Here is a 57,671-nt window from a genome sequence, read left to right on the forward strand (position 1 = left end):
TTAATGATAGGAATCTTTATTTCTTCGTTTCTTGCAGTTATAATCATTTGTGAGAGCAGTCTTGCATCTTCGATATCATTCTTATTTCTATTCCCAATTACTTTTGCAAAGTTTGCACTTTTTTTAGGATTTACAATAAAACAATGAAGATTTTTGCTGGCACAAAATTTTGTTAAAATAAAAGAGTAGGTACCTGTTGGTTCATAAACGAAAACCAATTTAGGAAACTCTTTTTTATACAGTTTCTTTAACTTTGAGTATAAACTTTTTATTGAATTTATATTATTATCAATAACTATATCAAGATTATTGATTGGTATAAAAACATTAATTGTTGACTTACTTATGTCTAATCCGATAGAATACATACTTGAACCTTTGTATTAATATAAAGAGTTCGTTAGGGTAGGAGTTACTCCTACCTGATAATGTGTTACACCAAATTTAGACTTATAAAATTCGAACTAGATATTATCTGTTCTTGTTGCCACTCAAATTTAAAGTATAACTATCTAACTCGCTATCAAGCTAGTTATTTCTATAACCGCTTTAGTTTCATACCAATATATTATCTTTCAAACTCTATGCAAATATACTAACATATTCACATAATCTCATTATATAAGTTTCATATCCTAGCTAACAAATAAAAAATTTAGGTACCCGAAGGGCTTTATCATTTCGTCAGTTGCTTTCTTGTTTCTTCTTTTCAAGAAAAGAAGAAAAAAAAGCGCAAAGGTACTTTGTATGAGCTCTTAGATATAAAAGTGGAGATTCATTCTCAGAGGTGTTTGTCTTAAATTTAAAAATTTGCTAATTCTGTGACGCAAACTGTGACGCAGTTTTTGTATACTTATTTTAGAACTATGTATTACAAGAAAGGCGTCTGTCCTCATTTTTTTAGAAAAGTAGAGATTCAACCCCAGAGGTGTAATTTTTAAGTTGTTTTTAACGTGGCAACTAAGGTGTAATTTAGAGCTAAACGTATAGTGAAAAAAATGGGAAAACTTTATTATAGTTTTATCAAGTAATTTTAAATTATAAAAATAAAGGAATATTAATGAATAATAAAGACATACGTAGTAATTGTATTATTTTTAAAGAACTTGAAGATCTTAGTTCAACACCTGGTTATATTCATATTCTTACTTATTTTGATTTTTTCTCAAATAGTATTTTTTATGAAGAGAGTAAAGGTTTAAATGGCTCAGATATTAGTGCTTTTGAGAATAAAGAGCTTCCTATTCGTTTTGAACTTTCTTTATTAATTGGGTTGCTTTGTAAACATGGTATTTTTGATAGAACACATCTTACACTAGATGAATTTAGATTCTTGTCTGAAAAAACACTTGATCTTTTAAAAGAATTACATTCTTCTCAAGTTAGTTTTGATCCAAAAAAACTAAAAAAAGGAGATGCTAGTTTTCTAGAGGTTTTCGATGGAGGACTTAAAGAAAATATTTTATATGGTGGTGAATCTTTTTATGATTTTCAATATACTGATTTTGCTCCTCTTAAATATAAAAATGATAATGACTGGTTTGTTCAGAATAAAGGTTTCTCTCTAGAAGAATTAATGAATGTAATAAATGCTCTTGGTAAAAACTATGAAGACAATGTTAACTTAATATATGAAAAAATTTCTAAATATAAAAATGTTGATGAGGGTGTGTTAGCTATTTTTAATGATTTGTCTTCACATATTCTTAATCTTGAAGTGATATCAACAAATAGTGATGTTAATTATAATATTGTAAAAAATGTACTTAATGCATTTTCATATGATTTTTCTACTTTTAATAGTACATTTACAAGTGATGCAGATTTTAATATGGTTAATGCTTATCCTATCTTTAGGGTTGATGATAATTATATTTTGTTAATTCGAACTAGTTTATATGAAGCATTATATGAAACACCATTTTTTTGGTTTTTAAAAGATAAAAAATATAGAAATAAAGCATCTGAAAATAGAGGTGAATTCACAGAACAATTTTCTAAGGAGTGTTTAGAAAAAGTATTTGGAAATGATAACGTTTATTTAAATGTAAATATCATGGATTATAAAAAAGTAAAAGGAAAAGAACTTGTTGGAGAGATAGATGTATTAGTAACTTTTGGGAATAAAGCCATCATATTGCAAGCAAAATCAAAGAAATTAACCATTGAATCACGAAAAGGAAATTTATTATCTGTTAATAAGGATTTCAAAAATGCAATTCAAGATTCTTATAATCAAGGGTACAGTTGTTCTGAGCTTATTTTGAATAAAAAACTTAAATTGATTATGGAAGACGAAAAGGAATTAAAGATTAACAGAAATTTTGATGAAATCTTTATTTTTTGTGTTCTATCGGATCATTATCCTTCTTTATCATTACAGGTAAAAGAATTGCTTAAGTATGAAACAACAGATATTATTCAAGAACCTTTTGTAATGGATGTCTTTTTATTAGATGTTATGACGGAGATGCTTTCTACTCCACTTTATTTTTTAGATTATATTAAAAAAAGAGCATTAAGTTTTAATACAATGATTGCTCAAAATGAATTGATTATATTAGGATATCATCTAAGTATGAATTTAAACCCTCAGCAAGAATTTACTGCGATAACACTTACGGATGATATTGCCTCTTGTTTAGATGCGTCAATGATTGTTAGAAGAAAAGGGCATGAGGGAGTAAGTACTCCAAGTGGAATCTTAACAAAGTTTAAAGATACATTTATTGGAGATTATATTGATTCTATTTCAAGAAAAGAAGATATAGAAACTATAAAAATGGGTTTATTATTTTTATCTCTTAGCGAAGATACTATGAAACAAATTAATGAAAAAGTTGATTATATTATTATGCGAAATGCACAAGATTTAAAAAGTCACAGTATTACTTTATGTTTTACGTCAGGAATATCTGCTGGAATAATTTTTTATACAAATCATATTGATTTTATTTACGCGAAAAGAAATTTTAGAAAATCTTTTGAAGTTATGATAATGAAACAGGATTTAGATGATAATTATGCACTTTATATTGATTCTAATAATAGAAGAGTTATTGATATTAAAACACATAAAAAAGGATTATTTAGTTGATATTAAAATAATTCATTTTAATAAAGAAGGAATAAATTAGAATACAAAAGCTTTAGGAGAAAGGGGACATACCCTATTAATTTCAGATACCCTTTATTGTGTATACATGGGCTTTTTTTATTCATTATCCCCGCTTTATCCTTTATCTCTACTTCTTAAATTCCATTTTTTTAAGTATTGTATGACTATAATTAACTATTAAAAAATTAGTACCATCTCAATATTATGGAACTTGCAAATTAAATATTTATTTACATAATAAGGCTAAAATTGCAAAAAATCACATATACAGTTCACTCAGTAATTGCCATAAAAAACCTTGTGTCAGTTAAATTTACTAGTTATTTAGCAAGAGTTTTATCTAGAATACTTATTGTTAGAATAGATGATTTTATTAATCTTACTAGAAGATACAATAATGCAAATACAACAAATTCTATATTAAAAAAGAAAATTAAAAATCAACTTTTTGCCCTAAGTGAACTATATGAGGAATATTTAAGGGAGCAACGCCATAAATTTAGTGCTCATTTTCAAGATAAAAACCTTCATGAAAGAATTGAATTATGGGGAGAAATTAACGAAAATAAAATTTCATTTTTTTGCCAACAAATAATAGATATTTATAAACTTTTTGAATCTAATTCAGAATATGTTCCAATTAACGATTCAACACTTTTGTTGTCAAATGAAAAAAAAGAGAAAATCGAAAGACTATCTAAGGAAGAAGATAATTTAGAAAAGGTTAAATCTAGTGCTGACGTTTTATCCATGACTAGACCAAATATGACAAGTTCTATTGTCTTTCATCCTGTTCCAGAAAAAATGAAAGTGCTTAATACTATTTCTATGTTTTATGATTTTTTGCGAAAATTGTATGATATATTAAAAGATAATCCACTTTACGAAAAAATATTAAAAGCACAGATGATTACTGACTTAGTTAGTTTTAAAGATAATTTGATTCATAAGAGTGGGTCGCAGGATATAGGACTAAGTTATTTAATAGAGCAAGATATAGCCCCATATAAAAAGATTTTATCATACGAAAAAAACAAGCCTTCTTGTTATTCACCTTTTTCTAAATGGTTACCGCGCAAATATATTCCAAGTACAGTCTACAAGGATGGATTAAAGGTTATATATTCATTTACAAGTAAAATCAATGACGATATATTTAATACTAGTATTAATATACGAAATAAGATTGGAGCGCATATTGATCACACGTTATCATTTAATAATTTAGTAAATCTTTTGAACTCATTAACAATTTGTGAGATTGATGAATTGCGTAAATTACTTATTAATCTTTGGTTAGAAGTTGGGAATTGTCACATATCATTATCTATTCAGACTCATAAGCCACTTGAACTCAAAGGGGTACTTGGATTGGTCAATAACCATAGAGAAAGTTTCTACGAAAATAAAATAGAAAAAATAATAATCCCAACTCCTAAAACTTTTTCTTCAACTAAAGAAGCTTTTGATTTAATTCTTAAAACGTGGGGAAAAGATGAAGATGCTATAAATTTTTTTAATCAAGGTTTTATAAAATCAAAAATGAATGTATCTATAGAACTTGAAAATCATTATAAATATACATTTACTGATTCTGGTATCTTGCTTATGAAAAAACTTACCTCTTCTTGCGATTTAAAAGTTAAACGTTTTCTTTTAAACTATATTTCTGTGCATGGTCAAACCATTGGTGCTCAATGTAATGGAATACTTTTATTTAGTATTGGGGTGAACAAAGAATCTTTATTAAGCGAGCATATATATCTTTTGGGAGAAACTGGGGATATAGAATGCGATGAAATTTTTGAACAATTAAAATTTTTTGCTGTTCAAGAAAATATAACCGCTATTGATTCTTTCATTGCACTTTTAAAAATTGACTTAAGATATCGTGGCTTGCATTATGCCAATAATAGACAAATCGAACCAATTGAAACAAAATTTGCAATTGAATTGAAGAAGCTTTTGCAAGATTTGACTAAATCTATGGGTATTATAGTATCTACACTTATGCAATCAGAAATTTATTTCGGCAAATATACTTATGCCAATAGATATTCGGATGCTATTTATGTAAATTTTTTGAATGAGCTTGTTTATGAAAATTTCACTAAAATAAATAATCCTCCTCCTGAAGAAGTTTTGACCAATATTAAATATAGTCATGAAAATAAAGTTTTCACATTTACTTTAAATACACTTGAACAATATTTAAAAAATGAAGACTTGACAGAATTTATTCATTCTTTGATAATCAATGGAAATCTTGTACTTAATTACAAAGAGACGGTTTTTATGGAGCATCTAGCATACTCTTATTTTGCGCTTGACAAAACAGAAAAGTCCATTGAAGTTTATGAAGAACTTATCAGACGAGAATCTTCAAATGTCAATTTTTATATAAAGAAACTAGAATATATTTGTGAAATGAAAAATTTAGAACTTTTTGATATAGAATTGCGAAAAATGTATAAGTATTTTAATCTAAAAGAGAGTGAGAAAGAAAAGATTAACAGCATTAGAGAGGAATTAATTGAAAATTACACCCCAGGCGTAGGAAATCCACTTTTAATTTGAGATTATATCCCTCGTATAATAAAATATAGCAATAAGCTATAATAATTAGAAGAGTCAATTTTACTATATTAAAAAAGGTGTCAGTCCTTACCTAAAAATATTTAAGTACATTAAAGCTACTTTTCCAATATAAACAACATTCCCAACGGCTCTTCCCCTGACTTTGATAAAACTAAATATTTTTATTTTTTAACGGAAAAAGGTGAAAACTCGTATAATAGAATTATGTAAATATGTTAGTATATTTGCATGGAGTTCAAAACGATAATAAATTACACCCCAAGGGGAGGAAATCCACTTTTAAAGATAAAGAGGACAGTTGCCACCTTAAAAAATTTTGATTTTTTGACTAATTTAATTTTAAAGTTACCTGTCTACATTAATATAAAAGTAAATATATTTAATTCCACAAGGATAATTATTATGTGCATACCTCCATTGATTAGATATTATATGATGAATTTTATGGCGTTTAGTTCATTTTTTCTTATTATGTTTAACTTTATAAAAATTACAAATTATGATCCAATAATTATTTTGATTAGTTATGGTCTACTTTACTATTTTTTTAATAGATGCCAAAGGTGTAATCATATAGTAGGGACTACAAAAGATGGAATAGTTTTTCCACAAACGAAAAATAATTGTAATAAATGTGGAGCAAACCTTATAAAATGCAATATTACAAAAAAAAATAGTAGACGCAAATAGTAACGACATAAAAATAATGATTTATGTGTTACTGGTACTTGTTCCATTTCTTAATTTACAAATATATTAAAGCTACTTTATCTTCTTTTCTAAAATAAATCCACATTCCCAACGGCTCTTCTCCTGACTTTGAGAAAGCTAAATGTTTTTATTTTTTAGCGGAAAAAGGTGAAAACTGTTAGAGCGTCAGAAATGTGCTCTTTAGCACGTTTTAGCGAGTTTTTGAACCTAGCTAACAAATAAAAATATTTAGGCACCCGAAGGGCTTTATCAACTCGTCAGTTGCTTCTTTTTGTTTCTTTTTCTGACAATTAAGAAAAAGAAAAAAGCGCAAAGGCTACTTTGTATGAGCTCTTAAAAAAATGATTTACTATTGAAAGGTGTTATTAACCGATTAGAAATATTTATATTTTTTAAATTGGATTGAAAAATGAGGAGATATTGATTAGGCACGGCGTAAGCCGCGTTTTGTCGTGGATAATAATTTGTCTAGTTGTTAAATTACTTAAACAATCTTGCGAAGAGCATAAAACGTGAAGTTAAATACCATCTCTTCTTGCTGCTGGTTGGGTTTACATAACTGTTAAAATTACTTAAAACATTGGTGGGCTCTTACCCCACCGTTTCACCCTTACCAAGATAAATCTTGGCGGTCTACTTTCTGTTGCACTGTCCCTTGGGTTACCCCAGCCATTCTTTAAATGGAACCATACTTCACTGCAGCCCGGACTTTCCTCTTGAAGCTAATCAAGCTATTATCTGCCGTACCTAAAAACGAAGTATAACAAAATTAACTTATTTTCTAATAATATCGTAATAAGAAGGGGCAACAAATTTGAAAATACTTTCATTTATCTCTTCATTGTAGACAGAATTAAACAATTCAATGCTTACCTTATTGTCTAGTTCGTCTTTATAGATAATTTTATCAATTTTATTATTCTTAATTAAAAAAGTATATTTAACCTCATTAATATTTGCTTCATATTTTTCATTTGATATTTTTTTAGCACTTTTTAGAAGTGCCAGTAAATTTACTTCTGCATTAAGGGTGGTGAAAATAGCTTGTTCTAACTCAGGTTCATCAATAATAACCATAGTATTAATTAAAAAAACATTCTTAATGATGGGTTCTTCGTACTTCCAAAGAATTCTTGAGGGTTCTTTTATAAAAAGTTTTCCACTGTAAATGATGCGTTGATCGGCATTATTTATAATTGTTTGTTTAAAATCCGCTTGAATTGATTTCAAATTTTTAAATTCTAGGGCCTGTAATGAGCTAATAATTACAAAAACATTGATAATAAGTACTTTATAAAACATATTTTAACCTTTTTTGCTATATAATCTCTGCGATTATAACAAAAAGGAATTAATTTTATGTTAAATATTTTCTCAAAAATTTTTGGTACTAAAAATGACAAAGAAGTAAAAAAATATCTTAAAAAAGTAGAAGAGATAAATGCTTTAGAAGAAAAATATAAAAAACTAAGTGATGATGAATTACAAAAAGAGTTTGAAAATATTAAAAAAGATGTTTTAGAAAACAATAAAACATTAGATGACGTAATATACGATACCTTTGCAATTACAAGAGAAGCAAGTGTTAGAACGCTTCATATGAGACATCATGATGTACAAATAGTAGGTGGTTTGGTTCTTAATGATGGACGAATTGCTGAAATGAAAACAGGTGAAGGTAAAACTCTTGTTGCTACTCTTGCTGTTGTTTTAAATGCTATTTCTAAAAAAGGGGTACATGTAGTTACGGTAAATGATTATCTTGCTTCTAGAGATGCAAAAGAATTAGCACCTTTATATAACTTCTTAGGTTTTACTATTGGAATTATTACTGCTGATATCAGAGATGAATTAGCTAGAAAAGAAGAATACAACTGCGATATTACGTATGGAACAAACAATGAGTTTGGTTTTGATTATTTACGTTCAAACATGACGTTAGATATTGAAGAAAAAGTTCAACGAGAGCACAGTTTTGTAATTATTGATGAAGTAGATTCAATTTTAATTGATGAAGCAAGAACACCTTTAATTATATCAGGACCTACAAATCAAAAAGGTATTGATTACGGACAAGCTAATAAAATAGCCCTTACTCTAGAAAAAGGTGAGATTATTGAGCCTAAGAGTAGCGATGAAAAAGTAATACATACAAAAGATTTTATTGTTGATGAAAAAAACAAAGCTATTTTAATTACCGATGATGGAATTTCAAAAGCAGAAAAACTTTTTGAAGTAGATAACTTGTACTCACTTGAGAATGCTAAATATTCTCATCACTTAGATCAAGCCTTAAAAGCAAACTATATTTTTGAAATTGATGTTGATTATGTAGTAAAAGACAATGAAGTAATTATTGTTGATGAATTTACAGGAAGATTAAGTGAAGGACGAAGATTTTCAGACGGTCTTCACCAAGCCTTAGAAGCAAAAGAAAATGTTTCTATTCAAGATGAATCTCAAACCTTAGCAGATATTACTTTCCAAAATTATTTTAGAATGTATGAAAAACTAGCAGGTATGACAGGAACAGCACAAACAGAAGCATCTGAGTTTGCTGAAATTTACAATTTAGATGTTGTATCTATTCCTACAAATGTTCCTGTTACAAGAGAAGACAGAAATGACTTAATCTTTAAAAGTGAAAGAGAAAAGTTTGAAGCGGTTTGTAAAAAAATCCAAGAATACAATACAAAAGGTCAACCAGTATTAGTTGGTACAGGTTCTATTGAAAAATCTGAGCACTTACATGAGCTTTTAAAAGCAGCAAAAGTTCCTCATACTGTTTTAAATGCAAAACAGCATGAAAAAGAAGGAAAGATTGTAGAAGATGCAGGGCTTAAAGGCGCTGTTACAATAGCAACAAATATGGCTGGACGTGGAGTTGATATTAAATTATCAAAAGAGATTCTGGGCCTTGGGGGTTTAGCAATTATTGGAACAGAGCGTCATGAATCAAGACGAATTGATAACCAATTAAGAGGACGTTCAGGACGTCAAGGAGATATTGGTGAAACTCAATTCTTTTTATCTCTTGATGATAATTTACTTCGTATTTTTGGATCTGAAAAAATCAAAGGGATTATGGAGCGACTTGGAATTGAAGAAGGAGAGCATATTGAATCTGGTATGGTTACTCGTGCCGTTGAAAATGCACAGAAAAAAGTGGAAACCATGCACTTTGAGAGTAGAAAACACTTACTTGAATACGATGATGTTGCCAATCAACAAAGAAAAGTAATATATGCTTTTAGAAATGATTTATTAAATCCTGATTTTGCTATTGAAGCAAAACTGGATGAAAACAGATTAGAATACATTACTACTTTATTGACAAATGCTGAAATCATAGAAGGTATGCCTTCTGAAGATTTTAATTTTGATTATGTAATTACAAAATTACAAGAAGAACTGCATATAATAATAACGCTAGAAGATATTAAAGAAGAGTCTTATCAAGAACTAGAAGATAAACTCGCGAAAATCATTAAAGAAGTATATGAACAAAAAATGGGAATGGCTTCTGTTGAACAAAAAAGCGAAATTGAGCGAATCTTATACTTACAAATTCTTGATAATGCATGGAGAGAACATTTATACTCTATGGATACATTAAAAACAGGAATAGGACTTAGAGGATATAATCAAAAAGATCCTTTAGTAGAATATAAAAAAGAGTCTTATAATATGTTCTTAGAATTAATTGCTTCTATTAAAAATGAGATTATTAAAGTTTTATTTACCGTACAACTTCAAGCTAAAGAAGATGAAGCTTTGAATAAATTAAAAGAAGAAATGAATGAATCACAAGAAAATATTTCAACTAATTTTGATCAAGATGTACAAATTTCGAAAAAAACTGCAAGAAATGAACCTTGTCCTTGTGGTTCAGGAAAAAAATACAAACAATGTTGTGGTAAAAGCGGACCTAAAAAAGGTTTAGTTGCAAGAGATTAAATGAATACAAAACTCATAAACTTCATTGTCAAAAAATATCTCAGGTTCGATAAAAAAAACCCTTTCATCTCAATAAGTGCTATTTTGGCATTTATTGGGGTAAGTATTGGAATTATGGTTTTAATTATTACCATGGCAATTATGAATGGTACTATTAAAGATTTTGAATCAAAACTTTTTACAATGAACTATCCTTTATCTATTTATCCAAAATACGATACAGCTGTTAATGAAAAACTTTTAAATACTCTAGAGCAAAAATTTCCAGACTTAATTTTTTCACCTTATTTATCGGCACAAACAATGATCCAAAATGGTCAAGAAATGTCAGGCTCTCTCTTATTTGGAGTAATAAAAGAAAAAGAAGAAAGAATTAACTCTATTTTTAAAAAAGCGGTAGAAGGTATTACACTTAATAAGTATGAAATCATTACAGGAGCTGGAATTTCTGATTCTTTGCTTTTATTTGAAGGCAGTAAAGCAACGGTGTATTTCACTTCGTTAAATCCAAGTGGATTTTCTATGCTTCCTAAAATGAAACGCTTTAAATACAAAGCCAGTTTTAAATCAGGTTTAAATGCTTATGACAAGTCTTATATGTATACAACAATAGAAAGCCTACAAACTATTCTAAGAAAAGATAAAAACGTTTATGACGGTATTCATATCTATTCTAAGGATGCATTTGTTGATATCAAACGCTTACAAAAAGAGCTGGATGGTACTTCTGTTGGTGTTATTGGATGGTGGCAGCAAAATGGAAACTTTTTTGCTGCTATGCAAATGGAGAAAAAAGCTTTATTTATTGTTTTATTGCTTATTATATTAGTAGCTGCTCTTAATATCATATCTTCTTTATTAATGACCGTAATGAGCAGAAGAAAAGAAATTGCCCTGCTTTTATCTATGGGAACCTCTTATAAAGAAATCAAAGCAATCTTTTTACGACTTGGGATTATTATAGGTTTTGCGGGTATTGTATGCGGTATAGGCCTTGGATTCTCTGGTATTTGGATTCTGGATAACTTTGATATTATTTCTTTGCCTGCTGACGTATATGGAACATCTAAATTGCCTTTAGATTTAAGTATGATTGATTTTGTTTCTATTATCTCAGGCGCAATTGTTATTATTCTATTATCTTCGTATTACCCTGCTTCTAAAGCCACAAAAATAGATGTAATAGATGTATTAAGAAACGAATAAGTGTAGATATATATCTTACTTCTTTTTTTCTTTATCTTCTGGAATAAACATCTCTACTGCTTTAAGTGGCAAAGTTATAATGCGTTTTATCACATTAAAAGGAGCGGCGAGAGAGTTTTGTGCCAAATTACTATCAATAATAGGATCGCTTATTTTTCCTTTTAAACTAACTCTTGTATCCACTCTTTTTTCATCTCCTAAGAAAATATAATTAATCAATGGAATATGTTTGATTAACAAAGAATAACTTTTCATAAAAATAACATCCATTTCTCCTTTGATTTCATCTTTTTTAAAGTCCATTCTAACTTCTCCATCAAAATCAACAGAGTTTCCTTTGGTGAAAACTTTTGTCATATTTAACACTTCTTTGTTAATATCATAAGTAAAATCAATATCGCCTTCTACTATTTTATAGCCTTGAACATCAAAACCTTTTTGTGTTACTAACTCTAACACGGAAGGAATAGCTAAAAGAGGATTAATAAGTCCAGGACTTGCATTAACTAAGATAATAAGGTTATTAATAGCTGCCATATTCTTAATACTTGTATTTTGTATTGTAGCGTGTCCTTTTAATTGTGAAGGCGTACCAGAAGCAGAAATATCAAAGATTCCTCCTTTTACAATATCTTTATCTAAAAAAGCATTTATAAAGGTATCGTTTAGATTTATAGCTTTTACAATGACTTTGTTATTCTTAGATTTTTTATAATATATACTTGATTTTTCATAATAAGAATTAAAAGTGAACTCTTCTTCTTTTTGAAGTATTTTAAAGCGTTTACTTAAGACTTTTTTGTTGTTACCTAAAAGAATATTTGAGTTTTCTGCTTTTAAAGTAATGCTAGTAAAAATACTTTTATTGTTTTTTTTGTCATCATAATATACATCCAGATTTTTAATATCTAAAAACATATTATCATTATCAAGAATCTTTAATTTTATTGTTTTATCTTTAGTAATAAAAGAAAAATCATTGTTTGCATATTCGCCTTGTATTTCTAAGTTAACAATTTTTTTTCCTTTGTTAAACAAAGGAATATCTAAGTTTGAAACCAAACCAGTAAAGAGAATTTTATCTTTTTTTAAAAAAACATTCATTGTATTTAAATTGTAAAAACTATCTTTATTGATATATAGATTGATATTATCCAAGAAAAAATCAATATTACTTGGATTATTTCCATTTTGACCGTAAATTAGAAAATCCATGTCTTTTAAAGAAATTTCCATAGTTTGTTTGTTTTTTTGAAATATTTTTATTTTATTTTTCAAAGCAGAAAGAGAAAGATCATCATTTTTATATCTTCCTTTAACAGTCAAATCTTTTATTTTTTCACCCTCATTTATTAAGGGTAAATCAATTCCTTTTAGAAAAGCTTCAAAGTTAATATCTTTTTCATTCTTCATATATAAAGATAAATTTCCTGCTTTTATATTTAAATCTTTTAATAAAGCAGAATCATTTTTAAACAAAGACAAGTCATGAAGTAAGATATGTGTCCTTTTATTTAGAATAATATCTGTCTTTAATTCTCTAAAGCTTATTTTTGTTTTATTTTTAAAATCCACTGTTATAGAAGATTTTTTATTTTTTAAAGACAATAAATCTTTTTCTTCTCCTTGTATTTTCAAATACTTTAATACCGTATTTCCAGAAGCACTTAATTTTCTAAGATTAATATCAAGATTTAATTGCGCTTCTAATAAAGAATCCACTTTAACCTGTGCATCTTGTATCTTAAGAATATGATTGTCTAAAAGTACCAAGGCTTTTTTTGCAAAAAATTTAAAACCTTGAAGATTCATTTTTGCATCGTGTATTTCAAAAACACCTTGTATATCTATTGGTATTTTTGCATCATAAGAAACATTAATAGTAACATCTGCTTTAGTAAGGCCACTTGTTTGAATAATAGGAATATTTACATTAAAAGCTTTTGTAATGTTAAGAATATCTTTATCTAATAAAGTATTTGCTTTTATATTTACTTTAACCAGACCCTTTTTATTAGTAAGATTCTCAATAATCACAGAAGAACCGTAAATCTTTTTATCTAAGTATGTGGCTTTATTTAAATAAATATGCAAATCTCCTTTTGAAAATACAATATCAATTTTTTTAGATTTTGCTTTTGGCAAGTTTTTATGAAACATTACTTTCGCATTTTTAATACTTAAATCCCCTTTTATACTCTTTTCATCAGGCATAAAAGTTTTTGCGTCGAGTTTAACAAAAAGATTATTTAAGGTGATTTTTCCTTTAATATTATCGTACATCCACGCCTCAGCAACATCATCTATTCTAAATAAACGCTTAAGAAACTTAATATCATCCATTTCTTTTGTGCTTAATAAAATTTTGATATCGTTTTGGTTTGCTTCAACACTGACATTTCCTTCTATTTTGTCGTATTTAAAAGCACTTACTAAATCTAAGGTTTGGTCTTGGGTATTGATTTTTAACGTACCTTGTAAAAATAACTTATAATCTTTTAGATAGAGTTCATCTAAAGACAGTAAAATGCTGTTTCCCAAAAACCTAGGTTTCGCACTTAAGCGGATAAATTTATTGTCTAAAAGAATTTTATTTTTTGAAAAATGTATTAAAAATTCATTGTTATTTATTTTCAAAGATTTTAAGTCTATTTCTTGGAAATAAGAGAGTACTTTAGGTATGTAAGAGATGGTTTTAGCTATTGAATCCAAAGAGGTTTTACTCTGTGATGTTTTATTAATTTTCAATTCATCTATTTTAACAATGAGTTTTTTATCCAATTTTAAATACAATGATGAAATATAAATATTTCCAAAAGAGAATGAATTAACACTGATGCCTTTAAATAAAAAAAACAAAAAGACTAAAATTATAGATATGACTGTAGCAAAAAAAATAATTGTATTTTTTAACATTATTGAAATAACCCTTGTATCACTTATTGTAATATTGATTTATGTACTGCTTCCATTAAGTACCACTAAAGTGATTTTTATACCAAAAGGAAGTTCCAATAATACCATAAAGTATCTAAACAACCGTGGGTATGACCTAAATATTATTGATAAAACAATCATCCAAGTAATGGGTCATCCACAGAGTGGTTGGATAGATTTAGAAAAAAATTATATGAGAAAATATGACTTTTTATACAAATTAACGACTTCCAAAGCTGCTCTTAAAACCATTACTTTAATTCCAGGCGAAACGTCTTATATCTTTTTACGTCTAATAGCATCAAAAATGAATCTTTCTTTGACTAAATTACAAAATGCTTATGATAAAGTTGCTTTTAAAAAAGACGGGAATATCTTAGCTGAGACTTATAAACTGCCCTTAGGTATGAAAGAAGATCATTTGATTTTTTATCTTTTTTCTCAAAGCAATAAAAAATACAAAAAAATGGCCTTAAAAATATTTGGAGAGTATGATAAAAACAAGTGGTATAAATATCTTAGTATTGCATCTGTTATTCAAAAAGAATCAGCATCAATAAAAGAGATGCCTATTATCTCTTCTGTGATTTATAACCGTTTAAAAAAATCAATGTATTTGCAAATGGATGGAACGCTTAATTACGGGAAATACTCTCATATAAAAGTCACTGCAAAAAGAATAAAAGAAGACAAAAGTTCTTATAATACCTACAGAAATAAAGGCATTCCTTCTCATCCTGTATCTGCTGTTAGTATTGATGCTATTAAAGCAGCTATTTTCCCTGCTAAAACAAAATATTTGTATTTTGTTAAAAATGAAAAAACAGGAGCACACCGTTTCTCTACTACGTATAAAACCCATGTTCAAAATATAAATTTATACAGAATTGAGAAAAGAGCTAAAAGAATCAAAGCTAAAAAACGTAAAACACAAATTAAAATACAAAAAGAACCCAGTGTGTTTGAAAAAAAAGGTGAAAAACAAAATCAAATAAAAACGCTTTGGTCTAAAGTAAAATAATTTTTTCGATTTTTTTTGAAAAAATAGTGGGAAATAAAGAAACAAGATTTTATTTTATACCTCTAATTGTTACTTTTCAATACAAATAAACCCTAAAAATGATAATATATCCCAATATTAATCCATAGGGGAAAACATGTCAAAAATTATTTATACTAAAGTTGATGAAGCACCTGCTTTAGCAACGTATTCACTTTTACCAATTATTAAAGCTTTTACAAAAAGCTCTGGAATTGAAATGCAAGTTAAAGATATTTCATTAGCTGGAAGAATTATTTCTAACTTCCCAGAAAATCTAAAAACTGAGCAAAAAATTGAAGATCAATTATCTCAATTAGGTGAACTTACTCAAGATCCAAGTGTTAACATTATTAAATTACCAAATATTTCAGCTTCAATTCCACAATTAAAAGCGGCTATTAAAGAATTGCAAGAAAAAGGTTTTGATATTCCTTCTTATCCAGATAATGCAAGTTCTAAAGAAGAAGAAGAGATTCAAGCAAGATATTCAAAAATTACAGGTTCTGCTGTTAACCCAGTATTACGAGAAGGAAATTCTGACAGACGAGCTCCTTCTGCTGTTAAAAACTTTGCAAAAAAGAATCCTCATTCAATGGGTGAGTGGAAAAATGACAGTAAAACAAATGTTTTACACATGCATGAAAATGACTTTTATGGGGCTGAGTTATCAAAAACATTTGAAAAAGCAGATGATTTAAAAATTTCTTTCTTAGATTCTTCTTCAAATGAAACAGTATTAAAAGCTTCTACTCCTGTATTAGCAGGTGAAATTATTGATGCAACCTCTATGAGTGCCAATTCTTTACAAGCATTTTATGAAACTTCAATCACAAAAGCAAAAGAAGAAGGTGTTTTATTATCTCTTCATTTAAAAGCTACAATGATGAAAGTATCCGATCCAATTATGTTTGGTTTTGCGGTAAAAGTATATTTCAAAGAATTAATTTCTAAAAACAAAGATTTATTTGTTTCATTAAAAGTTAACTTTAACAATGGTTTAGGTGACTTATATACTAAATTAGAAACACTTGATGCAAGTACTAAAGAAAAAGTTCTTGCTGATATTGCTGCTGTTTATGCAGTACAACCCCCACTAGCTATGGTTAATTCTGATAAAGGAATTACTAACTTACATGTACCTTCTGATGTAATTATTGATGCATCTATGCCTGCAATGATTAGAGACGGTGGTAAAATGTGGAACAAAGAGAACCAAAGAGAAGATACACTAGCAATGATTCCTGATAGATGTTATGCACAAACATTTAAAACAGTTATTGAAGATTGTAAAAAACACGGAGCATTAGATGTTACAACTATAGGAACAGTTCCTAATGTTGGACTTATGGCTCAAAAAGCAGAAGAATATGGTTCACATGATAAAACATTCCAAGCAGCAGCAAAAGGTAAAATTCTTGTTACGAATAAAGCTTCTGAAGTAGTATTTTCTTTTGATGTAGAAGAAGGAGATATTTTTAGAATGTGTCAAGTTAAAGACGCTCCTATTAGAGACTGGGTTAAACTAGCGGTTAATAGAGCAAAATTATCTTCTACTCCTGCAATTTTTTGGTTAGATCCACAAAGAGCACATGATGAGCAAATGATTTTAAAAGTAAATGCTTATTTAAAAGATCATGATACTAAAGGCCTAGATATTTCTATTGAAACACCTGTAAAAGCTACTCAAATTTCATTAGACAGAATGAGAGCAGGAAAAGATACTATTTCAGTTACTGGAAATGTTTTAAGAGATTATAATACTGATTTATTCCCAATTCTAGAATTAGGAACATCGGCTAAGATGTTATCAATTGTTCCATTAATGAAAGGTGGAGGTTTGTTTGAAACAGGTGCTGGAGGTTCTGCTCCTAAACATGTTGAACAATTAGCAAATGAAAATCACTTAAGATGGGATTCTTTAGGTGAATTCATGGCTTTAGCTGCTTCTTTAGAGCACTTAGGAAATACTCAAGACAATAAAAAAGCGGCAATTCTTGCTACTACTCTTGATTTAGCTACTTCTACTTTCTTAGATGAGAACAGATCTCCTTCAAGAAAAACAGGACAAATTGATAACAGAGGTTCTCACTTCTATTTAGCTATGTACTGGGCAGATGAATTAGCAAAACAAAATGATGATGCAGACTTACAAAAAGAGTTTAAAGTACTTTCTACTTCTTTAAATGACAATGAAACAAAAATAAGTGAAGAATTATTAGCGGTTCAAGGTAAAGTTATAGATATGGGTGGATATTATTTACCTAATGAAACTTCATTAGAACAAGTAATGAGACCCTCTTCGACATTAAATTCAATTATAAACGCATAGGTATTCTTAATAAAAAAACCAGATATATTTATCTGGTTTTTTCTTTCAAAACTAAAATTATAAGAAATATTTATTTAATAATAAAGTACTATATTACTCAATAGTGACTGTATTATTTTAATAATATTTTATAAAATAGCTTATAAATAACCAAAAAATTAATATTAATACCCAAATCCTTGCATTTATTAAATTATTTAGCTAGAATATTTGTATGAAAGATGATTGTGATTTTCATCTTGGAATACTTATTATTGATGACCATCCGTTAGCAGTTCTACGTTACCAAAAAGAATATCTCACTTTATATTTTCGACTACTTCTTAACAGAGGTATATTACAAAAAAAGGAATTGCAATGGCAACTCAAGTTAACGGAACAGTAAAATGGTTCAATAGTGAAAAAGGTTATGGTTTTATTCAACAAGAAGAGGGTGGAGACGATGTATTCGTACACTTTAGACAAATTAATTCAAATGGTTACGAAAGAGTAACTTTAGAAGAAGGTCAAAAAGTAACTTTCGAAATCGGTGAAGGTCAAAAAGGACCACAAGCAGAGAACGTTACAATCGTATAATGTTTTTTTGGGGATAGTGTAAACTATCCCTACTTTCTATCTTTAATCTCCCTAAACATCACATTTCATTCACATTTTTATAATCAAAAAATAATCTTATTTAATATAGGAAACTATGGGCAATAAAGCCTCTTTAATCTCTTTTTTACTCATAGAACCATCAATAGCATCTTTTTTAACAAAACCTCTGTATACACGCTTAATTAAACCTGTCTTATCTACTCTATACACAATAAACTCTTGTTTATGTGCAGATCTAAGATTGAGTGCTTTTACAAATTCTCCATCTTTATCATAAACCATTTTTGACGAAGAGAGTTCAGATAAAGCTAAGAGTTTTTCTGTAAGAACCCATTCTTTAATAAACCAAGGGGCAGCAGAAACATTAGCAACTATCACAACAGGAATAGAAACATCATACAAAGAATCAAACAAAGAAACAACAGACAAAGAATCATGATTCCCAATTATTATAAGACTTTTTTCATTTTCTTTAAACAAATCTTTTTTACTAATTTCACTTTCATTGGCCAATAAAATTTTCTCTTTAAAGTTCTTAGTGGATAAAACTTCATGTAAATCTTCTTTTTTAACAGGAGGTTCTGGGGCAGTAAGATAGACTAATCCTGCAAAAAAAACCAGTCCAAAAATTACTATTTTAATTGTATCTTTCATTTATAACCTTTTTATTTTTAATTATTTTTTTCTAAGTATTTAAAATATAAAACTATTTTTCTTTTCTAACCCAACGCATAAATAAACGATCTAAAGTAATATCATTTGGTAATTCTATATTGTTTTTAATATGATTAACTAATATTTTAGATAAATAAGGAGCCAAAACAAAACCTCTTCCACCCAAACCATTTAAAATAAATAACTTCTTATATCTCTTGAATTTAGAAGCAGGAACTTTGCTTCCTTTTTTTAAATAGGGATAAAATTCAAGTGTTTCTTTTGAATCAATAAGGGGACCTATTAAAGGCAAATAATCAAAACTACAAGCTCTGGCACCTCTTTTTACATCAAGAATTTTAACATCCTTCAAAAGAAGTATATCATTAGCTTTTTCTAAGAGTTTTAATGAATCAGAAGAAACCAGACATTTTGTATCATCATTTGTATAAGTCTTATTTAAAGAATCAAGTTCATTAAGATACTTTATCTCTTCTTCATAACTAGCAAATCTATGATGAGTTGCACCTATTGAGATTTTAAATCTGCCCTTATCAAGTGTTTCAAAAGAAGAAGATAATGAACAGTCTTTATGAGAGTTATATGATATACATGTTGTACTAGATATATCTATTTTTTCACCCCAAACTGGCCGTATATTAATATATTTTTCTCCCAATAAATTGATGTCTTTTCCTGTAGTAATGATAAGATTCTTACAAAATATTTCCTCATTAATATGCCATAATTCATTTTTGTAATTTATATGTTTTACATCATAATCATATTTTATTTCAATATTTTTTATAAGTGTATTACATACCTCACTTGCAAGAACATGAGAAGCTACATCAAAAAAATAACCATCTTTTTTGGGGATATAATCAAAATCATTGTCTTCTTTAAAAGCCTCAAACTTTTTTCTCTCTTCTTCATTTTTTGGAATTCTTAAGACTCCAACGTTGAAAAAAGATTCAGGAACAAGTTTTTCATAAAAATCATTGGCATACAATAATGATGCATTGACTAAGGTTTTAAAATTATTATTTTTTCCTAAAAGAGGATTTAAAAAAGCACCGGCAGCACCTGATGCACCTTGGGCATTTTTAGAATTTTTTTCTAAAATTAAAAGATTTTCATCTTTTAATTCATTTGCAATACAAGAACCAGCAATACCACTTCCAATAATTACATAGTCATATATTTTCATATGTTTTTATCTAATTCCTCTAAAATTTGAAAATTGGGTCGCCAATAAGCTCTTCCACCTTTTAAACTAATGCAGGTGTAATTAGGAAGTTTTTTTCTGTAAAATTCCAAACGACTCATAGTTGTTTTTCCGGTATCACAATAAAATACAAAAACAGTGCCTTCTTTATAGGTATTCATTTCATAAGGATTATAAGTAATACAAGGCATTGAAGCCATTGGTTTTAAAATTGTATCTACAAGAACTACTTCTATTCCTTTTTGATTGAGTTCTTTTGTATTTTTAAGCAACTCAACTTGTGTCCATTCATTTTTAAGTAACATTTTTTCTTCTTTTTATGTGTTTTTTTAATATTTTTTTTTATTTTGTAATTATAGTATAAATTACAAGTTAATTTAACCTAAAATCTTGTAAAATATTATATTAATGTAAAATAAATAAGGTTTAAATAATGAAAATACTAGTAGTTGATGATTCACGAATGGCAATTAAGATGCTTTTAAAAACCCTAAAAGAGCATACGGGTGAAGAAGATGAAGTTTTTACTGGGAAAAATGGACTTGAAGCAGTTTCATTATATAAAGAACAATCACCCTCTTTGGTATTTCTAGATTTAACAATGCCTGAAATGGATGGTTTTACAGCCTTAGAAGAAATCAAAAAAATCAATAAAGACGCACGTGTAGTTATTGTTTCTGCTGATATTCAAAAAGGTTCTATGGACAGAGTTAGACAAGAAGGTGCTTTTGATTTTGTTAAAAAACCTATAACTGCTGAAAAAATGCAAGATATTTTTAATAAATTACAAAAGAGCTAAAATGAGTGAACTTATTTTAAATGAAGATGAACAAGACTGTCTACAAGAGTTAATGAATATCGCTTATGGCAGCGCAACAGCTTCTATTACTGAAATATTAAATGCCCATGCCGAACTTGGAATCCCAAGAATTAAAATAATTAATGCAGATGAATTGTGTGATTATTTAAAAGAAGAAAGCGAAGACAATACACCCTATTTTGCCTCTGTACAGCAGTTTAATGGAGAAATAACAGGAGAAAACCTTTTTATTATTGATAAAGTTTCTGCAAAAAACATTGCTTTACAATTTGGTTTAGAAGAAGATGAGATCGATGACAATGAACTCTACGATATTATTTTAGAAATTACGAATATCTTATCTTCTGCTACTATTTCAAAATTTTCACAAGAACTTGATGCGCCTGTTAGTTTTTCGCCTCCTAGTGTTGATTTATTAGAATCCATTATTAGTTTGGATAATCGTTTTTCAAAAGATTATGAAAAAATAATCATTGTTTCTACTGATATCAATTTTAAAGAACAAAATATTAAAGGACAGTTTTTAATTTTAACAACCGATGAATCCATCTTAACAATTAAAAAACTGCTTAATAAAATTTTAGATGAGCTCTAATGAAAATAGAAGATTTTGGATATATTTGTAATACTATTGATAATGGGATAATAATCTTAGATAAAGATTTAGAAGTATTTTTTTGGAATAAATGGTTGGAAAGCCGTACAAAAATTACTTTCAATAAAATAAAAAATAAAAAAATAGAAGATTTTTTCCCAAATATTAATACAATTAAACTAAAAAGAAAAATAAAAACATCTTTAAGCCTTAATTCTCCGACGTTCTATAATACTGAAGTAAATCGTTATTTATTAGAAATTCCTCTAAATAATATCTCTTCTAAGTTTTTTGACTCTATGCAGCAAGCTATTACTATCATGCCTTATGATAAAGACAGTGATATTGCTGTTTTGTATATTTATGATAATACACTCTTATGTGAATCTAATTTTAAACTAAAACAAGTGCAAAAAGATTTGGTAAATAAAAATACGGAATTAGAAGAATCTCAAGTAGAACTCTTACGTTCTTACACCACCATTGAATTATTATTAAATACAACCATGGAAGCCATATTTTTATTTGAAGATGATAGCTGTACCCACGTAAACAAAAAAGCCATTGAATTATTCTCTTATGAAAATGAAGAAGAAACAAAAGCACATGCCATAAATGATTTAATTTCTTATACCAAAAGAGATATTATGGAAGCTATTATTGATGAACCCTTTGAATTAGAAATGAGCAAAAGAGACAAAAGTATTTTTGATGCTTTAGTACAGATTAAGATTATTCAAAAAGATGGCAAAAAAATAAAAATCATTACTATTTTAGATATTAGTGAATTAAAAACAAAAGAAAGGTTATTAGCGCAACAATCTAAAATGGCTGCAATGGGAGAAATGATTGAAAATATTGCCCATCAGTGGAGACAACCTTTAAGTACAATTTCAACAGCTGCTTCTGGAATAAAAATACAAAAAGAGCTTAATATCTTAGAAGACAAAATGTTTTATGATGCGACAGATGTTATTGTAAAAAGTACCAATCATTTATCTCAAACCATTAATGATTTTAAAAACTTCATAAAAGGGGATACAAACAAAGTTCTCTTTAATCTAAGCAAGAATATAAAAACAAATTTATCCATCCTTGAAGGCCACTTAAGGACCAACTACATCACTGTTATAGCAAACTTAGATGATAGTATTGAATTAACGAATTATCCCAACGAATTATCCCAAGCCATATTAAATATACTCAATAATTCAAATGATGCTTTAATTGACAATAAAATAGATGAAAAACTTATTTTCATTGATACTTATATTAAAAATAATGAAATTATCATTGAAATTAAAGACAATGCTTTGGGAATAGAAAAAAATATCATTAAAAAAATATTTGAGCCTTATTTTACGACAAAACACAAGCACCAAGGAAAAGGTTTGGGTTTATATATGACACATCAACTTATTGACTTAAGTATGAAAGGTATATTAGCTGTACAAAATAAAAAATTTACCTACAATAATACCTCCTATCTAGGAGCTTGTTTTACAATTTCTTTTCCTTTAATTAAAACATAAAACAAAAGTAATTTTTGCAACCTTGATTGACTAAGACTCAAGCTTATGATATAATCGCGCTTATTATAAAAACAAGTAACGAATATGTTATTACTAGGATAATTATGTCAAAAAGTTTATATCAAACCTTAGAAATACAAGAAAGTGCCACGCCTGATGAAATTAAAAAAGCCTATAGAAAACTTGCTAGAAAATTCCATCCTGATGTAAATAAAGATAAAGATGCAGAAGAAACATTTAAAGAAATCAATGCTGCTTATGAAGTATTAAGTGACAAAGAAAAAAAAGTTCAATATGATCAATACGGTGACTCTATGTTTGGAGGACAAAACTTTCATGACTTTGCACAAAATCAAGGTTCGGGAGACTTAGATGATATTCTAAAACAAATGTTTGGAAATCAAGGTGGTTTTGGTGGTGGTTTTGGCGGAGGATTTGGTGGTGGTTTCGAGCCTGACTTGGATATGAATACACAAATCACTATTGCTTTTGATATCTCAATTTTAGGGGGAAATCATCATATCTCTTTAAATCATGACTCTTTTGATATTAAAATTCCAAAAGGAATTAAAGATGGGCAAAAAATACGAGCAAAAGGAAAAGGAAAATCCCATGGATCACAAAAAGGCGATCTTCTTATTCTTATACATGTAGCACCCTCTCCTCTTTATGAAAGAAGAGATTTTACTTTATTAAGAGATTTTGACATACCGTTAAAAACGGCTTTGTTTGGAGGAAAAGTTCTTATTAAAACATTATATAAAGACATTACCTTAAAAGTACCAAGCGATACCAAACAAAATCAAAAATTCAGGGTTAAAGAATTGGGAGTGCCTAATAGAAAAACATCTGTAAATGGGGATTTATTTTTAAAAGCAAATATTGTTTTACCAAAAATCGAAGATATGGATGAAGATTTTGTAAAACAATTAGAAGAATTTTTACCAGAAGTTTAAGATGAATAATAAAGCATATACTGAGCCCGTTTATTTAATCTCTGCAGTTGCAGAGATATTAAGCATTCATCCTCAAACCTTAAGACAATATGAAAGAGAGGGATTTGTCAATCCCACAAGAAGCAATGGGAAAATACGCTTGTATTCTCAAAAAGACATTGACCACATAAAATATATATTAACCCTAACAAGAGAATTTGGTATTAATTTAGCAGGAGTTGATTTGATTCTTCAGTTAAACAAAAAAATCAAAAATATAGAAAAAGAGCTGGACGAATACAAAGAAAAATTTAAAAATATTGATAAATATGCAGTGGTACCATCAGCAAAAGCTTTAGTTGTTAAAAAAAGCTCTTATGATATGATTGTTTTTGAAGAATAAAGAATAGTTTATAAGTTATAAACTATACTGAACGACATAATCCCTCATTAAAGGAGGAGTATCAAGATAATTTTCATCATCACTTGATATTTTTGTTTTATTGGGTGTATTTTCTTCTTCTTTTTTTGAACTTGAGCTATTAATACTTTCAAAACCTGTTGCTACAATAGTAATTTTTACTTCATCTTTTTCCAAGGTTTTATCAGAAGTTGTTCCAAAAATAATTTCTGCATTTGAATCTATGGTTTCATGGATTTTTTCCATTACATTATTAATAGCAAACAAAGAAATTTGAGGATGAATATTAAAGTGAATTAATATCCCCTTAGCTCCACTTAAAGAGACTTTATCTAATAAGGGTGACTCAATAGCATCTTCTAAGGCTTTAATAGCAGCATTATCGCCTTTAGCTCGCCCAATACCCATAAGTGCCATTCCACGATGTTGCATAATAGTTCTTACATCAGCAAAATCCATATTAATATCTGCATTTCCAGGATTAAGAATAACTTCACTCATTCCATTTACCGCTTGATATAAAATATTATCAATAATTCTAAAAGCATCTTTCATTCCAACGCTTTCATCAATAATATCCAAGAGCCTATCATTAGGAACTACAATAATAGAATCACTTACTTTTTTAAGTTCTTCAAGACCTAAGTTTGCAAGCCCTGCTCTTTTTTTACCTTCCCAAGTAAAGGGTTTAGTAACAACAGAAACAGTAAGCGCTCCAATTTCTTTAGCAGCTTTTGCTACAACAGCAGCAGCTCCTGTTCCAGTTCCGCCACCTAAACCAGCAGCAATAAATACAATATCAGCGCCTTTTAGTGTATTTTTTATATCTTCATACGATTCAACAGCCGAATCTCTTCCAATTTCTGGTTTCATACCAGCGCCTAAACCTTTAGTAAGTTTTAAACCCAATTGTATTTTTTTAGGAGCTTTTGAAATATGCAATACTTGTAAATCCGTATTTGCAACAATCAAATCAATTTTATGGCTTCCTTCAGTTATCATATGATTAATCATATTACAACCTCCGCCCCCAACACCTATTACAGAAATTTTTGCAACATTATCAGATAAGGTTTGGGTAGGCATTTTAACCGTAATATCTTCTACATTAAATAAATTATCACTCATTAAAACCACTCCGATACTTTGGTCCAGAAACTTGAAAGTCCTTTTCCTTTTTTGTCTTTTGAAAGCTTAGGTAATAAAGTCTCTTGCTCATTTATAGTATTTTTTTCAACTATTCGCTCTTTTATATCAACTTTTTCATTAAGTTCTTTGCTCATCATGTTTTGATTGTGAACTTTGTTTTTTAATACAAGCTGTTTTCTAAGCACTTTATTTGAATCAAGTTCAAAACCAGCACGATTATTTAAAGAGTAAAACAATAAACCAACAATAGTTGATAAAGTAGGATCTTCAAAATTTATATAACCATTTTTGATACTCATAGGGTTAGATACTTTAATAGGGATGTTTTCAAATACCAAAGAAGATAAATGTTTAATTCCTTTTAACTGATTAAGACCACCCGTTAAAACAATACCAGCACCAATACGTTCTTGAATACCACTTTGTTTAAGTCTGTCTTTAATAAGAATCAGAACTTCTTCTACTCTTGCATGTATTATTGTTTGTACATAATCTAAAGAGACTTCAGAAGTATTTTGTTCATCCCCAATGCGAGGAATCTTAACTTTTTTAATAGCCAAGTCATCATTAAGAACAGTAGGTAATAAGTTTCCATACTTAAGTTTTAACATCTCAGCAGCATTAGGAGGAGTATGTAACATAACAGATAAGTCATTTGTAATATGATTTGAACCAACAGGTACAAAATCATTAAAAATTACAGAAGAGTTTTTATAACAAGCAACTTCTGTTGTTGTTGCACCCATATTAATAACAATGGCTCCGAAGTCTTTTTGTTCTTGGTCTAATACAGATAAAGCCGTTGCATAAGAGTCCAATACAAAATTTGTAATTTCTAAGCCTGATTGGCTTAGGGCTGATTTAATATTTGTTAAAGCCGTTTTTTTAACCGTTGCTACATATACAGAAGCTTCTAATCTAGCTCCATTCATATTCAAAGGATTTTCAACATCCCCTGAATCATCTACTTTAAAAGCAATTGGAACTACATGTAAAACTTCATATTCAGGAACTATTGTTGCATTGTATAAAGCCATTTGTAAAACTTGGTTAATTTCATTTTCAGTAATTACGCCATTGGGAACATTAACCGATCCCATAGAGCGAATACCTTTAGTATGCGCTCCTGAAACAGAAACAACTGTAGATTCTATTGGATTTGACGTACTTCTTTTTGCTTTAGAAATTGCATTTTTTATTGAATTAGATGCTTCTTCAATATTAATTATGGCACCTTTATTAATACCATAACTGTCTTCAATTCCTGTACCTAAGATATTTATCTTAAGATCCAAATCATTTTTTGCAATAACTGCTGTTATAACAGAAGAACCAATATCTAATGCTAAAAGAGTTTTATTCAAATCATTTCCTTCTTAATTATTGTGCAGAAGTATTATCTAATGCTGATCTAACTTCATAAATCTTTTCTAATTCACGAACAAAGTTATTCATTAATTCATTGTCTAACAAAGAAACAATTGAATTTTTAACGTTTTCTTGTTCTTGTGCATTTGTTTTAACTAATCGAGAATCATTGATTCGGTATAAAACAATTTTAGACCCTAAATCAATTATATCCTCTTTATTTTTTTGCATAAACAAAGCAGATAAGAATGTTCGTGCTTCTTGTGCATTAAGTGCTTTAATTTTGTTTACATCGTTTCTTGATACATAACCAATATTTTCACCCTTAAAATCTTTTAATCTGTCTTTTGCCAATTTTTTCAAAAGATTCTTTTTTTCATTTTGAATATAAACAGGAGTTACTCTTCCTTTTGCATCTTCATACGATAAAGGCTCTGGCGCAATTTTTTTGTTCATTTTAATAGAAATATACTCATTCTTATTTAAAAAGGGTTTAATATATGCTCCAATAGCAGCATCACTTAGTTTTTTAATATTACTCGCAGAATAATCTAAGCTGTCTTCATGTACCCGAACATTTGCTTCAAAATCAATTTTTGCTTTTTTTGCTTTTAAATAATTCTTTAATGCAATTTTTTTCGTAGCTTTTACATTTAAAGCACGAATTACATCTGTTTTTGCTTCATCAAAAGATTTTAATTTACCATCAGATTTTTTAAAATCATATTTTGTTACTTCAAACTCTGCTTCTAATTTTTCATCGCTGTAAATATTATTAAGTAAAGCTGTTTTTGTTATTGAAATATCATAGGCTTGCGCACTTAAATAATCAAACTTATTTTTATTCCAGAATTCTTCAACTTTTTTAAGATCCAAATCAAGAGCGATATTATTAATATTTAATACTTCAATATTAATTTCATCTTCTAAAAACATTAATGAACTTAAACGCTCAATTTGTTCATCTGAGCTTTTTACTTTAAACAATTGTTCTACTTTTTGAAGTAAAATGTTTCTTTTGATTGATTCTTCAAAAACAGTAGGTGTTGTTCTGTTTTGAGACAATACTCTTACATAAGTATCTTTATCAAATACGCCATTAATAAAAAAAGCATTCATTGATAAAAGCTCTTTAATGACTTCCTTTTGTGTTACACCCAAGCCTAAAGAATCAGCATAAGACAAAATAAGGTTTTTTTGTATTGCTAAACGCAAAGCAGCATCTGACAATTTTAATGTTCTTGCCATTTCATCATTGAATTGTTCACCAAAAATACTTGAGTATTGTCTGTATAAAGCAGAGTATTCTCGTTGGTGTTCATCAACTGAAATTTCTCTCTCCCCTACTACTGCTACAGAAGCACTTTGTTTCCCGAAATCATACGAACCCCAACCAACAAATCCAGCGCCTACAAAAGCGATTGTACTTATCCAGATAGTTACTACTAACCATTTTTTATGTTTTTGCATCCAAGTTATCATAAAACATTATCCTCTAAAAATTTTTAGTCATGTTACATGAATATTTCTTGCTTTTTCGTTAAATTATGCTTTAAAGTAAGAAAGTTTTGTTCTTATGCTGCAAATGCAAAATATCATTAATAACAGACTCTCTTTTTGTACTCTCTATTCGTGTGCATGCTGTTTTAAATGCATCCTCTTCTCCTACAATATAACACATCTTTTTTGCTCTTGTAATTGCTGTATAAAGCAGTTTGGTATTGTGCATTATGTAATGAGAAAAAGTCATAGGAATGAGTGAGTTTTCATATTCCATACCTTGGGTTTTATGAATGGTTAAACAATAAGCAAGAGACAATAAAGAATCCATTTCATCAAAACGATAAAAAACAACCATATCATCACTGGGATATAAAATAATACATAAACTTTCTTCAAAATCAAGTTTAATAATCAAACCCAATTGCCCATTAAAAACGCGTTTTTGTAAAAAATCAGAAGAACCACTTTTATACATACTCATACTTTGAGCTTTCATATTCTCATTTTTTACATGTATTACTTTATCTCTTAGTTTATATTCATACATTTTTCCTTGAAAAGACTTATCTTTTGAAAAATTAAAGATGGCTTGAAGTTGACGGTTTAGATTCTCAACCCCTAAAACACCCGCTTTCATAGGGGTAATAATTTGGTATAAACTTAAGGCTTTTCCTATGTTTTTATTTTTAATTAGTCTATAAAACTCTTCAATATACGTAGCTGAAATATTCACAATATTTTGTAAAATCAAAGAAGTATTATCTTGTCTAAGTTCTGAGAAATCACTAGCTGAATACGAATTTTTAGCAGCATAATAATTGTCAATTGAAACAGGCACAAAAGAGAAATCTTCATATTTTTCTTTATACTTAGGTACTTTACCCTGACGTATGTCATTTGCAATAAGTGCAATAGCTTGATCTTCATTTTGTCTGTAAATTTTTGTTAATTTACAAATAGGTGCTAATTCATACTTAATAGAGTCTGCTAAAATATTTCCAGCCCCAATAGCAGGTAACTGTCCATCATCTCCCACAATTATAAAAATAGTATCATCTGCAATTTTTGAAATAATTTTATAAAACATAATAGAATTTACCATAGATGCTTCATCCAAAAGAATCACTTTTTGCTCAAAAAAATCTTTCTCTTTATTTTTCATTAACAAAGACTGAATGGTTGAAGATGTATACCCCGTAGTATCCGATATACGCTGTGAGGCAATACCACTTAAAGCAATAGTAATAATATCATCATAAGAAAACATTTCTTCTAATAACTCTAAAAGAGCCCTAGCAGAAGTAGATTTTCCCGTACCTGCATATCCTATTAAAAAAAGTGTGGTATGCCCTTCATTGACTAATTCAACAGCATCTTTTTGTTCTTGGCTCAAAATAAAACCCAGCGTTTTCTCTTTTTTAGTTATGTACTCATTAAAATTTGAGACAATTTTTTTTAATTGTTTGTTTTCTTCTCTTTGTTTAAAAAATTCTAAAATTCTTTTTTCTGCATTGTATAAAATAGAAGGAGAGAAACGATTAAGTGTTGTTTGATGAATTTCTTCATCCCCTAACATCTTATTTAAGGCTTTTTCATATAAAAGCTCTTCGTTCCTAAACCGTAAAGAATCATCTAAGAGTGTAAATAAATGTGTTTTATCAATCGATGAGTTTCCATTGTTATCGCAGTATTCTCTTAAGGTATAATTCATACATGCCATAATTCTAAAAGAAGAACGTTCATCAATACCAATGGAGCGCGCAATTTCATCCGCTCTTTTAAAACCTATACCTTTAATATCAATCAGGATATAAGGGTTTTGTTTTATTTTTTCAATTAAATTATCTACTTCAGGGTATGCCTGATATATTTTTGTTATTAAATTAGAAGTAACCCCATATTTGGCTAAAAATGTTCCCAGTTCTCTTAAATGCTGAAACTTTTGCCAAGAAGTAATAATAATCTTTAACTTTTTTTCGGATATTCCTTTAATTTTTAAAAGTTCATTGGGATTTTTATTAAAGATTTTAACCAGTTCTTCTTCGTTGTATTTGTCCAAAAGCATATGGGCTGTTTTTGAGCCAATGCCTTTAACAATTTTTGTCAAAAAGAAATACAGTTCTGCTTCTTTTATTTCAAGCGTATCAAAAGCGAATTGAATTCCATACTTTTTATGAGTAATCCAATTACCTGTAAGTATGATTTCTTCCCCAAGGATTTTTTCAATATCTGTATCTACGTAAATACCACAGATTTTTTGATCGTTCTCTAAAACAGCAATACAATAAGAATTTTCTGCATTAAAATACAGTACTCTTTTTAAAACTCCTGATAATTTAAACGTTTTTTCATCACTCATTAATATTCATCATCAAATTTTGCATTTTTATGCTTGTCTTTTCTATAAGAACTGTTGTTTTTTTCTTTTTGCAGATTATTGGCTTCTTTTAATAAAAGATTTTGCATTTTATCTTCATCGGCTATCTCAAATCCGTCATTATCATCTTCTTCTAAATAAACGTAATACATTACTTTTTCAATAAAACGTTTTAAATGCGTATAATACGTAGAATTTAAGTCCATTGTTTCTGCTCTGGATAAATCTTTGAAGTTTTTTATGCATCTTTTTTTAAATAAGTCTTCATCAAAATTTTCTAAGCGTAACAAACTCATTGTTCTTGTTAAAAATTTTTCTAAAACACGAATATATTTTATTCTTTTTTGTTTTTCATGAACTTCAATTTGCATTAAATTAAATCACTTAATTTTTCAAAAGGACGTGCTAATACTGCTGCGTTTTCTGTAATAATTACAGGACGCTGAATAAGCGTGGCATTAGCGTTTAAAATACTAATCAATTCTTTTTCATCCAAAATAGAAACAATTTTTAGTTCCTCATATAAAGCTTCAGTACTTCTAAATAAATCTTTTGCTTTCATCCCAGAGAGCTTAAGAAAGTTTTCTATTTCTAGGATACTTGGTGTATTTTCTAAGTACTTAATAATTCTTATGTTTAGATTTTTATTTTCTAAATAAGTCAAGGCTGCATTTGATTTAGAACATGCCTCATTGTGCCAAATTGTTACGTTCATTCATTCTCCAAAGTAATAGATCTTATATTTTCTTTATTATAGCAAATAAAATTTAATCCAAGATTCTTTCTTGTAATAATTTACACCCAGATACTTTTCTATTATGTTATACTATTTTATGTTCATTTCAAGTAATTCATTATTAAATATAATCATTCCTAATGAAAATAAAGTACTTAAAGAAGCCTTGCAAGAAGCAGATAAAAAAGGTTTAAGTAACAAAGCAGCTTCTAATGTGCAAGATGTTTTAAAAAACCTATTTGGAAAACTAAGCAAAAACAATCAAAGCTCAAACGACCTTAGTAAATTACTTAAAAACTCTTCGGTATTTAAAGATTTAGGACAAATATCTAGCAATTTAAAACAACTCTCACAACACTTAGAAAATACACCAAGTTTGAACAAGTACAGTAAAAATATTGAAATTTTTTTAAAAGACATTACTCAAGTAAATGATAAAACGCTTAAAACAACACTAAATAATTCTGGGATTTTTCTAGAATCAAAACTATCAAAACTAAACAAAACGAATAATTTACTTCCAAAGGTACAAGAAGTACTGCTAGAAATTAAAAACGCATTAAAAAACAATGATTCAAAAGAAGCAAAAAATATAACTAAAAATATTGAAGACTTATTAAATACAAAAAATATTCCTAAAGAAGTGTTAAAACAAACACTTTCTAAGATAAGTAGCCAATTAACACATATAAATCAAAACTCTCCACTTAAAAATGTTTTAGAACTAAACAATAAATTAGAAAAACTAAGCCAAAACATCTCTTTATTAACATCAAAACAAAACAATCACCTAGAAATAACAGAAGAAAAAACACAGCTTCAAAAACAAACAAAAGAAGTATTAACCAACTTAAAAACAGAATTATCAAAAGAGAGCGTGATTGATAAAACGCATTTAATCAAAGAAATAAACAAACTTTTACAAAAAGACACCTTTACTTTTACGCAAAACACTACAAAAGTAGTTTTACTTAATATCCTTTCTACTTTAGAGAAAAATACGCAACTTGAAAATAAAAATCTTTTTTCAAATATCAAATCTTTAATTAAAAATATAGAAACAAACATAGAAAGTAAAAATGAAAATATTCAAAAACAAAGTAAAACCTTATTAAATACTAGCTTTGATAAAATAAGCAGTATTACAAAAGAAAACTTCCAAAACAGTATTACGCAAATCAAAACACTAATAAAAGATGAAATGCAAAAACCTCTTCTTTTAAAACAAGTCCAAGAAAATAGTGATGAACTACAAAAACCACTTCTGCTAAAACAAGTCCAAGAAAACAGTAAAAATGTTTCTTTAAATAATGATAAAAATATTCCTTTAAAAAATCAAAATAATTCTTTCATCTCTAATAAAGCCATAGAAAAAAACAATGACATACAAATGCCAATAAAGAATACAAGTAAAGAACTTTTATTTCATGCAATTAAAATAATTGAAACAAAAATTGATTTCCCTTCAAAACAAATACTTGATCAAATAAAAACAATACTAGGAAATGAAAACAGTGTTTTAAAAGAAGATTCTACAATAAAAACTAAGATAAATACTACAATAAACGAATCATTTTCTAAGCTAAAAACCCATATCAATACTTTAAAGAATATATTAAGTACAAGTAATATTCCAAATAAAGTTGATTTGGTCAATATTATGGAAAAATTAAGTCTTACTTCTTCTTTACAAGATTTTGTAGAAACAAGCAAACTTAATAATACGATTTTTAGCAATAATTCTACTTCTCTTGATTCTTTAATTAAAAATCTTAAAGACTTTATATCTGCTGCATCTTTTGGAAAAGAGCAAGATATTTATAAAGTTGTAAAAGAGCTTGAAGAACTAAATAACAATAATAAAAACTTAACAAATAAAGATATACCTGCGATTAAAGATGATTTAAAAGCAAGCTTATTAATGATGAAAGAAGATATGCTTTCACATAATATATCAAAAGAAGCAGTAAAACAAATAGATAAACTTCTGGTTCAAATTGAATATCAGCAACTTCTGTCTTTAAGTACTCAAAGCTCTAGTATTTATCTGCCCTTTGTATGGGATATGTTAGAAGAAGGTACTATCTCTTATAAAGAAATAAAAAAAGATCGTTTTTTTGTAGAAATCAATTTAAGCCTAAAAGATTTGGGAAACTTACGAATCCTCTTAGCTTTATACGATGAAAACAAACTAGACATTACTTTATATGCGCAAAAAAATTCTTTTAGAAACTTATTTAATCAAGAAATTAAAAGCCTAAAACAAGCCATTAATAAAGCAGGTTTGATACCTAATAATATTAAAATCCTTGATTTAGAAGAAACGCAGAATAAAAATAAAAGAGAAAATTTGTATTTACGTTCTTTTAATGAACTTTCTCTTGGTTTAGATATAAAGGCTTAACATGCAAGAAGACAATTCAAAAAAGATTCTAAAAGCAGCCGCTTTACAATACGATTCATCTTCAAACATGGCACCAAGAATAATTGCAAAAGGAAAAGGAGAAACAGCAAATAATATAATAAAAATTGCAAAAGCCAATAATTTACCCATTAAAAAAGACGAAGATTTGATAGAACTCTTAAGTAAAATAGATATAGATACTGAGATTCCAAATAATATGTATAAAGCAGTTGCGGAGATATTCTCTTACATCTATGAATTAAATCAAAAACACAAAGAAAAATAGAAAAACTTTAGATTTTTAATGTATTGCTTTAAATTTTCTTCGCTATAATTATCAAAAACAAAAAGACCACTAATGCACAAAAGTATTTTAAACATACCTATTATTATTTTTTTTATTTGTATTGCTGCTGTACTTGTTAATATTGTATCCTCCATTTATTTTATATCTATTATGTTCCTTGGCATAATCTTTTTAGCTTTTGAACAAAGTTTAAAAAACAAACAATATTACACCTTAGGTTTAATAGTACTAAGCTTTCTTTTTTTAGAAATCAATATGGGTTTTACGCCTTTTTCATTGTCTTTATTGGCTTTTTTTTCGCATTCTTTTATCCTTCCAAACTTAATACGTGTTGTTTCTTTCTCAAATGTAAGTAATTATGTTCATGTATTGTGGTTTTATTCTTCTGCGCTTGTTTTGTTTTCTTTAAGTAATGATATTTCCTTTAGTCTTATTTTTAGTATTTTGCTCAATATTATTATTGATCTTATTATTGTAGGTTTATTTATATGAAACGATTAAATTATATAATTATCTTTATTGTGGCTGTATCGTTTATGTTATTGGCAAGAGTCTATTTTTTAAGTATTAAATCCAATACGTATTATGAAGAGTTATCCAAACAAAACTATATAAAAAGAATTTATAAAGTACCTTCAAGAGGTATTATTCAAGATAGAAATGGTGTTGCTCTTGCTATTAATAACCTTGGTTTCTCTATTAATATAGAACCACATTTACGTTCAAAAAAAAGCAAAAAGCGCTTATTGAAACTTTTAGCCCTTATAAACAAACACTTTCCAAAGTTTGAAAAAGACAAACTCTTAAAAAAATACATCAAATTAGATTCTGCTTACAGACACAATTATGTAAAACTTGTTGATTACATACCTTATGATGATTTTTTTGGAAAATACACTGTTTTTAATGCAACACAAGGACTTAAGGTTGAATCAGCGGTAAAAAGACATTATCCTTATAAAAAAGTAGCTTCACATATCATAGGTTATGTGGGGAAAGCATCCAAAAAAGATATCAAAAAAAATCCAATGTCAAGATATTCAGGAATTATTGGTAAAAATGGTTTGGAAAAGTATTACAATGAAAAACTACAAGGAAAACTTGGTTTTAAAGATGTAAAAGTAAATGCTTTAAACAAAGAAATTGAAGTACTTGATGAAAAAAATGTATCGTTAAACAATAACATACAAATAAGTATTGATATAAAATTACAAGCTTATGTTCATGAACTCTTTGGAGATCAAAGTGGTTCCATTATTGTTATGAATGTCAATAATGGAGAAATACTAGCAGCAGGTTCTTTTCCAGAATTTGACAATAATATTTTTGTGGGAGGAATATCGTACAAAGAATGGGATATTTTAAAAAATGATTTTAATCACCCTTTTACGAATAAAATTGTAAATGGTTTATATCCTCCTGGTTCTATTTGGAAAATGGGAGTTGCTTTATCTTTTTTAGAAAATGGAGTGAGCCCTGGATATACTGTTTATGATGAAGGTTTTGTAACCTTAGGAAATAGAAATTTTAGATGTTGGAAAGAACATGGACATGGAAAAGTAAATTTTAGAAAATCTCTAAGAGAAAGCTGTGACGTTTTTTATTATAAAGGCTCTCAAAAAATTGGAATAGATAAAATATCTGCAACCATGAAAAAATTTGGTTTTGGTGCCCAAACAGGTATTGATCAAATCAATGAGTTTGTAGGAAACAATCCCAATAAAGAATGGAAAAGTAAAAGATACAATAGATCATGGGTTAAAGGAGAAACACTTATTTCTTCTATTGGTCAAGGATATACCCTAACAACACCTATTCAAGTAGCACGTTACACAGCTTATTTAGCAACAGGGAAATTACCAAAACCTCATTTAAATAAAAACAATTATGAAGAACCAATAGAAATTCCAATGAATGAAAGTTATCTTAAGATGGTAAGACGTGGAATGTATGATGTGGCTAATCATAAACTAGGAACTGCTTATTGGCATACAAGAAGCTCAAAAGTAAAAATGGCTGCAAAAACAGGAACAGCACAAGTTGTTTCTATTCCACAATCTGAGAAAAAAAGAATGAAAGAATCTGAACTGGCTTATTTTCACAGGTCACATGCCTGGTTAACCTCTTATGCTCCTTTTAAAAATCCAAAATACTCCATTACACTTATCGTTGAGCATGGAGGTCATGGAGGGAGTGCTGGTGGAAAAATTGTCTCAAAGATTTATAATAGAATGATTGAACTTGGTTATTTAAAAGCAGACTAAAACTTATCTTGGCCAAACTTCTGGTAGTTTGGAAGGAAGTTTTCTAAACCATTTTTCATAAATATTAGCATAGGTTCCATCAAGTACAGAATCTTGTAGTATTTCATTAATCTCATCTAAATAATTGGATTCATTTTCTATTACACCAATACCATAAGGTTCATAAGACAAAATATCATCCAATACTTTGAACTTTCCCCTACTCTCAATAGCTTGTAATGTACACCAAGCCAAATCAGTAGTAATAGCATCCAAAAAACCAGCTTTTAAGGCTCTTAACGCTTGTGGATATTCATTATAATAAATCATTTTAGCAGAAGGAAGTAATTTTTTAAAATTTCCTCCAGAAGTAGCCCCTTTAATGGCCCCAATTTTTGCACCTTCATACTGGGTATAATCTTTTCGAGCATCATTTTTTAGAACCAACATAGCTTGGCCGTCAAAAAAATATGAAATTGAAAAATCAATATCTTTGTCTCTGCTTAACTTATGTGTCATAGATGCAATTACCAAGTCAACGTCATTGTTTACTAGAAGTTTAATTCTGTTGGTTGATGTTACTTGTTTAAAACGTACATCAACATCAAGTTTAGAAGAAATATATTTAACTAAATCAATATCAAAACCGTCTATTCTTCCATCTTCATTAATAAAACCAAAGGGTTTAAAGTCGTATTTAACACCCGCAATTAAAAAACCCTTGTCTTTTATATCTTGTAATTTATCAGCAAACACAGTGCTTATAAATGCAAACATAATAAAAAATATAATTCTTTTCATAATAAACCTTTTTTTAATACCTTATTTATAAAAATTAATAGAAATTTTTCTTTAATTAATAAACAAAAAATATAAAATTAATTGTAACATCTACATTTTATTGATATTTTCTTTAGCTTTAATGAATTTTTTGTTAATATTCAGATATTTTTATTTAGGAATTTTATTGAAAATTATTTTATCCATCATTTTATTATCATTTTCGCTCTTTGCAGCAGATCAAGCGCCTTTTATTAACTTATCTGTTTCTGCTATTGACGAACCTGCGCAATTTGTAAAAACAATAAATATTGTAATCATTTTGGCTATTTTAGCGTTAGCACCTACCTTGATTTTAATGGTCACATCGTTTACGCGATTAATCATTGTTTTCTCCCTTTTACGACAGGCTATGGGATTACAACAAACCCCTCCCACACAAATTATTATATCTTTGTCGCTAATTATGACGGTATTTATTATGGAACCTTATGGGAAAAGAGCGTGGAATGATGCGATAGTTCCTTATATGGACGAAGAAATCTCTTATCAAATAGCTTTTCAAAAAGGAGTTAAACCTTTTAAAGAATTTATGATTAAAAATACAAGAGAAAAAGATTTGGCCCTATTTTACAGAATAAAAAAAGAAGAAAATCCAAAAAATATAGATGATGTATCTTTAACTATTTTAATGCCTGCATTTATAGTAAGTGAGCTTAAAACAGCTTTTGAGATTGGTTTTTTAATCTTTCTGCCATTTTTAGTTATTGATATTATTGTAGCTTCTATTTTAATGAGTCTGGGAATGATGATGTTACCACCTGTTATGATATCCCTGCCCATAAAACTAATCTTTTTTATTGTAATTGATGGATGGACACTAATTATAGGGAATCTGGCCCAGAGTTTTAAATAAGTTCTTTGATATAAAGAACTTATAGCTTTAAAGACTCTTAGAGGGTGTAAAGAAGAGCAATCTCATCACAAACAGGGAAATGTTTGCAACGTGCACAATCTGCCCAGATTTTGTGCTCTGGCAAATCTGACTTATTAATTTCTTTAAAATCTAAAGCTTCAAAAAAACCTTGTTTATAGGTTAATGACAGAATTTGTTCTAAAAATAACTCTTTTGCTTCTTTTTTACAGGCTTCAACCAGTTTAAATCCAAGTTTTAAGCCTCTGAACTGTTCATCAACAATTAAAGAGCGAACTTCTGCAAGTTTTGGGGAATGAATATGCAAAGCAGTAAAACCAGCCAATACTCCATCAACCTTTACACAGGTATAAGATCTAATATTAGTAGCCATTTCATCTTCTGTTCTTAAAAGAATGGTTCCTGAATCAACTTCTGCTTTTACCAATGCTTGCATACTTTCTATGTCTAATACGCTTGGTTTGTAAAATTTAACTTCCAAAAAGGTATTCCGTAATTTTATTTTGTAATTGTTCTAAACCTCTTTTTTTCAAGTTAGAAACAAATATTCCATCGGGATTTTCTCTTTTTAGTTTTGCCAAATCATTTTGTTTTAGTTTATCAATTTTTGTAAACGCATTAATAATAATTTGATCGCCTCTTTTAATTGACTTTAAAAAAGCATCTACATTTTTATCAATGGCTAAATCTTTATGTCTGGCATCAATTAAGTGTACAAATATTTGCAAACAGGGTCTTTTTTCAAGATATTCAGTAAGGTTTTTATTCCATTCTTGTTTAAGTGTTTTAGACACTCTTGCATAACCAAAACCAGGCAAATCAACAAAACGCGCATATAAATGCGGTGTTTCTTCATTGTCTGTTTTAAATTTTATATTAAAATAATTAATTAACTGTGTTTTACCAGGCGTAGAAGAAGATTTTGCTAAACCTTTTCTATGTGTTAAGGTATTTAATAAAGATGATTTTCCAACATTTGAACGCCCTAAAAAGGCAATTTCAGCCATATCTGGACTGGGGGAGTCATCTATTCCTTGTGCGGATTCTAAAAAACTTGCTTCTATAATTCTCATTACTTTTTCTCTTTTGTACTTTCTATTGTTTTAACTGTTTCATTTTCTTCAGTATTATTTGTTTTTACTGTTTTTTTTTCTTCAGTGCTTTTTATTGTTTCTTTTTTTTCAGTTTTTTTAGTACTTTTAGTACTCTCTTTTGTTTCAATATTAATAATTAAACGAACAGGTTTTTTATTTGTACCTTTTATTTTAGCTTTTCCAGTTGTTAAATTAATAAAGATTTCTTCTCCACTTAATTTAGTTCCTTCTATTTGTTCGTCTAAAGTACCATTTCCAAAAATTCTATATTCTTGTTTTAAGGGAGAATAAATAATCTTTTTTCCAGTACCTATATAATGTTTATCTTCTGTAAATATAATAAACTTTGCATTTCCTGTTGCTATATAACGCAAAGGAGTTCTGGCTTTTTTCCCCTCTTTAGCTGTCATATAAATAACCAACTTGTCTGAAAAAAGTCTGTCTTTTCCTCTTTGTAACTTAACATTTCCAGTAAAAATACTAAGGCCTTCTTTGTCTTTTGCTTCAAATGTTTTGGCATCAATAATTAGCTTAGATGTCTGCGCATATATTGTACTTGTACACACAAAAATAAATATTAATAAAAATCTCATAAAATTCCTTAGTTGTTTTTACTGTCTAACTCAAAATGAACGTTTTTTGATTTAAAAATACTGCTTGTATTGTCAAAATAAAAACTTTTCCCTTTTAATGTATGATTATAATAATAGCCCGAATAATCTATTGTATTCGAAATTATTTCTTTACTTGCATCGTATAAAAATTCATCACTTTCAATAAAAAGATAATTCTCACGCTGAAAACTTGCATTGTTCATAAAATGATATTTATCTGCTTTTTTAATAATAACATCTGCTTTAATCACATCTGTTATATTCGTATGCGCTTTTGTTAAAATGATTTTTGCATTATACATAATATCTCTGTTTTTATATCTGTATACTTCTTTGGCATAAACTACTCTAGAAATATTATCTTCTGTTAGTGTATACATTGTAGCATTTTTAAAACTAAGTAAAGCAATATCATTTGTAATTTGTTTTTCTTCTTTATTTTGAACATCTCCTATTAGAAAGAGTCCTGAAAATACTAAAAGCGTATAAACAAATATTTTTAAAGCCATGCGTTTAAAAAATCCTCTTCTAAATCATCTTGTTTGCAAATATACTCAATCATTTCCCTTCCTGCTCCTTGCCCACCTTTTGCTTCGCACACAACATTTACCAGTTCTTTTATTACAAGAACAGCATCATTAGGGGCAAAAGAGAGTTTTGCTTTTTTAAGCATTTTATAATCATTTAAATCATCCCCAATAGCTGCTACATTTTTCCAGGTAAGATTTTCTTTTTTTAAAATCTCTTCCAGAATTTCATCTTTATTATGAATACCTTGATACAGATACTGAATACCTAAATCTTTTGCACGTTTTTCAACAATTAAAGAATTTCGTCCTGTTATAATTGCCGCTTTTTTCCCAAGCTTTTTTGTCCAAGTAGAAATAGCTAAACCGTCTTTTACACTAAAAGCTTTTAGTTCATCTCCACTGTTGCTGTAAATAATTTGACCATCACTTAAGGTTCCATCAATATCAAAAACCAATAATTCAATCATAGGACCCCCTTAGTGCTTGGAATTCCTATTTTAAGATTAGGTGCTAAAGCACGTCTTAGAGCAACAGCAAAAGCTTTAAACGAAGCTTCAAGCATATGATGTTTGTTTCTTCCTCTATCGCTTATTATATGCGCAGTAATTCCAGCATTCATAACAACAGCATGAAAAAATTCTTCTGCAAGTTCAACATCAAAGGTGGAAATATTTCCCAATACTTTTACATCATAAACCAAAAAAGGCCTATTAGATAAATCAAGAGCACAGGTAGTTGAAGCTTCATCCATAACAACCGTTGCATTTCCATATCGCTCAACTGCTTCAATAGGGAAAATCTCTTTTTTCAAAGCTTTTCCTATAACAATTCCACAATCTTCAACCGTATGATGTGCATCTATATGTAAATCACCAATACAGCTAAGTTCTAAGTTTATTCCTGAGTGTTTTGAAAATGCTTCTAACATATGATCAAAAAAACCTACTCCTGTGTTAATAGAAGAAGTACCATTTCCTTGAATATCTATTTTACATTTAATATCTGTTTCTTTTGTTTTTCTATTTAATTCTGTCATATAATTTCCTATTGCGCAATAATCATTGAACTGTTTAAGCCATTTTTCTCTTTAAAATCATTTGCTTCATCAAGCGATTTAAAACCAGAAATCCACACTCTGTTTAAATTATCTTTAAATAAAGAGGCTTTTTTAATAATTACATCGTATCTGTTTTCTAAAATTAATTTAAATTTTCTTTTCGTAATAATAGCACCTTCATGCCGTGAAAATGCTCCCACTTGAACATAATAAGAAGATACACTTGCAACTTCTTGTTTTTCTTCGTCAGTTCTTGCTATTCGTGCATTAAAACCTAAAATATCAACTTGTACTTTAGCTGTTCCTTTTTTTACCATATCAATAGCATGGGCTGCTTTATTAGATAAATCAATAATTCTTCCCGTAACAAAAGGACCTCTGTCATTAATTCGTACAATAATGCTTTTACCATTTTCTAAATTTAAAACCTTAACAATAGTATTCATTGGTAATGTTTTATGAGCTGCTGTAAGTGCATACATATTATACACTTCTCCATTGGATGTTTTTTTAGCATGAAAATTAGGTCCATACCAAGAAGCAATTCCATGTAAAGTATCTCCTACTTTTGCCAGCGTTGGATAATATCTTTTTCCTGCAATTACGTAGGAGCGCATTGTTGCTCTGTGCATTGCTTTTGAATTTCTTATTTTAGAATCTTTGACTTTTACATGTTCTACGTATTTTTTATTATTATACTCATAAGAACGTGTTGATACTTTGCTTGTACAGCCTGAGATGAACAAACTAAGCGCAAGTGCCAAAAAAGAATATTTATATATTTTAGTTATTAATAACAATGAGATCTCCTATTTTAATCATAGATGTTTTTAATCTATTGTCTTTTTTTAATTTTTTTAAAGAAATTCGATACGATTTTGCAATAGATAATAGGGTATCTCCTGATCGTACTTTATGCGTTCTTTTTTTAGCATAAGAAGCTCTAATACTTGAAGCTAAAACAGGAATCACTAAACGTTGTTTAAGTCTTAGTCTGTTTGTTTTTAAGCTGTTTTGTTTTTTTATTAAAGAATAAGGAATTTTATACTTTCTTGCAATCGCATATAAAGTATCTCCAGATCTTACTTTGTAAATAGCAAAACGCGTATTTTTAATATTATTTTTATTGGCTTGATATCTGGATAAAAGATTATAAGGAATATAAATAGGATACGATTTATAATAAGGAGGAATAATTCCTCTTTTTACATGTCTGTTTAATTTAAATAAGTCCATAGGTTTCATACCAATAGTATGTGCAACATTATTTAAATGTAAACCCCCTTTAATATTAACAGTAGCAACGGTATTAGAAACACCCATATTTAACAAGTGTTCATTGTCATCATTGCTAATAAAACTGTGATTATTTAACATTGCCAATGAAATTATTTTTCGTATATAATGTCTTGACTCATTGGGTAAGTATTGTCTGCTAACCTTTTTTTGAACAACTAATAAGTCGTAAATATCTGGTTTAACATCCCATTTCGTAACTTTTTTATAAATGGCATATATTTTTGAAAAAGGAAGTTTTTTTCTAGTAAATCCAGCAATCGTTTTTCTATAACTTTTAATATCTTTTGAATATTTATTCTTTTTACCATACTTTTTTTCATACATATCAATAGTAGAACGTGTTATTGCTTCAATAACTCTTCCTTCACCACAGTTATATGCCAAAGCAGCAAGATACCATTTTCCAAATCTTTTTTTAAGATGTTTAAGATACTTACTTGCAGCATAAGTAGACTTAACCAAGTCCATTCTTTCATCTAAATAAAGATTGTTTTTTAAACCATATTGTTTAGCAGTGGGTTTCATAAATTGCCAAATACCTCTGGCATTAACATAAGACTTAGCATCTATTGTAAAATAAGATTCAGCCATTGCTAAATAAATAAAGGTGGAAGGAAGCCCTTCTTGTCTAAGTATTTTTTTAATTTTAGGGACAAATAAAGAAGCATCATTTAATTTTCTAAGATATGTTTTTTGACTGCTTTTTGCTAAAAGCGAATTATACGTTTTTTGCAAATTATAATCTGTTATAAAGGACTTATCTATATCAAGTTCTTCTAGTACATCAAAATCTCTAAGTTCAACGTTTGGGCCAATTAAGGTAGCAAAAAGTACACTTTGTAAGAGAAATAAAATAGTGAATATGGTTTTCAAATATGCCCTTATTTATAAAATAAGGGATATTATATCTAAATTATGATGTTAAAGTCTTTAAATAAGGTTTTAGCGTTCTTTGTAGATAAATCTTCTATAGATGTAAGTTCCATATTAAGTACTTCTGCCATTTTTGAAGCAACCTCATTTGTATACATGGGTTCGTTTCTTTTTCCTCTAAAAGGGTGAGGTGTTAAATAAGGGGCATCGGTTTCAATTAAAAGTTTATCTTTAGGGATTAAAGGTAAAACCTCTACTAATTTTTTAGCATTTTTAAACGTAAGTACACCGCCTATTCCAAAATAAAAACCATGATCGGCTAAAGGAAGAAGATGAGGACTGGCATTGTAACAATGTAGAACACCTCCTACTTCTTTTGCATTGTATTGTTCAAGAATTTCTCTTGAATCCTTGGAGGCTTCTCTTACATGTACAATAATAGGTTTTTTTACTTTTTTGGCAAACTCAATTTGTGCTATAAAAACTTTTTTTTGTAAAGCAATATTTTTTTCTTTTTCTTCTTTATCTTCTGGAAGTCTAAAATAATCCAAACCACACTCACCTACTGCTATACATTTAGGGTGATTTATAAATTCTTCTAAAACCTTCTCATCATACGATTCGATATCATAAGGATGAATACCTACTGCAAAAAAAACTTCTTTGTATTTATTAGCTAAAGCGATTGAGCGAGGAAGGTCATTAAAATCGGCACCAGGAATTAAAAAAGCTTTAACCCCTTTGTCCAGTGCTCTTTGTATAACTTCGTCCACATCGTCAATATATTTAAGATTGTCTAAGTGACAATGAGTATCTATTATTATGACAAAAACCTTTTTTCTAAGAGTGTTATTAAACCATTTATTTCACTTAATTGATTTTTTTCAATCCAAGCATCAATTCCGAAATTTTTAAAAGCATCGTAATCACTTTCATCTTCAACAATAGCAACAGATACATATTTTTCTTTGCAGGCTGCTACTTTATTTTCTTCAAAATCAAAAATAGTATTAATATCTAGTATTGCAATTTCGGCATTACCTGAACTTCCACTGGGAAAATATTCAACGCTGTGTTTTGCCTCAATTAACGAGTCGTCTACATCACAAAATGTTACTATATTCATATGATCTCCTAAGTTTAATTATTTTAATTCTAGCACAAGATATATAAATCTACAAGATATATCTTGATATATCCTCATTTTCTACAATATCGCTCAGTTTTTCTTCAACCAAAGCTTTTGTTATACAAACAGTTTCACCCGCCCTTTCATTCGCATCAAAAGAAATATCTTCTAAAACTTTTTCAATAACAGTATGCAACCTTCTGGCTCCAATATCTTCTGTTTTTTCATTCGCTCGTAAAGAAAAAGAAGCAAAAGCTCTTATCGCTTCATCTTCAAATTCTAAAGTCACTTCTTCTACCCCTAATAAAGCTTGATACTGTGATAAAAGAGAATTTTTTGTATTTTTTAATATTTTGTATAAAGCTTCTTCGTTTAAGGCTTCTAATTCTACTCTTAAAGGAAAACGTCCTTGAAGTTCTGGTAATAAATCACTGGGTTTAGAAACATGAAAAGCACCAGCAGCTATAAATAAAACATGATCCGTAGAAATTGTCCCAAACTTCGTTTGAACATCACTTCCTTCTACAATAGGCAATAAATCACGCTGAACACCCTCTTTTGAGGGATCTTGATTTTGAGAATTTTTTGAAGATGCAATTTTGTCAATTTCATCTAAAAATATAATTCCCCCATTAGAAGCACGTTTTAAGGCTTCTGCTTTTATTGAATCTTGATCTAAGAGTTTATCACTTGCAGAACTTCTTAAAACAATTTTCGCATCTTTTATTTTTATTTCTTTTTTTATTTTATCTTTATTCATGCCGCCTAAAAGTTTATTAATACCTTCTTGCATAGAACTCATATCAATAGGTAAATTAGAATCAATTACTTCAATATGTGTTTTTTTAGGAAATTCAATTTCAATAACTTTATCATCTAATGCCCCTGATAGTAGTTTTTCTTCCATTTTATTATAGGCTTTTATAAAAGATTCTTTAGTCGCTTCACTTGCACCTTCTGGCAAAGATGGAATAAGTTTTTCTATAATTAGTTTATTAACTTCATACTCAATATTTTCTTTTATCTTTTCTTCATATTCTTTTGTTACTAAAGTATAAGAGGCATAAACTAAGTCTCTTATCATAGATTCAACATCACGTCCAACAAAACCTACTTCAGTATATTTACTTGCTTCCACTTTTACAAAAGGCAAAGACATCATTTTTGCCATTCTTCTAGCAATTTCTGTTTTTCCTACCCCTGTACTTCCTATCATTAAAATATTCTTTGGCATAATATCTTCTTGGAGTTCAGGGCTTAATTGCATACGTCGGTATCTGTTTCTTAAAGCCAATGCAATTGTTTTTTTAGCATCATTTTGACCTATAATATAATCATCCAAATAGGCTACTATTTCTTTAGGTGTTAAATTCATTTAGTCCTCTATTTTTAATATTTTAATATTTTGATTCGTATAAATACATAATTCACCAGCAATCATTAAAGACTCACGTACCAGTTCTTCTGGTTTCATTGAAGCATGCTTTTCCAGCGCCCTTGCAGCAGAAATTGCAAAATTTCCACCAGAACCAATGGAACAAATTTTTCCATCTTCTGGTTCGACAACATCTCCTGTTCCACTTAAAATAAAAATGTGTTTTTTATTTAATACAATCATCATTGCTTCTAATCGCCGTAATAGTTTGTCTTTTCGCCACTCTTTAGAAAAAGCAATGACTGCTTTTAATAAATCGCCCTTACTTTGTTCTAAATGAACTTCAAACATATCAAATAAATTAAAAGCATCTGCCGTACTTCCGGCAAAACCAGCTAAGATTTGATTTTTATATAAGGTTCTGATTTTTGTAGCATTTCCTTTTAAAATAGCATTTCCAAAGGTAACTTGTCCATCTCCTCCTATAACTGCTTCTCCTTGACCTTTATAAGCCAGTATCGTAGTAGCATCAAACATTTATACAGCTGCTATAACGTCAATTTTAGCCAGTCCATGAATTCCATGTCCTAATTTACAATCAACTTCAAAAATACCTGTACTTTTGATTTTTGATTTTAATGTAATTTGTTTTTTATCAATAGTGATAGAGGCTTGTGTTTTTAATATTTCAGCTATTTCTTTATTCGTAACAGAACCAATTAAATGTCCATTTGCGCCTACTTTATGAGAAATAGTAAAGTTTTGTGAAGACAGTTTTGTTGCAATATCATTTGCAAGTGCTATTTCTTTTGCTTCAAGTTCTAATCTGATTTTTTTATCTTCTTCATATTTTGCAAGCACCTCGGTTGTAGCCATTAATGCAAAACCTTTTCCAACTAAAAAATTTTTCCCATATCCATCTTTTACATCTTTTACTTCTCCAGCTTTACCTGTACCTTGAACATCTTTAATTAATAATACTTTCATAATATATCTCCATGTGTTAAGCATTAAACCAAAAGTTTTAAAATGCTTTTTATGAAGGACATTTTACACTAAAAATTTTAATTCATTATAAAAAGGCAAAAAGATGTGAAGTTTTGTTTAAAAAGTGAGTGAAAATAAGTACATTACTCTAAAAAAATGATTATTTTAGAATAATGTGTGTAAATAAACTAGATTAGCTAGCTATATCATAAGAGTTTTGTTGAACTTTTTCCCTTATTAGTCTTTTTTTTACATAATTATTTAAACCAATATGATTTGAATAACCAAGAAGTTTCGCAATTTTTCGTACTGACAGTCCAACAGATAATAACTCTTCAATTTTGTCTCTTTGTTTGTCAAATTTTGATTTTTGAATGGTACCTTTTGGTTTACCTAAAGAAACACCTTCTTGTTTTTTCAAGGTTAATGCTTCTTTTGTTCTTAAACTCATTAAGTTTTTTTCCAGCGAAATTGTCATAGATATCACACCCAAAATCATTTGAGTTAACATATCTGAATCTGCTAATAAATCCAGATTTTGTTTAATTACAATTATTCTAATTTCACTCTCTAAAAAGAACTTAACAATCTCTAAAATTCTTTCTATTGTTCGACCAAAAACATTTAAATCATAAACGATTATTGTTGAACCTTTTTTACATGTTTCTAAAAGTTGAAGCAAGTTTTTTTCATCTTTTGTTGAGTTGATTTGAATTTCAACTTGACTTGATATCTTCAAATTATGTAAGTCAACATAATTATTAATACCCGATCTTTGTGCTTCCGTATATTGTTCATTATTTTCAATACACCTGACAAATGAAATAAATTTAGACATGGTTAAGCCTTTAACAAAAATTTTACTTTTAATATATATATTAGACTTTTTGTATAATATATTATATTAAATGTAATACATAATGTTAACTTATAATATTTTAAACTAAGCTTAAATAATGTACATGAATTGGCTTTTTTAGCAAAGAATTTCTTCTTTATGTAGGGCTCATATTCAAGGATTTTATTTTTTATGTTTTATTTTTGAAAAGATGTATGATTTACTTAGAAAAACGGTTTGAATATAAAGTGAAAATTAGATAAAATCCTTTAAATAAAAAAAGGCTATTTAATTGAAATTAATTGTTGCAATAACAGGAGCAAGTGGTGCTAATTTAGCACTTAAATTTATAGAACATCTTCCTTTAGATATAGAAACATTTGTAGTGCTATCAAAAAGTGCAAAAATTGCATTAAAACATGAAAACAATGTTTCTTATAAAAAAGTTCTAAAAAGAGAAAATCTAAGAATATTCAAAGATAAAGATATAGCTGCACCTATTGCATCTGGTTCTTTTAAAATAGATAAAATGATTATTTTGCCTTGTTCTATGAATACCCTTGCAAAATGTGCTTGTGGGATAAGTGACAGTTTAATAACAAGAGCATTTACTGTTTCTTTAAAAGAAAAACGAGAGATTATTCTAGCTCCCAGAGAATTACCTTTATCAACTATTGTTTTAGAAAACATGTTAAAACTATCAACACTTGGAATAACAATAGCACCTCCTATGCTTGCTTATTATTCAAAACAAGATAGCCTTGAAGCGATGGAAGATTTTATTATTGGAAAATGGTTTGATTTATTAAAAATTGAGCACAATTTATTTACACGATGGAGAAATGATGTACAGTAACTTTAAAGAAGTAGCCTCATATAAAAAAGCGATTTACAGTGGTACTTTTGATCCTATTACAAATGGACATATGGATATTATAAAAAGAGCTGCAAAAATATTTGATGAAGTAGTAATCTCTGTAGCAAAAAGTGAAAGAAAAAATCCAATGTTCTCTCATGAAGAAAGAGTTAAATTTGCAAAAGTAGCTACCAAAGATCTTGAAGGCGTAAGAGTTATTGGTTTTGATACTCTCTTGGTGGATTTAGCAGTAAAACTTGAAATTGGTATTATTATTAGAGGTTTACGTGCTGTTTCAGATTTTGAATTTGAATTACAAATGGGATATGCGAACTCCTCAATTAATAAAGACTTAGAAACACTTTATTTAATGCCAACGCTTGAAAATGCTTTTGTATCTTCTACCATTGTTAGAGAATTGATTCGTTTTAAAGGAAAGTTTTGTCATTTAGTTCCCAAAGAGGTAAAAGAATGTATGTAGTTATTGAAGGTATTGACACTGCTGGTAAATCTACACAATTAGATCTTTTAAATAAAAATCACCCTGAAGCTATTTTTACTAAAGAACCAGGAGGAACAAAACTTGGATTAACGCTTAGAGAATTAGCTTTAAGTGGAAAAGCACGTTCGCCTATTGCAGAAATGTTTTTGTTTTTAGCTGATCGGGCTGAACATATTGAAGTAGTGATTAAAAAGAATTTAGACAAGACTATTATTTCTGATAGGTCTGTTATTTCAGGTATTGCATATGCAGCACAACTGCCTTTACAAGAAGTAATTGATTTAAATTTACTTGCTACTTCAAATATCATGCCAAGCCATGTTGTTTTATTAGAATTAAGCAAAGAAGAGCTGATTAGCAGATTAAGCAAGAAAAAAAACGATGCCATTGAATTAAGAGGTATTGATTATTTATTAAATATTCAAAATAGAATGAAAGAAACAGTCAAAATATTAAAATTAAATCATATTTTTATAGATGCAAAATTAAGTATTAAAGAAATTGAGTTAAAAATAGAGGAATTTATAAATGAATAAAGAAAAAATTATCCAAAGTCTTAGAGGAATGAAAGATATAGTAAAAGAAGAAAGTGTTGATTTTACTTATTTTTCAAAACATGCAGCTAGAATTGCAGAAAACTATGGATTTTCTTATATTGAAACCCCAATTTTAGAAGAAACTGCTTTATTTAAACGTTCTGTTGGTGAGAGTTCTGATATTGTAAATAAAGAAATGTATCAATTTACTGATAAAGGTGAAAACGATGTTTGTTTAAGACCAGAAGGAACAGCTGGAGTAGTACGTTCTTTTGTACAAAACAAATGTGACCGAGCTGGGGGAACATACAGATGGTTTTATAATGGACCTATGTTTAGATACGAAAGACCACAAAAAGGAAGATTAAGACAGTTTCACCAATTTGGTTGTGAAGTATTTGGAATAAGCAGTGTTTATGAAGATGCAAATATCATCATGCTAATAAAAGATATTTTAGACTTTTTTGGAATTGGTTTTACTTTACACTTAAACTCTTTAGGGGATGAAAACTGTATGCCTCAATATAAAGAACAATTAATTAATCATTTCTCACCTTTTAAAGAAGAATTATGTGAAGACTGTAAAAAAAGAATGTTTATAAATCCAATGAGAGTATTGGATTGTAAAAATGAAAAATGTCAAGAACTCATCGTAGATGCACCAAAGATTACGTATAATTTATGCGAAAAATGTGACAGTGATTTTAATAAAGTAAAAGAAATTCTTGATTTTAATAAAATTTCTTATCTAATTGATACTAATTTAGTAAGAGGTTTAGATTATTATTCCCAAACAGCTTTTGAATTCAAGTCGGATGAAATAGGAGCTCAAAGCACTATTGCAGCAGGTGGGCGATACGATAAACTTGTAGAATACTTAGGAGGAAGAGCAACGCCTGGAATTGGTTTTGCTATGGGAATTGAGCGCTTGTTAGAATTAATTAAAAAAGATGAAAAAAAAGAAGAGCTACTATATTTAGGAGCTATGAGTGAAGAAGCACAAAATATTCTTACAAAAATTGCTTCTAAAAAAAGAAAAACACACAAAACACACTTAGAATACGCAAGTAAGAACTTTAACAAACATTTTAAATTAGCACAAAAACAAGGTGCTACAATTATTGCTTTAATGGGTGAAGATGAAATAAAAAACAATACTATTTATGTAAAAGACATGAAACAAGGTACTGAAAAAAGTATTCCTTTAGAGGAATTTTAAACTTGAATAACTATGGAATAGATATATGGGGCGATGATAATTTTATTATACAAAAAGATAAACTGTGTATTAATTATAAAAACAAACCTTCTTTATACTCCCTTGTTAAAGAAATACGAAAACAAGACTTTAAAGGCCCTTTATTATTTCGTTTTCCACATTTAATTGAAAAACAAATTAATACACTCTTTTCATTATTTGATAATGCCATTAAAGAATACGACTATAAAGGCAGCTTTAATGCTGTTTTTCCTTTAAAAGTAAATCAACTTCCCAATTTTTTACATCCTTTACTAGAAGCAGGGGAAAATTATGCTTATGGTTTAGAAGCAGGAAGTAAAGCGGAACTTATTTTAGCCATGACCTATAATAATACAGGTGCTCCTATTACAATCAATGGTTTTAAAGACAAAGAAATGATTCATATTGCATTTCTTGCAAAAAAAATGGGGCATGATGTTACTATTACTATTGAAGGCATAAATGAATTAAAAACTATTTTAGAAGTAAAAAAAGAATCTAAACTTGAACTTCCTAATATTGGTTTACGCTTAAGACTTTTTAATGCAGGTGGTGGGGCTTGGGCAAAATCAGGAGGTATTGATTCTAAATTTGGCTTAAGTTCAACAGAAATTCTGGACGCGTTTGATATCTTAAAAAAACACAATATAATTGATGCTTTATCTATGATTCATTTTCATATTGGTTCTGCTTTAAACTCCATTCAACCTCTAAAAAAAGCCTTAAAAGAATCAGGTCATATTTATGCAGCTCTTAAAAAACTTGGTGCTAAAAACTTAAAAGCCATTAATATTGGAGGGGGTTTAAATGTTGAATATTCTGCTTATAAAAGAACCACTCAATATAATTTACAAGAATTTGCCAATGATGTTGTATTTACACTCAAAAATATTGCCAAACAAAAAGGCGTAGAAGAACCTAATATTTTTACAGAATCAGGACGTTTTATTGCGGCTTCATCTTGTGTTTTAATTACCCCAGTACTAGAACTCTTTTCAGCAGAATATGATAAAAAGAATTTACGCTTAAAAGAAAAAAATCCACCCTTAATTGAAGAACTTCTAGAACTTTATGAAGATATGAATGAAAAAACAGCTTTAGAGTTTATGCATGACAGTATTGATCATTTAGAATCTTTGCTAAAACTCTTTGATTTAGGATATATTGATTTAGAAGACAGATCAAATGCAGAAGTTTTAACACAAATTATTATCAAAAAAGCCATTTCTTTTTTAGAAATAAATGATTACGATGAATTAAAACGCATTGACAGTAAAATACAAGAAAAATATTTATTAAATTTTTCAATCTTTCAATCTTTGCCTGATTTTTGGGGAATAGATCAAGAATTTCCAATTATGCCACTAACGCATTTAGATAAAAAACCTACACGTTCCGCTTCTTTATGGGATATTACTTGTGATTCTGATGGAGAAATTCCTTTTAACGCAGATAAAGCTTTGTATTTGCATAATGTTGATCTTTCAAAAGAAGAGTATTTTTTGGCTTTTTTTAATGTAGGTGCCTACCAAGACATTTTAGGAATGCGTCATAACTTATTTTCTCATCCAACAGAGATTAATGTTGTTTTTAAAGATGGCGAGGTAAAATGTGAAAAAATTCTGGAATCACAAAAAATTATTGATATCTTAGAAGATATAGATTATGATACAATTAAGATAAAAAATATTTTAAAAAACAAACTCGATGATACTCATTATAGTATTTTACAAAAATATTTGAATGAAAATTCATATTTAAAAACAACGGGAAGTTAATATGACTAAAAAAATGAGCTCAGATAATACTAGTGAAACAAACAAAGTTGAAACAACAGTAAACGATTTAAAAGAAAATACTTCAGAGGAAATTGAGCAAAACAATTCCAATGACAATGAAGCTATTAGTTTATGGGCACAAATCAAAGAAGATTTTAATGTGCCAAAAGTTAATGATCCGGCATTAAATTCTACTATAGAATTGGTTTTTAACTACCCAGGTGTTTGGGCTATTATAAATCATAGAATTGCCCACCGTTTATATAAAAATAACTTTAAAATATTGGGTCGTATTATTATGGGAATTACTCAGTTTTTATGTAATATGGATATTCACCCGGCATCCGTAATTGGAAGACGCGTATTTATTGATCATGGAATTGGTGTTGTAATTGGGCAAACTGCCATTATAGAAAATGATGTTCTTATTTATCAAGGCGTTACTTTAGGTGGAGTTTCTTTAAGTAAAGGAAAACGCCATCCTACTGTAAAAGCACATACGGTAATAGGCTCAGGAGCTAAAATACTTGGAAACATTACTATGGGAAGAAATTCTAGAATTGGAGCTAATTCTGTAGTTATTTGTGATGTACCTGATGACTCAACTGCGGTAGGCGTTCCTGCCAAAATCATTCACAGAGGCAGCTGTAAAAAAACAAAACTTAATCATGCAGATTTACCTGATATTAATAAAGAAATGTTTGAATATTTATTAAAAAGAGTAGCACTTTTAGAGCATGCACTTAAAAAACACGATCATATAGATTTATCTACAGAAGATCATGACTTAGAATCTATTTATGAAGAATTCATAACAGCTATGAATTCTATTAAAAAATGATCCCAGAACTGCTTATTTTTGGTTTAATAACAGGACTAGTATCAGGTTTTTTTGGGGTGGGAGGAGGAATGGTTCTTGTTCCCATGCTTTTAATCTCTGGTTTTGTAATGAAAGAAGCAGTTGCAATTTCTATTCTTCAAATGGTATTTTCCTCCACTTATGGATCTTTTTTAAATGTTAAAAAACAATTAGATATTGTTTATGATGGAGTCATGTTAGGTATAGGTGGTTTTATTGGAGGTCTTTTATCTTATTTTATTACCTCTAATATTTCAAACGCTGGTTTAAAATATCTTTTTCTTGCAATCTTAGTAGCTTCAATTTTAAAAATACTACAAACTCCCGCAGTTCATAACAAAAAACAAAAAGTACCTTCAAAAGGTTTTTTAATTTTAATTGGCTCTTGTATTGGAATGATTGCTATGAGTATTGGAGTGGGTGGTTCTATTATGTTGACTCCCATTTTAGTTGGTTTTATGCATTATAATTTAAAAACAGCTACCTCTTTATCTTTATTTTTTGTAATGTTTTCTTCCCTTGCAGGTTTTATATCTTTAAGCAGTAATTCTCAAATGTTATATCAAGAAGGTATGATAATAGGGGGAATTTCATTATTTGGGGTTTATGCTGGGGTGAAACTTAAACATTTAACAAATCTTGTTTCCTATAAAAAATATATTTTAAGCTTATATTTACTGATTTTAATTTCTATGCTGTATAAAATGTATTATTAAGACTTAGAAAACATTTTTGCCCTAAAGCCTATTGGCTTTAGGAAACAGAACTTATTTTTGTGAGTCTAATATCTTATTTAACAAGTAGGATAAAACGCCCCCCTCTTTATAGTATTTTAACTCTTCTTCATTATCAATACGTGATAAAACCTTCAGTGAAATTGTTTTATTTTTTGCATATATTGTTAAATCAAGTTTTTCATTAATAAAAGTATGCCCTAAAGAGTGCAAAGACACTATTTCATCTCCTTGTAAAGCCAGGCTTTTAATATCTTCATCAAGGATCTCACAAGGAAGTACCCCATAAGAGATAAGATCTCGTTTATGCAAAGGTGAAAAAGAGCTTGCGATAACAACTTTTACGCCCAATAATGCAGTGCCTTTTGCTGCCCACTCATTTGAAGTTCCTTCTCCATACTCTTTACCTGCAAAAATAACTAAGGCTTGTTTCTTTTTAAAAAAACGTTGAGACTTTTCATATACTGATATTATTTCCAAACTCTCATAATCTTTTGTAAAAGCACCTTCTTTGAAAAGCATTTTATTAGCTAAAGTATCACTGTCAAAACTCCCACGTACCATCACTTGTGCATTTGAATTTCGAGATAAAAAGGTATTATAAGCATAAGATTTAATGCCTTTTTTTTCCAAATACTCACCTGCTTCTGAATACAAAGGTATTTGCCCTAAGGGCGAAATCTCATCACTTTTAATATTATCTCCTAAGAGTAAGAGTATTCCTGCTTTATCAATAGTTATTTTCTCTTGCGATTGTTCTTGAAATACATTTAACGATTGTAAAGTAATCGATTCTTTTGGCCAAGGATATAGGTCTTTTTTTTCATAAGCAATGGCCTTCCAAAGTTCATTTCCTAAAAAAACATCTTGATAAATATTCTTATAAATACAATAATCGAGTTTGTCTAAATATTCCTTCATTAAGTCATTACTAGGCCATATATCTTTTAAATAAATTTTTTCATCAGAAACACTCATAATTTCACTTTCTAATATATTACAAGCTGTATTTCCAAGAAGAGCATAAGATATAAGCAAAGAGGGAGACATTAGATAATTAATTTTTACAAGTGCGTGTGTTTTTGTGCTATTTTCATCTTTGAGGGAACTAAGTGAAACGGCTTTTAGATGATAATTCTTTATGTCTTCTTCTATATTTTTTTCTAATTGTAATAAAGGAATATCACAGGATTCTGCAATAATAATAAAAAAACCCAAATATTCAAAATATTTCAGTAAATCCAGTTTTACTAAATATTCTTTTAATTTTAAAGACGAAAGTTCTAAACTACATTTAATACGAGCATTAATTCTAATTCCAAATTCATAGGCTTTTTTAGCTAATAAAGCACTGTGTATTAAAATATAAGGATTAGAAGTAGAAATACAAGAAGAAATCCTAGCAAAAACAATATCGTAATCATGAAGTTTTTTTCCCTCATTCTTTACTTTATTTAAGTTAAATTCATCTGAAGAAAAAAAAGTTGACGGTTTTTCTAAAAAAGACAGCATAACAGAAAGTTTTGACAAGTCAATAATCATATCTTCATCATATCTTAAGACACTTTGATCAAAATACATTTTTTGTTTTTCTAAATATACTTTAATAATTTTTGAAAAATCTTCATTCTTTCGTGTTTTGTTAAAATAAGAAATACTTTTGTCATCAATCGCAAAAAAAGCAGAGATAGCACCGTATTTGGGACATAATTTTAGTATTGTTGCCCTGTCTTCTAAACTTAAAGAGTGAAGTCCTTCTCCATAAAACTCTATGAGTTTCCCTTTAAGATCATAAGTATTCAAGCGCATACACAAAGCATGTACAATATCATTTGAATCCAAACCTTCTTTAAGTTCTTTTTGAATATTTATGCCAAGCACTTTGGGTAGTTTTAAACAAAAAGAAGAAGAAAAAATAGCTTTTTTGACTTGTATTCCTTCAAGATTATAAGCAAACACACCTAGAGAATTATGCATAACATTAAAAGAATTATGACAAAGCAACATTTCTGGGTAAATAAAATTTTTATTGTCTTTTTGTTCTAGGTGTATAATACTTGAAAGATATTCTAAATGTAAATCATGATTCATTCCACTTCCAGGAGGAATTACTCTTATTTTCGAAAAAGTTTTTTCTGCCCATTTGATACAAGTATATAAGTCATGCTTTTTTTCAAAAGCTTCATTATTCAACGTACTAGTGCTAAAATCATCCAAAAGTATATCCAGCATTACAGAGGGATTTATTTTTGAGCTGTCTTTTTTACGTTTTAATGCTTCTTCTCTCATATCTGCCAAATCAAGTAAGGTAGTTATACAATCAAAGTTTTCCATGATAATTCGAGAAGGATAAAAATGTATATCTTCCTTATTTTTCCCCAGAAAAACATTCAATACTTTATTAAATTCTTCTTCGTCTTTTGCTTTTCTAAGATTCGCCTCTAAGAGAATTTTTAGAACAATAGGCAAAAACAACAAGACTTCATATTCTTTATAAAGTAAAGATAAGTCATAAAAATAAAAGGTTTCATTTTGTATTTTAAAGTTATTAATAATATTCATAAGTAAATAGTAACTCCTCTAAAGTAATTAATAAATAAAATAGCGTATGCTTCTTTAATCTTTTATTATACTAATAAGCTTTCAAAATGCAATATTCTTTTTGTCTTAAATAACTTATGATATAATCACACTTATTTTTTCAATGGAATGGTGATGAAAGATACAATTAAAATAGTTAACGCAAGAGAAAACAACTTAAAAAACATAAACCTAGAAATACCTAAAAACAAACTCATTGTTTTTACAGGTTTATCAGGTTCAGGTAAGTCAACATTGGCTTTTGATACGTTATATGCAGAGGGACAAAGACGTTATATAGAATCCTTA

General features: G+C 28.5%; 53 protein-coding genes and 1 other RNA gene (1 of these 54 running past the window's edge). 25 read left to right on the top strand and 29 right to left on the bottom strand.

Annotation, left to right across the window (positions count from 1 at the left end; all coding sequences use genetic code 11):
- On the bottom strand, nt 1–368 hold a 368-nt coding region (locus HRT41_10225; GenBank protein ID NQY24403.1), incomplete at its 3' end, for a transposase.
- A gap of 692 nt (nt 369–1,060) precedes the next feature.
- Between HRT41_10225 and HRT41_10230 the strand changes: the two genes are divergently transcribed.
- Both HRT41_10230 and HRT41_10235 read left to right on the top strand, forming a co-directional pair.
- Nucleotides 1,061–3,097, top strand: coding sequence for a prepilin peptidase (locus HRT41_10230; GenBank protein NQY24404.1), 2,037 nt, complete (start codon nt 1,061–1,063; stop codon nt 3,095–3,097).
- A 270-nt stretch (nt 3,098–3,367) separates the two neighbouring features.
- Nucleotides 3,368–5,695, top strand: coding sequence for a hypothetical protein (locus HRT41_10235; GenBank protein ID NQY24405.1), 2,328 nt, complete (start codon nt 3,368–3,370; stop codon nt 5,693–5,695).
- A 1,153-nt stretch (nt 5,696–6,848) separates the two neighbouring features.
- On the opposite strand, the gene rnpB is transcribed toward HRT41_10235, so the two are convergent.
- Nucleotides 6,849–7,177: RNase P RNA component class A (rnpB, locus tag HRT41_10240), an RNA gene on the bottom strand.
- 24 nt (nt 7,178–7,201) lie between these two features.
- Entirely contained in the window at nt 7,202–7,729 is a 528-nt protein-coding gene (locus tag HRT41_10245; protein ID NQY24406.1) for an outer-membrane lipoprotein carrier protein LolA, read from the bottom strand.
- 57 nt (nt 7,730–7,786) lie between these two features.
- Between HRT41_10245 and secA the strand changes: the two genes are divergently transcribed.
- Nucleotides 7,787–10,384: a preprotein translocase subunit SecA gene (secA, locus tag HRT41_10250; protein ID NQY24407.1), complete on the top strand. Its 2,598-nt coding sequence runs from the start codon at nt 7,787–7,789 to the stop codon at nt 10,382–10,384.
- On the top strand, nt 10,385–11,590 hold the full coding sequence (locus tag HRT41_10255) for an ABC transporter permease (GenBank protein NQY24408.1): 1,206 nt from the start codon (nt 10,385–10,387) through the stop codon (nt 11,588–11,590). It abuts the gene before it with no gap.
- Nucleotides 11,591–11,605: 15 nt separating this feature from the next.
- On the opposite strand, the gene HRT41_10260 is transcribed toward HRT41_10255, so the two are convergent.
- The gene (locus tag HRT41_10260; protein NQY24409.1) at nt 11,606–14,506 is read right to left on the bottom strand and encodes an AsmA-like C-terminal domain-containing protein; all 2,901 of its coding nucleotides are present in this window, start codon (nt 14,504–14,506) and stop codon (nt 11,606–11,608) included.
- Between HRT41_10260 and mltG the strand changes: the two genes are divergently transcribed.
- The 3 genes from mltG to HRT41_10275 all read left to right on the top strand — a co-directional run bounded on the left by mltG (nt 14,469) and on the right by HRT41_10275 (nt 18,474).
- On the top strand, nt 14,469–15,548 hold the full coding sequence (gene mltG / locus HRT41_10265; protein ID NQY24410.1) for an endolytic transglycosylase MltG: 1,080 nt from the start codon (nt 14,469–14,471) through the stop codon (nt 15,546–15,548). The two genes, HRT41_10260 and mltG, sit on opposite strands and share 38 nt — an antisense overlap.
- A 136-nt stretch (nt 15,549–15,684) precedes the next feature.
- Nucleotides 15,685–17,898 carry an NADP-dependent isocitrate dehydrogenase gene (locus HRT41_10270; protein NQY24411.1) on the top strand — a complete coding sequence of 738 codons (2,214 nt, stop codon included), beginning with the start codon at nt 15,685–15,687 and terminating at the stop codon, nt 17,896–17,898.
- Nucleotides 17,899–18,255: 357 nt separating this feature from the next.
- A complete protein-coding gene (locus tag HRT41_10275; protein NQY24412.1) occupies nt 18,256–18,474 on the top strand; it encodes a cold-shock protein in 219 nt (72 codons plus the stop codon).
- 96 nt (nt 18,475–18,570) lie between these two features.
- Here the strand turns inward: HRT41_10275 and HRT41_10280 are convergent, their stop codons facing one another.
- From HRT41_10280 to HRT41_10290, 3 genes are read right to left on the bottom strand one after another with little or no spacing between them, the layout of a single operon-like run.
- Complete coding sequence (locus HRT41_10280; GenBank protein ID NQY24413.1) at nt 18,571–19,149, bottom strand: hypothetical protein; 579 nt, start codon at nt 19,147–19,149, stop codon at nt 18,571–18,573.
- A 52-nt stretch (nt 19,150–19,201) separates the two neighbouring features.
- Nucleotides 19,202–20,359, bottom strand: coding sequence for an FAD-dependent oxidoreductase (locus HRT41_10285; GenBank protein NQY24414.1), 1,158 nt, complete (start codon nt 20,357–20,359; stop codon nt 19,202–19,204).
- A complete protein-coding gene (locus tag HRT41_10290; GenBank protein NQY24415.1) occupies nt 20,356–20,682 on the bottom strand; it encodes a hypothetical protein in 327 nt (108 codons plus the stop codon). The genes HRT41_10285 and HRT41_10290 overlap by 4 nt, the downstream gene beginning before the upstream one ends.
- Nucleotides 20,683–20,810: 128 nt before the next feature.
- Here HRT41_10290 and HRT41_10295 point away from each other — a divergent pair, with 128 nt between their 5' ends.
- The 5 genes from HRT41_10295 to HRT41_10315 all read left to right on the top strand — a co-directional run bounded on the left by HRT41_10295 (nt 20,811) and on the right by HRT41_10315 (nt 24,662).
- Entirely contained in the window at nt 20,811–21,176 is a 366-nt protein-coding gene (locus tag HRT41_10295; GenBank protein ID NQY24416.1) for a response regulator, read from the top strand.
- Between the two features lies 1 nt (nt 21,177).
- Nucleotides 21,178–21,792: a chemotaxis protein CheX gene (locus tag HRT41_10300; protein NQY24417.1), complete on the top strand. Its 615-nt coding sequence runs from the start codon at nt 21,178–21,180 to the stop codon at nt 21,790–21,792.
- Complete coding sequence (locus HRT41_10305; GenBank protein NQY24418.1) at nt 21,792–23,324, top strand: PAS domain-containing sensor histidine kinase; 1,533 nt, start codon at nt 21,792–21,794, stop codon at nt 23,322–23,324. The genes HRT41_10300 and HRT41_10305 overlap by 1 nt, the downstream gene beginning before the upstream one ends.
- Nucleotides 23,325–23,428: 104 nt before the next feature.
- Entirely contained in the window at nt 23,429–24,280 is an 852-nt protein-coding gene (locus HRT41_10310; protein NQY24419.1) for a DnaJ domain-containing protein, read from the top strand.
- A 1-nt stretch (nt 24,281) separates the two neighbouring features.
- Nucleotides 24,282–24,662, top strand: coding sequence for a helix-turn-helix transcriptional regulator (locus HRT41_10315; GenBank protein NQY24420.1), 381 nt, complete (start codon nt 24,282–24,284; stop codon nt 24,660–24,662).
- Between the two features lie 15 nt (nt 24,663–24,677).
- On the opposite strand, the gene ftsZ is transcribed toward HRT41_10315, so the two are convergent.
- From ftsZ to HRT41_10345, 6 genes are all read right to left on the bottom strand, one after another.
- Nucleotides 24,678–25,808 (bottom strand): cell division protein FtsZ, encoded by a 1,131-nt coding sequence (gene ftsZ / locus HRT41_10320; GenBank protein ID NQY24421.1) that lies wholly within the window; start codon nt 25,806–25,808, stop codon nt 24,678–24,680.
- Nucleotides 25,808–27,193 (bottom strand): cell division protein FtsA, encoded by a 1,386-nt coding sequence (gene ftsA / locus HRT41_10325; GenBank protein NQY24422.1) that lies wholly within the window; start codon nt 27,191–27,193, stop codon nt 25,808–25,810. The genes ftsZ and ftsA overlap by 1 nt, the downstream gene beginning before the upstream one ends.
- A gap of 16 nt (nt 27,194–27,209) precedes the next feature.
- Nucleotides 27,210–28,679 (bottom strand): SurA N-terminal domain-containing protein, encoded by a 1,470-nt coding sequence (locus tag HRT41_10330; GenBank protein NQY24423.1) that lies wholly within the window; start codon nt 28,677–28,679, stop codon nt 27,210–27,212.
- Between the two features lie 70 nt (nt 28,680–28,749).
- Nucleotides 28,750–31,059: an AAA family ATPase gene (locus HRT41_10335; GenBank protein NQY24424.1), complete on the bottom strand. Its 2,310-nt coding sequence runs from the start codon at nt 31,057–31,059 to the stop codon at nt 28,750–28,752.
- Complete coding sequence (locus HRT41_10340) at nt 31,059–31,448, bottom strand: hypothetical protein (protein ID NQY24425.1); 390 nt, start codon at nt 31,446–31,448, stop codon at nt 31,059–31,061. The genes HRT41_10335 and HRT41_10340 overlap by 1 nt, the downstream gene beginning before the upstream one ends.
- Nucleotides 31,448–31,792 (bottom strand): arsenate reductase (glutaredoxin), encoded by a 345-nt coding sequence (locus tag HRT41_10345; GenBank protein ID NQY24426.1) that lies wholly within the window; start codon nt 31,790–31,792, stop codon nt 31,448–31,450. The genes HRT41_10340 and HRT41_10345 overlap by 1 nt, the downstream gene beginning before the upstream one ends.
- A gap of 118 nt (nt 31,793–31,910) precedes the next feature.
- Between HRT41_10345 and HRT41_10350 the strand changes: the two genes are divergently transcribed.
- The 4 genes from HRT41_10350 (at nt 31,911) to mrdA (ending at nt 36,788) form a co-directional block, all read left to right on the top strand.
- The gene (locus tag HRT41_10350) at nt 31,911–34,217 is read left to right on the top strand and encodes a flagellar hook-length control protein FliK (GenBank protein NQY24427.1); all 2,307 of its coding nucleotides are present in this window, start codon (nt 31,911–31,913) and stop codon (nt 34,215–34,217) included.
- 1 nt (nt 34,218) lies between these two features.
- Nucleotides 34,219–34,503, top strand: a complete 285-nt coding sequence (locus HRT41_10355; GenBank protein NQY24428.1) for an EscU/YscU/HrcU family type III secretion system export apparatus switch protein — start codon at nt 34,219–34,221, stop codon at nt 34,501–34,503.
- Between the two features lie 72 nt (nt 34,504–34,575).
- A complete protein-coding gene (locus HRT41_10360; protein ID NQY24429.1) occupies nt 34,576–35,016 on the top strand; it encodes a hypothetical protein in 441 nt (146 codons plus the stop codon).
- Nucleotides 35,013–36,788, top strand: coding sequence for a penicillin-binding protein 2 (gene mrdA / locus HRT41_10365; protein NQY24430.1), 1,776 nt, complete (start codon nt 35,013–35,015; stop codon nt 36,786–36,788). The genes HRT41_10360 and mrdA overlap by 4 nt, the downstream gene beginning before the upstream one ends.
- 3 nt (nt 36,789–36,791) lie before the next feature.
- Here the strand turns inward: mrdA and HRT41_10370 are convergent, their stop codons facing one another.
- Nucleotides 36,792–37,568 (bottom strand): transporter substrate-binding domain-containing protein, encoded by a 777-nt coding sequence (locus HRT41_10370; protein ID NQY24431.1) that lies wholly within the window; start codon nt 37,566–37,568, stop codon nt 36,792–36,794.
- Between the two features lie 166 nt (nt 37,569–37,734).
- On the opposite strand from HRT41_10370, the gene fliP reads away from it, so the two are divergent.
- Nucleotides 37,735–38,463: a flagellar type III secretion system pore protein FliP gene (gene fliP / locus HRT41_10375; GenBank protein NQY24432.1), complete on the top strand. Its 729-nt coding sequence runs from the start codon at nt 37,735–37,737 to the stop codon at nt 38,461–38,463.
- A 37-nt stretch (nt 38,464–38,500) separates the two neighbouring features.
- On the opposite strand, the gene HRT41_10380 is transcribed toward fliP, so the two are convergent.
- From HRT41_10380 to HRT41_10445, 14 genes are all read right to left on the bottom strand, one after another.
- Nucleotides 38,501–38,962, bottom strand: a complete 462-nt coding sequence (locus HRT41_10380; GenBank protein ID NQY24433.1) for an N-acetyltransferase — start codon at nt 38,960–38,962, stop codon at nt 38,501–38,503.
- The gene (locus tag HRT41_10385; protein NQY24434.1) at nt 38,952–39,554 is read right to left on the bottom strand and encodes a YihA family ribosome biogenesis GTP-binding protein; all 603 of its coding nucleotides are present in this window, start codon (nt 39,552–39,554) and stop codon (nt 38,952–38,954) included. Before HRT41_10385 ends, HRT41_10380 begins: the two co-directional genes overlap by 11 nt.
- On the bottom strand, nt 39,554–40,168 hold the full coding sequence (locus HRT41_10390; protein ID NQY24435.1) for a lipopolysaccharide transport periplasmic protein LptA: 615 nt from the start codon (nt 40,166–40,168) through the stop codon (nt 39,554–39,556). Before HRT41_10390 ends, HRT41_10385 begins: the two co-directional genes overlap by 1 nt.
- An 8-nt stretch (nt 40,169–40,176) precedes the next feature.
- Complete coding sequence (locus tag HRT41_10395; GenBank protein NQY24436.1) at nt 40,177–40,698, bottom strand: hypothetical protein; 522 nt, start codon at nt 40,696–40,698, stop codon at nt 40,177–40,179.
- Nucleotides 40,689–41,186: an HAD hydrolase family protein gene (locus HRT41_10400; protein ID NQY24437.1), complete on the bottom strand. Its 498-nt coding sequence runs from the start codon at nt 41,184–41,186 to the stop codon at nt 40,689–40,691. The genes HRT41_10395 and HRT41_10400 overlap by 10 nt, the downstream gene beginning before the upstream one ends.
- Complete coding sequence (gene hisB / locus HRT41_10405; GenBank protein NQY24438.1) at nt 41,183–41,755, bottom strand: imidazoleglycerol-phosphate dehydratase HisB; 573 nt, start codon at nt 41,753–41,755, stop codon at nt 41,183–41,185. Before hisB ends, HRT41_10400 begins: the two co-directional genes overlap by 4 nt.
- Before the next feature lie 8 nt (nt 41,756–41,763).
- The gene (locus HRT41_10410; GenBank protein ID NQY24439.1) at nt 41,764–42,408 is read right to left on the bottom strand and encodes a septal ring lytic transglycosylase RlpA family protein; all 645 of its coding nucleotides are present in this window, start codon (nt 42,406–42,408) and stop codon (nt 41,764–41,766) included.
- 151 nt (nt 42,409–42,559) lie between these two features.
- On the bottom strand, nt 42,560–43,948 hold the full coding sequence (locus HRT41_10415; protein NQY24440.1) for a transglycosylase SLT domain-containing protein: 1,389 nt from the start codon (nt 43,946–43,948) through the stop codon (nt 42,560–42,562).
- 35 nt (nt 43,949–43,983) lie between these two features.
- Nucleotides 43,984–44,772 carry a TatD family hydrolase gene (locus HRT41_10420; protein ID NQY24441.1) on the bottom strand — a complete coding sequence of 263 codons (789 nt, stop codon included), beginning with the start codon at nt 44,770–44,772 and terminating at the stop codon, nt 43,984–43,986.
- Nucleotides 44,769–45,074 (bottom strand): hypothetical protein, encoded by a 306-nt coding sequence (locus tag HRT41_10425; GenBank protein NQY24442.1) that lies wholly within the window; start codon nt 45,072–45,074, stop codon nt 44,769–44,771. The genes HRT41_10420 and HRT41_10425 overlap by 4 nt, the downstream gene beginning before the upstream one ends.
- A gap of 49 nt (nt 45,075–45,123) precedes the next feature.
- Nucleotides 45,124–46,452 carry an ATP-dependent protease ATPase subunit HslU gene (hslU, locus tag HRT41_10430; GenBank protein NQY24443.1) on the bottom strand — a complete coding sequence of 443 codons (1,329 nt, stop codon included), beginning with the start codon at nt 46,450–46,452 and terminating at the stop codon, nt 45,124–45,126.
- The gene (gene hslV, locus HRT41_10435) at nt 46,453–46,989 is read right to left on the bottom strand and encodes an ATP-dependent protease subunit HslV (GenBank protein NQY24444.1); all 537 of its coding nucleotides are present in this window, start codon (nt 46,987–46,989) and stop codon (nt 46,453–46,455) included.
- Nucleotides 46,990–47,439 carry a 50S ribosomal protein L9 gene (locus HRT41_10440; protein NQY24445.1) on the bottom strand — a complete coding sequence of 150 codons (450 nt, stop codon included), beginning with the start codon at nt 47,437–47,439 and terminating at the stop codon, nt 46,990–46,992.
- A gap of 193 nt (nt 47,440–47,632) precedes the next feature.
- Nucleotides 47,633–48,277: a recombinase family protein gene (locus HRT41_10445; GenBank protein ID NQY24446.1), complete on the bottom strand. Its 645-nt coding sequence runs from the start codon at nt 48,275–48,277 to the stop codon at nt 47,633–47,635.
- Between the two features lie 292 nt (nt 48,278–48,569).
- On the opposite strand from HRT41_10445, the gene HRT41_10450 reads away from it, so the two are divergent.
- From HRT41_10450 to HRT41_10480, 7 genes are read left to right on the top strand one after another with little or no spacing between them, the layout of a single operon-like run.
- On the top strand, nt 48,570–49,133 hold the full coding sequence (locus HRT41_10450) for a UbiX family flavin prenyltransferase (protein NQY24447.1): 564 nt from the start codon (nt 48,570–48,572) through the stop codon (nt 49,131–49,133).
- Complete coding sequence (gene coaD / locus HRT41_10455) at nt 49,120–49,614, top strand: pantetheine-phosphate adenylyltransferase (protein ID NQY24448.1); 495 nt, start codon at nt 49,120–49,122, stop codon at nt 49,612–49,614. Before HRT41_10450 ends, coaD begins: the two co-directional genes overlap by 14 nt.
- A complete protein-coding gene (locus HRT41_10460) occupies nt 49,605–50,171 on the top strand; it encodes a dTMP kinase (protein NQY24449.1) in 567 nt (188 codons plus the stop codon). Before coaD ends, HRT41_10460 begins: the two co-directional genes overlap by 10 nt.
- Nucleotides 50,164–51,390 (top strand): histidine--tRNA ligase, encoded by a 1,227-nt coding sequence (locus tag HRT41_10465; protein NQY24450.1) that lies wholly within the window; start codon nt 50,164–50,166, stop codon nt 51,388–51,390. Before HRT41_10460 ends, HRT41_10465 begins: the two co-directional genes overlap by 8 nt.
- Nucleotides 51,391–51,392: 2 nt before the next feature.
- Nucleotides 51,393–53,189 (top strand): biosynthetic arginine decarboxylase, encoded by a 1,797-nt coding sequence (speA, locus tag HRT41_10470; GenBank protein NQY24451.1) that lies wholly within the window; start codon nt 51,393–51,395, stop codon nt 53,187–53,189.
- Nucleotides 53,190–53,202: 13 nt separating this feature from the next.
- Entirely contained in the window at nt 53,203–54,030 is an 828-nt protein-coding gene (cysE, locus tag HRT41_10475) for a serine O-acetyltransferase (GenBank protein NQY24452.1), read from the top strand.
- Nucleotides 54,027–54,764, top strand: coding sequence for a sulfite exporter TauE/SafE family protein (locus tag HRT41_10480; protein ID NQY24453.1), 738 nt, complete (start codon nt 54,027–54,029; stop codon nt 54,762–54,764). Before cysE ends, HRT41_10480 begins: the two co-directional genes overlap by 4 nt.
- Nucleotides 54,765–54,815: 51 nt before the next feature.
- Here HRT41_10480 and HRT41_10485 read toward each other — a convergent pair whose 3' ends face one another.
- On the bottom strand, nt 54,816–57,344 hold the full coding sequence (locus HRT41_10485; protein ID NQY24454.1) for a hypothetical protein: 2,529 nt from the start codon (nt 57,342–57,344) through the stop codon (nt 54,816–54,818).
- A 153-nt stretch (nt 57,345–57,497) separates the two neighbouring features.
- On the opposite strand from HRT41_10485, the gene uvrA reads away from it, so the two are divergent.
- Nucleotides 57,498–57,671: the start of an excinuclease ABC subunit UvrA gene (uvrA, locus tag HRT41_10490; GenBank protein ID NQY24455.1), read on the top strand. Its footprint extends 2,640 nt past the window's final position; only the first 174 of its 2,814 coding nucleotides appear in the window; the start codon lies at nt 57,498–57,500; its stop codon lies off the right edge, out of view.

This window comes from Campylobacteraceae bacterium (genome assembly GCA_013215945.1).
Taxonomy (GTDB): Bacteria; Campylobacterota; Campylobacteria; order Campylobacterales; family Arcobacteraceae; genus NORP36.

Bases quoted from the DNA above. Each gene is read 5' to 3' on its own strand.
- HRT41_10255 (NQY24408.1), top strand. From the start codon at position 10,385: ATGAATACAAAACTCATAAACTTCATTGTCAAAAAATATCTCAGGTTC.
- cysE (NQY24452.1), top strand. From the start codon at position 53,203: ATGAGCTCAGATAATACTAGTGAAACAAACAAAGTTGAAACAACAGTA.
- HRT41_10280 (NQY24413.1), bottom strand. From the start codon at position 19,149: ATGAAAGATACAATTAAAATAGTAATTTTTGGACTGGTTTTTTTTGCA.
- HRT41_10300 (NQY24417.1), top strand. From the start codon at position 21,178: ATGAGTGAACTTATTTTAAATGAAGATGAACAAGACTGTCTACAAGAG.
- HRT41_10330 (NQY24423.1), bottom strand. From the start codon at position 28,679: ATGATAACTTGGATGCAAAAACATAAAAAATGGTTAGTAGTAACTATC.
- HRT41_10290 (NQY24415.1), bottom strand. From the start codon at position 20,682: ATGTTACTTAAAAATGAATGGACACAAGTTGAGTTGCTTAAAAATACA.
- HRT41_10445 (NQY24446.1), bottom strand. From the start codon at position 48,277: ATGTCTAAATTTATTTCATTTGTCAGGTGTATTGAAAATAATGAACAA.
- hisB (NQY24438.1), bottom strand. From the start codon at position 41,755: ATGACAGAATTAAATAGAAAAACAAAAGAAACAGATATTAAATGTAAA.
- mrdA (NQY24430.1), top strand. From the start codon at position 35,013: ATGAAACGATTAAATTATATAATTATCTTTATTGTGGCTGTATCGTTT.
- HRT41_10245 (NQY24406.1), bottom strand. From the start codon at position 7,729: ATGTTTTATAAAGTACTTATTATCAATGTTTTTGTAATTATTAGCTCA.
- HRT41_10465 (NQY24450.1), top strand. From the start codon at position 50,164: ATGAATAAAGAAAAAATTATCCAAAGTCTTAGAGGAATGAAAGATATA.
- mltG (NQY24410.1), top strand. From the start codon at position 14,469: ATGACTGTAGCAAAAAAAATAATTGTATTTTTTAACATTATTGAAATA.
- HRT41_10230 (NQY24404.1), top strand. From the start codon at position 1,061: ATGAATAATAAAGACATACGTAGTAATTGTATTATTTTTAAAGAACTT.
- ftsZ (NQY24421.1), bottom strand. From the start codon at position 25,808: ATGAGTGATAATTTATTTAATGTAGAAGATATTACGGTTAAAATGCCT.
- HRT41_10385 (NQY24434.1), bottom strand. From the start codon at position 39,554: ATGAGAATTATAGAAGCAAGTTTTTTAGAATCCGCACAAGGAATAGAT.
- HRT41_10360 (NQY24429.1), top strand. From the start codon at position 34,576: ATGCACAAAAGTATTTTAAACATACCTATTATTATTTTTTTTATTTGT.
- HRT41_10345 (NQY24426.1), bottom strand. From the start codon at position 31,792: ATGAACGTAACAATTTGGCACAATGAGGCATGTTCTAAATCAAATGCA.
- HRT41_10335 (NQY24424.1), bottom strand. From the start codon at position 31,059: ATGAGTGATGAAAAAACGTTTAAATTATCAGGAGTTTTAAAAAGAGTA.
- HRT41_10390 (NQY24435.1), bottom strand. From the start codon at position 40,168: ATGAGATTTTTATTAATATTTATTTTTGTGTGTACAAGTACAATATAT.
- HRT41_10310 (NQY24419.1), top strand. From the start codon at position 23,429: ATGTCAAAAAGTTTATATCAAACCTTAGAAATACAAGAAAGTGCCACG.
- HRT41_10340 (NQY24425.1), bottom strand. From the start codon at position 31,448: ATGCAAATTGAAGTTCATGAAAAACAAAAAAGAATAAAATATATTCGT.
- HRT41_10270 (NQY24411.1), top strand. From the start codon at position 15,685: ATGTCAAAAATTATTTATACTAAAGTTGATGAAGCACCTGCTTTAGCA.
- HRT41_10400 (NQY24437.1), bottom strand. From the start codon at position 41,186: ATGATTGAATTATTGGTTTTTGATATTGATGGAACCTTAAGTGATGGT.
- HRT41_10480 (NQY24453.1), top strand. From the start codon at position 54,027: ATGATCCCAGAACTGCTTATTTTTGGTTTAATAACAGGACTAGTATCA.
- HRT41_10350 (NQY24427.1), top strand. From the start codon at position 31,911: ATGTTCATTTCAAGTAATTCATTATTAAATATAATCATTCCTAATGAA.
- HRT41_10285 (NQY24414.1), bottom strand. From the start codon at position 20,359: ATGAAAATATATGACTATGTAATTATTGGAAGTGGTATTGCTGGTTCT.
- hslU (NQY24443.1), bottom strand. From the start codon at position 46,452: ATGAATTTAACACCTAAAGAAATAGTAGCCTATTTGGATGATTATATT.
- HRT41_10355 (NQY24428.1), top strand. From the start codon at position 34,219: ATGCAAGAAGACAATTCAAAAAAGATTCTAAAAGCAGCCGCTTTACAA.
- coaD (NQY24448.1), top strand. From the start codon at position 49,120: ATGATGTACAGTAACTTTAAAGAAGTAGCCTCATATAAAAAAGCGATT.
- HRT41_10410 (NQY24439.1), bottom strand. From the start codon at position 42,408: ATGCACAGAGCAACAATGCGCTCCTACGTAATTGCAGGAAAAAGATAT.
- HRT41_10395 (NQY24436.1), bottom strand. From the start codon at position 40,698: ATGGCTTTAAAAATATTTGTTTATACGCTTTTAGTATTTTCAGGACTC.
- HRT41_10315 (NQY24420.1), top strand. From the start codon at position 24,282: ATGAATAATAAAGCATATACTGAGCCCGTTTATTTAATCTCTGCAGTT.
- HRT41_10440 (NQY24445.1), bottom strand. From the start codon at position 47,439: ATGAAAGTATTATTAATTAAAGATGTTCAAGGTACAGGTAAAGCTGGA.
- HRT41_10485 (NQY24454.1), bottom strand. From the start codon at position 57,344: ATGAATATTATTAATAACTTTAAAATACAAAATGAAACCTTTTATTTT.
- HRT41_10295 (NQY24416.1), top strand. From the start codon at position 20,811: ATGAAAATACTAGTAGTTGATGATTCACGAATGGCAATTAAGATGCTT.
- HRT41_10370 (NQY24431.1), bottom strand. From the start codon at position 37,568: ATGAAAAGAATTATATTTTTTATTATGTTTGCATTTATAAGCACTGTG.
- hslV (NQY24444.1), bottom strand. From the start codon at position 46,989: ATGTTTGATGCTACTACGATACTGGCTTATAAAGGTCAAGGAGAAGCA.
- HRT41_10460 (NQY24449.1), top strand. From the start codon at position 49,605: ATGTATGTAGTTATTGAAGGTATTGACACTGCTGGTAAATCTACACAA.
- HRT41_10260 (NQY24409.1), bottom strand. From the start codon at position 14,506: ATGTTAAAAAATACAATTATTTTTTTTGCTACAGTCATATCTATAATT.
- HRT41_10425 (NQY24442.1), bottom strand. From the start codon at position 45,074: ATGAATATAGTAACATTTTGTGATGTAGACGACTCGTTAATTGAGGCA.
- HRT41_10305 (NQY24418.1), top strand. From the start codon at position 21,792: ATGAAAATAGAAGATTTTGGATATATTTGTAATACTATTGATAATGGG.
- HRT41_10275 (NQY24412.1), top strand. From the start codon at position 18,256: ATGGCAACTCAAGTTAACGGAACAGTAAAATGGTTCAATAGTGAAAAA.
- secA (NQY24407.1), top strand. From the start codon at position 7,787: ATGTTAAATATTTTCTCAAAAATTTTTGGTACTAAAAATGACAAAGAA.